This is a genomic window from Caballeronia sp. EK, assembly GCF_014384845.1.
Taxonomy (GTDB): Bacteria; Pseudomonadota; Gammaproteobacteria; order Burkholderiales; family Burkholderiaceae; genus Caballeronia; species Caballeronia jiangsuensis.
On record NZ_JACSUE010000018.1, the window covers coordinates 1 to 57671 of the forward strand.

Below are 57671 nucleotides of genomic sequence, written 5' to 3' on the forward strand. Positions count from 1 at the left end.
ATGTCTGACTGCCTCACATAGATGTTCCAAATACTCGTCGAACGACGTCTCCCAGTCCATCACTTCCTCATGCAAAGGATGAAGAAGCTCCTATAATGCCATGTGTTTTATGACACAGTAAGACTAGACGACAACACGAATGAAGCAGTCGCCACGGTTCACTGGACCGGTGGTCGGCACACGGAGCTGCGCGTCGCACGCGTGAATGTCGGTCGATATCCATCTGGCCAACACTTCAGTGCTGTTGAGGTTATGGGTAAGCTTGGTGGGCAGTGGCCGGACAGGGAGCTTGCGGTGACCATGAACCGCATGCGATGCAAATCGCCAGACGGCAGACCTGGACCACGGTTCGTGTTACCGAAATGCGTGAACGGCTGGGCATTGCGCCATTCGATCCAACCGCGTCGCATGCGGAGACGATCAGCGTGGAAGAGGCCTCACGACGACTGGGAATTTACGGGAGTTCGATTCACCGCCTGATACGGGAGGGCATACTGCCTGCGACTCAACTCATGCCCTCCGCGCCTTGGCAGGTCCCTGTTGCTGCGCTCGATTCCGACGCCGTCAGGGCAGGTGTACGAGCTATCAAGGACAGGCGACCGCCTCACTTCAAAGCCCGACAGGAAGCAGATAAGTCACTCAAGCTGCCGGGCTTTTAACTAAAGGATGCACTATGTCACGAGACTCCCTCGGCGGCCTCGGAAGATGTAGACGTTGCCGTCCAATGGATTCTCTTCAAGCGCCGTTTGCACCTTTGACGCTAGCCCCTGAAACCCACAGCGCATGTCGGTCACGCCTGCAGCAATCCAAATACGCGTGCCAGCCGGGAGCGAGATCATGATCGCAGACTGCCCAACACGGTACGCAGCATGTCCGCGTCGACCAGACCATCTACCTTGACCACCACACGGCCGATTCGGATTTCAATCGTGCCCGCAGGTGGCGCCGGGTTTGCATCTAATGCTTGTAAAGCGCTTGACGGCGCAGCCAGGGTCTGCGTCGGTGGGTCACTCAGCAGTACGACTGGCAGAAGGCCGACAGGCTTAGCGTGCCGCTCGGTAAGATATCGGCGCCGCCAGGTGTACAGCATGTTCGCGTTGATGCCATTCTCACGGGCGATTCTCGCAACCGAGACGCCCGGTTCACACGCCGCTGCCGCGACCCGGTCCCGAAGCTCCCTTGGGTAATTCGGCCGGCCCGCTCGACTACCCGGCTTTTTCTCTGAGGACTCTGACAAAGTAGTGTCCATCAAATCGAAAATGATGGACATCATTTTGCTGCGTACTGAGGTCACCCCCTACAACGGTCGAGACGAGCCGCTTACGCTGTATCGCTTCGCGCGGCCAGAGATCCCTGAGGACTTTGCTTGAAATACTGCCCACGAACCGTGGTCGGCAGGTACGTGATGTCCCAGCTATACAACTGGCTCGGTGCATCGGCGCAAACTGAACGGGGTTTGCTGCGTGCCTGTGCCGGCCGTTCGCTGCGCCGATCGGCGAGTTGCTTCCCGGGCTTCAGGACCCGGTAGAACGACAATTCCGAGGCGATATAGCGTTGCTGATCTGCCAGTCGAGGCACGATCTGGCTTGGCGGCAGATGACCCAATTCGGGCGAGTTCGCGATCGCCAGAAGCTCGGCGCGTTCGGCGGCAGAGAGCTTGTGACGCGACTCATGGTGCCGTAACGAGCGCTCGTCCACCGCATCAGGTTCGCCGCGCTGCCAGCGCTGAACCGTTCGGGTACTGAGCCCCAGAATGTTGCAAGCACGCGCCTGGCGAGTCCCGGCCAGGGTCGCCTCGCTGATCAGGCCGATCAATGCCTTGCGCTCTTCAGGGACCGTCATTCAGCCTCGTCCCCGAACAGCGCACGGTGCTTTTTTTGCAGCACCAACAGCGCCGCAGCTTCAGCCAGCACTTTCTCTTTGCGTTTGAGTTCGCGCTGCAACTCGAGATTGGCCTGCTTCAGATCCCGCACTTCCTGGGCGCTCTCGCGCCGGATCCCAGTTCCGCCGACGCTGCAAAAATCCGCTCGCCACTGCGCGAGATGATGCGCGAACAGGCCGCGCTCGCGACACCAGGCGTTCAACGCTTCGTCGACCAACCCGTGGCTCTCCTGCAAGGCCTTCAGCCGTTCTTCCAGCAACCAGTCTTCCGGACGTCTAGCGTGTCCGGAGCTCGAGCTCCGGTTCGCGGCGGCGGCGGCCCCTCTCATCCATTTCCTCAATGTCCGTACGTTCACATTCAATTCGTCGGCCACCGCTCCAACTGTTCGGTCACCGCGCTGCAGGACCTTCAACAGTGCCTGCTCTTTGAACTCAACAGAATACGTTTCTTTCGCCTTCAACTTGTACCTCTGATTCTTCTTGATAAGAAAGTTCAGAGGCGACAACTACTATGACGCCGGGGGGTAGGTGTTGACCAGGATGTTTGCGAGCAGACTCGCGCTCGCATTATTTTTGGGCGGCGGCGAGGGCTCAGCGCTCGCCGTGACGATGGTCGACTCGCCATCCTTCTTCGCTGCATACTTGAAGCGGATGTGTTCGATGACCGTGAGTCTTGACGGCTCGTAATGTCGCGTCTCGCTGCGCTCTTCGCCGATGCGCTCAAGCGCGTCGAACGCGGCCTTCTGTTCGTCGCTCAGGCCATATTCGATGCGCGTGCGTGGCAGGTCCTTTGGCAATGCGGGGCGTCCCCTGCGGGTGTGCCCCGTGACGGCGACCTTCGCCGGCTCCGGAGGAACAGGCATATCCATGGCGGCGTCGAACAGCTCGGCCTGAGCCGCCAGGCGCTCGGAACTCGCGCCGAAGCGTGCACGATTGAGCTGCGCGATCGGGCGCTGCAGGCTCTCCAGTTGCTTCCACAACACACACGCGAGCCGGTTCTGTTCGAGTGCAAAGGCTTGCAGCGCCTCGAGCTTGATTGGCAGATCCCCAACGGTGATGGCGGCGGACAACATGTCAATCAAGATGCCCAACTTGCGCGACGTTTAGAAGCTTCGTGAACGCTGAATCTGAGAGCGATTCAAGCGCTTAAGTGACGCGCGTCACCGCGACGGCGCGGTGAGGCTCGCGCGCCGGAATCTCTATACCTCCCAACCATGCATTGAGCTCTTCGAGCGTGAAACCGCGTTTTGCCAGCGCCGAGGGCGACGTGTTCAAGTCGCTTGTACCAGAGCGCGAACCCGGTGCGATCCCAATATAAGCACTTCACCTTCGTGCGGTCCCGGCCGACAAACACGAACAGGTTGCCCGAGGCCGGCTTCTGCTCAAGCAGCGGTTCAACCAGATGCAACAGCGCGTCGATCGATTTGCGCATGTCGACCGCCTCGCGGCAGATGCAGGCTCGAAGATCAGTGGCGATCAGCACCGTGCACCGCCAAGCTGTCCGAGCACGAAGCGCACAATGCGCTCGGCGTGGACCCCAACCAGTTCAATGCGAACTCCAGCGCGCGTCACGATCACGCGATCACGAGCGGACGAACTATCCACGCTCGACGAAGGCGGCGTCGCGAGCGGAGTTGCGTCCGAATGTGCGACGACAAACGCAGCGTCCGGGGTCATCGCGAGCGAACACGCTGGCGCCATGGACGCTTCCGCGAGCTTCTTGCGCCACAGACCAAAAGTACTGACCAGTCCTTGCTCGAACAAGAAGTGTCGTGCACCCATTCCGCTCGCTCGCCACGCCACAACCATTTCTAGCAAAAACGCCTCGCCTTGCCTGGGCCGGCGAGTAGCGGCCTCGACACCTGTTGCGCTCTCCATCGCGTAGCTCCGGTTCTTACGATGGAAACACCTTCGCATGGCGGTAACTTCGCCTCAAGACGGGATGCGCAGACGGATACTCTTCTTCCGTAGAATACGCAGCCCAGCAAGTCGGGGCAAGCCCATTCGTGGCCTGCCTCGGTTTTTCCTGCGACCTTGTCACTAACTTTTCAGTAAGATACTTCGGATAGGAAAGGTTAAAATCCGCCGAATCTTCATGCGACGCCGATAATCAGGAAGGCTTCGCACATTTGTTTTTCAAAATTGCAAAGAAATACGCACTTTAAGAAAGCGTCGCGGAAACTCGAAAGGTAGATTACGCAGAATCTTCCTGATCACGCTGTCGACCGGATCACTTGGAATGAGTATCCGAAGAATGCCTGAATGCCTACGTCACTAACCTCATTGTCGCACTGCTTTACTCCTAGTAATTTGTCAGATAGGGGCGTCGCCTTTGTTGGGGACAATTATGGTATCGTCGGTGGGTTCGTCGACCTGACTTCATGTTGACATTCGGAGTCTATGCACTCGTAAAGGCTGTCGAGAGGGAAAGCAAGCGCCACTCTATCTCACAAATGGCGGTAGTCCTATACGACGGACCTCACCTAAGTCGGGGCAGTGGCCCAATCCCGGTGAGTGTCGTCGGAAGGATCTTGGGGTTGTTGAGTGCGATGAAAATGCCGCTTCCATATCGAAGTTCAATTGCCGATCAGAATTTCCCCGTAGGAGGGGGCTTCGAGTCTTTCCGCGAGTCCTTTGGCGCAGAGATCCACGCTAATTCCGTGAACCGCGTCTATTCGCGATCAACTCGTTAACTCGCACTCAGCTCCGCTGCTCTCTCGTGGTCGTCTCTGCCTGTCGAGTTGAAAGATAAGATCCTCAGGGGTGCGCCGCATTCAGGGTTGATACGATGCGCTGTGTTGATTGGGAGTTTTCGACCTTCTATGGCTGCCTGGGGGAAAGTTAAAAGCGCAGTAGAGTCGGTTAGTATGGTCAAAAATCGATGCACATTCGACGTTGTCTTCAGAGATATTCACACTCTCCTCGCGCGGATTCCGTCAGCGGCGTCTCGTGATGCTTGCCAGCCAACTTGCAAGGTTGCACCGCGATGGCCGGCCGTCAGCTTTTGACCAGCTCTATGCTATCGATCGTCTCGATGTACTCGATAGAGTGAAACCTTTGGAAGCATGGTTGAGCAGCTAATGTCGCTGCCGCTTGAGATGCAAGCGCCGACGCTCGCCCGCACACTGAATGCAGGCGGGCGACGTACCAAAGACGGGCGGGCAATATCCGTCAAGCTCGGAAAGTGGATAAAGGGATTACCAAAGCCGCAGTTGCGAATGGATTTCGAATACCTTTTGGGTGTTGGTGAACACTTCAGCATCGTCGGTCAAGGTCTGTTACTGAACGCCCTCGCGGGCTGCATTGAAACGCTCCTCGTAGAGCGACGGTCAGAGATTGTTGATCGACTACGGAGTAGCGTCGAGCAACTCGGCGCGCTAGCGAGAAACATTGAGCTTCGGCCGGACGCGATGCGGTTGTTGGCATTTGCAAGGTTGGCCGTTCCAATTAAACGTAAGCAGCCGTCTCACCTAGATTTGCATTGGCCATTTAAGGAAAGACCTGACTGGAGAGCTTAAGAGTATGAAAACAAGCGAGGAATACATCACTTTCTATGATACCGTCGCGGCCGTTTCATGTCAGATGTTGGCGGCCGCTCGCAGCGGCGAATGGAACGAACTGGATGCGCTGGACGGGACTTTCAGGGAGCTGATCGCGCAGTTGAAGACGGTCGACCCAGACTTGTCACTCGACGGAGGCGCTAGGGCGCGCAAGCTGGCAGTTGTGATGCAAATCCTGGCCAACGACGCCGAGATTCGCGATCTGACTTTTCCGAGCCTTGCGGACCTTGCCTCGCTCCTCACGACGAATGGGCCGGCGCCGTGCGGAGCGTCGAAACCATCGAGAGGTTCCATTTTCTATGGCATCGCTGAGGACAATACGTTCATACAGTTGTAACCCGTTTTGCGGTTGAAGTTCTGTCGGCAGCGCTTATCTTTGCGCCGCTGCAACAGAGTCGGGTCTTATGAACGCCCCCGTCACCTCAGGTCGTGACCGGATCCCGAAAATTCCGAATACGATAAATAATTCAGCCTATTCGAGCGGTTTTCGGATATGAGAGTCGCGAGTCAATTGATCGCAACCCGACAATCTATCGTGGGGCGGGCGAGGCCGGACTGGCCGTGAGGACTCCTCCTGTGGCAAACGCTGCTTCAAGCAAGAGCGCTATCGCAATGCGGGTGTCGGGTGATTTGATGTGAATATCGTTAAATTAGGTGCTGAATTGTCGCCCGCGAACATGTTGACGCTCTTGCGCAGCGTGAGCAGCGAGTGACGGCATGCGCATCGAGTTCTGTTTGCTGTTTGAGAACCGATCAGTTAGTCGGATCACCGCAGGCCTCGCCGCTGTTGCAATGGTGTTGTGAAACGGCTCACATTGGTTCTCTATGCGGGAGTCGTAACGCACCGCGGTAGTCTCGAGAAGCGGTTTGTTGAAAGCCTGAGCGCTCTCATCGTACTCGTCATCGCGCTCCCGTATTACCCCCCAATATGGAATAGCGCGCCGTTGACGTGGAACGCCAATGGCGTAGCCCCCTAAAAAATGCTGCATACGTAGGTCGAAACACCTGCGAGGCGTGAGTCGTTTGGGCACCTTTTCGAAGAGTGAGGAGCGCGAGCGGCAAATCGCTCATGAAATCAGTGGCCGGCCTACCTGCTTAATTGGCCGACCCGTACAGACGGCGCGAGTGGCCACCCTTTGGGGGTGGTCCGTTGATGTTGCATATCGAACTCCATTATTTGACTACGCCATACCCTTGGTCGGAGTAGAAAACCTGAGAGACCAGAATGACCAAATTCGAACGCGGGCCGAGCGATACTCCGATTGCCATGGTAACCGGTGGTGCAGGTTTCCTGGGGAGTGCTGTATGCGATCGACTTGTAAGGGACGGGATGCATGTCGTGTGCGTCGACAACTTCGTGACGGGACGCCGCTCTAACGTTGCGCATCTTCTCGCGTCGCCTCTTTTTACCCTTGCTAAAGCGGACATCTCGGTATCGTTGCCGCAGATCGACGTGACGGAGATCTGGAATTTCGCCTGCCCGGCATCGCCCGCGACCTACCAGATCGATCCGGTCCATACAATGCTCACCAACGTCATCGGCATGAAGAACTGCCTCGATCTCGCCTACGACACCGGCGCCCGCGTCTTCCAGGCATCGACCAGCGAAGTGTATGGTGATCCCGAAGTGCATCCGCAGATCGAGTCGTATCGCGGCAAGGTGAACCCCATCGGTCCTCGCGCATGCTATGACGAAGGCAAGCGCGCCGCGGAAACGCTGTGCTACGACTATCGCCGCGCCTACGGTACCGATGTACGCGTCGCGCGGATCTTTAACACCTATGGACCGCGCATGGACCCGCAGGACGGACGCGTCGTGTCAAACTTCATCGTGCAGGCGCTGCGCGGCGATCCGCTCGAAATCTATGGCGACGGCTCGCAAACGCGTTCCTTCTGTTTCGTCGACGACCTCGTCGAGGGATTTTTCCGCATCATGCGTGCGCCCGTAGCGCAGCAAGGCCCAGTCAATCTCGGCAACCCCAGCGAATTCACAATGAGCGATCTCGCAGAGCTCGTGATTGGCATGACGAGGACGTCATCAACGCTCCTATATAAACCTCTTCCCGTTGACGATCCGAAGCGGCGCCGTCCTGATATCAGTCTCGCGCAATCGGAGCTCGGCTGGAATCCGCAGATTTCGCTGCGTGAGGGACTCGGTTCGACCATAGCTTACTTTAATGCGGAGCTCCGGCTCCCGCCGGTGACAGAGGAATGCCGATCATGAAAGCGCTCGTTACAGGCGGGGCTGGGTACATTGGCAGCCAAACTTGCAAGACGCTGGCGCGCGCGGGCCATACGCCCATCGTTTTCGACAACCTCTCGACCGGCCACGCGGACGCGGTAAAGTGGGGTCCGCTGTGCGTCGGCGATCTCCTCGATGCCGATGCGCTCGACACGGCACTCGAGACGCATCGTCCCGACGTCGTGATCCACTTCGCCGCGCTGGCGTACGTGGGCGTGTCGATGCAAGACCCGGCAAGCTACTACCGCGTGAATGTTGGCGGAACGCAGTCGCTCCTCGAAGCGATGCGCCGCCATGAGGTTTCGCGCATCGTACTGTCGTCGAGCTGCGCGACTTACGGCATTCCTGACGTGTTGCCCATCAGCGAGCAAACGCCGCAACACCCGGTGAACCCGTATGGTTTCACGAAACTCATCACCGAGCGCATGGCGGCCGACTACGAGCGCGCCTACGGTCTGCGCTGGATCGCACTCCGTTACTTCAACGCGGCGGGCGCCGATCCCGAGGGAGAGCTCGGCGAGCGTCACGATCCGGAAACGCATGCGATTCCGCTCGCGATCGACGCCGCGCTCGGCACCGGTCCCATCTTCAAGGTGATGGGCACGGACTATCCGACGCCCGATGGCTCGGCCGTGCGCGACTATGTGCATGTCGACGATCTCGCGGACGCGCATCTGCGCGCGATGGCTCATCTGCTGCAAGGCGGCGATAGCGGCGCGTTCAACCTCGCGACGGGCCGCGGAACATCCGTGCTCGAACTGCTCGACGCCGTGTACGCCGCCACCGGCAAGCCCGTGAACGCGCTGCACTCGCCGCGCCGGGCGGGCGACCCGCCCGCGCTTTACGCCCAGGCGGACAAGGCGAAGCGCGTGCTCGGATGGCAGCCGCGCTACACCGACATCGGCTCGATGGTCGAAACGGCCGCAAAGTGGTTCATCGAAACAGCTAGCCCGGTCGACGCCTGAACGGCGCGGCACGCAACGGGCGGAACAAGACCAGAAAGAACTTATCAAACGAATCGAATCGGGGGGCAACGAAATGAGCGTGCGTATTGCAATCGTTGGGACCGGCTATGTCGGTCTGGTGAGTGGCGCCTGCCTGGCCGAACTGGGACATGAAGTGATCTGCATCGACAACGATCCGTCCAAGATCGATGCATTGAACAATGGCCGTATTCCGATCTACGAACCGGGCCTCGACGAGCTCGTCAGCCGCAACGCCAAGCGAGGGACCTTGCGCTTCAGCCTCGACCTCGCGGAGAGCGTGAAGGGACGGGAAGCGGTGTTCATCGCGGTCGGCACGCCCTCTCATCCGGGCACGGACCGCGCGGATCTGAGTTATGTGATGGCGGTCGCGGAGCAGGTCGCACCGAACATCGACAAATTCACGGTGCTCGTGACGAAGTCGACGGTTCCCGTCGGCACGAACCGCGAGGTGCAGCGCGTGGCCGAGCGTTGCCTTGCGCTGGGACAATCGTTCGCGGTGGCGTCCAACCCCGAGTTCCTGCGTGAAGGTTCAGCGATCCAGGATTTCATGCATCCGGATCGCGTCGTATTCGGCACCGACAGCGAAGCCGCGGCCGATATCATGCGCCGCATCTATGCGCCGCTCGCGCAGAACGGCTGTGAGGTGCTCGCCACCGAAATCGAAACGGCCGAAGTCATCAAGTATGCAGCCAACGCGTTCCTCGCGGTGAAGATCAGCTACATCAACGAGATCGCGGATCTGTGCGAGGTCGTCGGCGCCGATGTCGACCGCGTCGCGGCGGGCATCGGTCTGGACCGGCGTATCGGCGCGGCATTCCTGAAGGCCGGTCCCGGCTGGGGCGGCTCGTGCTTCCCGAAGGACACGCGCGCGCTGAAGGCGACGGCCTCCAAGCACAACCTGCCGATGCGCATCGTCGAGGCGGCGATCGAAGCGAATTCGAACCGCAAGACGGTCATGTTCGACAAGATCCAGGCGGCGTGCGGCGGCTCAGTCGCGGGCAAGCGGCTCGCCGTGTTCGGCCTGACCTTCAAGGGTCAGACGGACGACATGCGCGAAAGCCCCAGCGTCAGTCTCATTCAGATGCTCGAGGAACGCGGCGCAAAGGTTCGTGCATACGATCCCTCCGGTCCGGCCGACGCGGCACGCATATTGCCAACTGTGCGCTCGGCGGAGGGCCTGGTCGGCACCGTGCACGGTGCGGATGCGCTCATCATACTGACCGACTGGGAGCAGTTCAAGGAATATGATCTCAGCGAAATGGCCGCCTATATGGCCGATCCGGTGATGATCGACTTACGCAACTTATTTGATGAATACACCGTTCGCAAGAGCGGTTTCCGCCAGTACGTTCGCATTGGGCGCAAGGCTACAGCGGAGCGCAGCACGCCGTCGCCCGAAGGTCGTGAAGATCGTCTACCCGCGCGCTTGCACAACGCGGTAGTGAGTAAAACATGCCAGGAAGTGGCAGCGAGTCTCGCCGTCGACGCGAGCGAGGCTGTATGAGCCTACCGTCCGTTCGTCCCGATGAACGGGAGGCAGCCGGTCGTGACACGCAACAAAAGGCCGCGACCGACGATCTGAATTGTTCGACGCCATTCCTCGTTCCGTTGTTATCCGGGAAGCAGCGCGTCTGCTTCAGCGTTCTGGCAACGCTCTGGGCGGTAGGTCTGGTCGGGTTCTGGTCTTGGTGGCAGCGGCCGGAGCACAATGTCGATGCATTCCGTTACGCGGTGAACTGCACCCTCCTCTTTTGGACCACCGTCATTCCCGGCTACTTCGTGTTAGTGTTCGCGCGCGCGCGCGCGCCGAACCGCTCGCGCCCGATACTCGCCGGCCAGCGTGTCGCGATGGTCGTTACGAAGGAGTCGTCCGAGCCCTTCTCCATCGTAAGGACGACGCTTCTCGCGATGCTTGCGCAGGCCTATCCGCACGACACTTGGCTCGCTGATGAAGACCCGTCCGAGGACACGATTGAATGGTGCGCACGTCACGGCGTGCGGATCTCGACGCGCAAGGGCGTGTCGGACTACCATAGACCATCGTGGCCACGACGCGCGCGATGCAAAGAGGGCAACCTCGCCTACTTCTACGATCATTTCGGCTACGCCAGTTACGATTTTGTTGCTCAACTCGACGCCGATCACGTACCGCAGTCGGGCTATCTCGAAGAGATGCTTCGCCCATTCGCCGATCCGAAGGTAGGTTATGTGTCCGCGCCGAGCATCTGCGACAGAAACGCCAACGAAAGCTGGGCCGCGCGTGGTCGACTGTACATGGAAGCAGCGTTGCATGGCCCATTGCAAGCGGGACACAATGGCGGGCTCGCGCCGCTTTGCATCGGCTCGCACTATGCTGTGCGCACAAGTGCGTTGCATGGTATAGGCGGACTCGGGCCGGAGCTCGCGGAAGATCACTCCACCACGCTCATGATGAACGCCCACGGATGGCGTGGCGTTCACGCGCTCGACGCGCTCGCAAGCGGCGAAGGACCTCGCACGTTTGCGGACATGGCGACACAAGAGTACCAGTGGGCGAGGAGCCTCACGGTCATCCTATTCCGTCACGCCTCCTCCTCTTTTAGGCGCCTACCATGGCGGCTGAAGGGGCAATTCCTATTTGCGCAACTTTGGTATCCGCTCTTCTCTCTTGCGATGGCGGGCAGTGTCGCGATGCCCATCATCGCCCTACTCACAGGTCGCGTTTGGGCCAACGTCTCCTATTCGGAGTACCTACTGCATGCGGCTCCGGTGACAGCAAGTATCCTGTTGTTGATGGTATGGTTGAAGGCCAAGGGCTTCCTGCGGCCGCACAGCGCGACCGTTGTGTCGTGGGAGGGACTCGCTTTCTTATTTGCGCGCTGGCCTTGGTCGCTGCTCGGCGTTGTATCGGCTATCTTCGACTGCGTGCGCGGACGAGAATCGACATTTCGTGTTACACCAAAAACAGCTGTCGCAGACCCGCACGCGCCGACGCGCGTCATCGCGCCGTACCTATGGCTCTCGCTTATGTGCGGCCTGCCGGTCCTGCTCGTCAACGATCCAAGCAGTGCTCGCGGTTTCTTCGTGATCTCAATCTTCAATGCCGTAGTGTACCTCGCCATCGCGGTCACCATTGTCGTAGCGCATGCGCGAGAGAACGGCGTACGCAAGTCCATGTTCTCGTTGCTGTTACGCGACGGACCGGCCAGGAATCGCGCGCTCATGTTCGCCGCCGCCGTCGTACTGCTTGGGGGTGGCTATCTGCGGCTCGGCCAGGGGATGGACGCGCTGATGTGGCGCGGCCCCGAGGTGACCCACGCCGTCGCCTCAGAGCCACCGAAGATTGGCGCGTACGATCCTGATCACGCGTACGCGCTCACCGATGGTCTCTACTATGAGCATATCTTCGTATCTTGGGCGGACACCGCGGCGTCTACCGCAATCCAGAAGGCGCAGGATTACGCGGGCATGCGCAACCGCAAACTGATGGTCACAGTCGAGCCTTGGACGGCGGCAGGACGTGCCCCCGAGGAGCTGCTGAAGGACGTGAGGTCAGGCGCTTACGACAATGAGATAGACAGCGTGTGCCGTGCGCTCCGGTCACTTGATGCGCCAGTCAAGGTGCGTTGGGCGCAGGAGATGGAAAGCTCGACGGGACGCTATCCGTGGGCCGCGAACGATCCGTCCGGCTACATTAGCGCCTATCGTCATTTCGTCGACCGATGCCGCGGGACTTCACGGTTACTGAGCTTCATATGGTCCCCGCGCGGCGACCGACCTCTTACCGCTTATTTTCCGGGACGGGGCTATGCCGACGAAATCGGGCTGTCGGTGTTCGCCTGCCAGGAGTGCGAGATTGGATCGAAAGAAGGCGCGGAATCGGCGAACCAGATTCTACGAGAAAAGTACGCGCGCGTTCGGCATTATGGCCTCCCGGTGATAATTGCTGAGCTCGGTGTCGAAGGCACCGCGGAAAACCAGCGTGACGCATTGAAGGCGTTGCGCGAAGAGATTCCGAGCATGCACCTACTAACGGCCGTAGTCTACTTCAACGCGCCGGACTCGCCGGGCGTGTGGCCGTTCATGCGAACGCCTGATTGGCAGCTCGATCCCGAGCTGCTGAAAGAGCTAAAGTCGGAAATGGTGTACCTGCGGAGTTGAGGCGGGAAAATGAAGGCGGAAGTGGTTGCAGCTGAGAATCTGATTGTCGAAGTCGGAAACCAGCAAACAACAAACCATCCACCATGAGCGAGGATAAAAAAAAGGCGGTCATTGGTCTATTGGGAGCCGGCCTCGGGCTGGACGACCTGATTCGTCAAGGAGCACGGCAAGTGATTCAGCAAGCGATGAAGCGGAGCTGGCAGCTGCTTGAACGGTTCACGAAGGTGAAGACACTGCACGGGCAACGCGCGGTGGTGCGCAACGGCTACTTGCCCGAGCGCGAAGTACTGACGACGGCTGCGCCGATCTCCGTGCAGGTGCCAAAGGTACGCGATCAATCAGGATCAGGGGTGAAGTTCGATTCATCGATCGTCCCGGCGTACACGAGGAAATCGCCCCGTATGAGCGCGGCGCTGCCGTGGCTGTGTCGTAAGTCGGTATGACTTTCCGTTTCAAGTGAAACGAGGGGTTCTTTTGGTTTTCATTTCAATGGAATTTCTTGAGGGCGACGTAGCAGTAAGGCCGACGGTGAATCAGGCTGAGATCCGCGGGTTGGTTACGCAGACAGCAGGCCGATTCGCGGCGTAAGCTTCAGAGTTTTGTGAATAAGTGGTTAAACCGCAGTCTCTTTATATCGGTTGTGCGGCACGACGCGGGAGTGCGAGTGACATTGCTAGCCTTACTGTGTCATTAAATATGTCGAGGCAGAACTGCAGAATGGGGCATCGCTGGAGCCGCTTAGCGACGTGCGCAGCGATGCACCAGCGCAGCGTGGCGATCGAGTCAGCCACGTGGCGCTGCGCGCTGGGGAGCCGCGTGGCACGTAGTCCAAGGGTAAGCCAGATGTGTCGCGGATCGCAGCGTTTTTTTTACTACCTCCCTGAATGAGGCGCTGAGCAACGAGGAAGCCGTAAGCGGTAATGCATAGCGATGCATGGTGATGAAACCCGCGCCAGCCGCGCCGCTCAAAGTGCCCGAGGCCAAATTCCTGCTTCAGGTCCTGGTAATCACGCTCGATGCGCCAACGCATTTTTGCAACCTGAACGAGGCGGTCCACAGGCGTGCCTGCGGCCAACGTCGAGAGCCAGTATTTGATTGGCTCGGGCTCGCCATCGGGCCATTCAACCAGCAGCCATTCCTCGTCGCGCGGCGTGGGCCGCCAGTAATCGCGGTGTGAGGCGCGCACCCGCACCGCTGCGAATCGCGAACTGAGCGTAGCGCGCGTGCCTTCACGCCACGAAACCGTACGATAGCGGGAAGCGTCAAGCCCGACGGCCAACTCCTTGACCGATGCCGGTTCATGCCCCGGTACACGGCGCTGCAGACTTCTCGGTCGGCCAGGCTTGCCGCTGGATGGCTCGGCAGGCAGCGGCGCAGTGCCTGGCGCCCATACACGGGTGCTCGATTGGATACCCACCGCATATTGCAAGCCGATTTCGCTGAGGGCATCGCGAAACGCAGTGTCGTTTCCGTATCCTGCATCGGCCAGTACGACACCGTCCGGTGCACCGCTTTGCCGGGCCTCGCGCAACTGCGCGAGTGCGATCTGCGGCTTGGTCGCAAACCCGATCTCATCGGGCACGCCAGCCTGCGCCCGCCGTAGCGGATCGTCGGCCCATTCCTGTGGCAGATAAAGCTGATAAGCCACCGGCAGGCTTGCCTCTTCGGTGGCCACCGACAGGCTCACGGCCACCTGGCAGTTATCCTGTTTGCCCAGTTGCCCACAATATTGCCGCGCCACCCCAACCGAATGCTTCCCCTTCTTCGGGAAGCCCGTGTCGTCAATGATCCAGTAAAGGCCCTTTGTGGCAGCACCCAGCGACGCACTTGTTCGAGTAACGCGGCGTCAGACCATTCCGACTTCGACACGAAGTGATGAAGTGATTGGTGCCGCGCACTCACGCGCTGAGGTTCCAGATGTGCTGCCAGCGGCTCCACGCTCTTGCGCCGGATCGGCAGCATCAAGCCTTGGCAATAGCCAATCAACCCGGAGTGGCGATCGCTATGCTCGACTGCCTCACATAGATGTTCCAGATACTCGTCGAACGACGTCTCCCAGTCCATCACTTCCTCATGCAAAGGATGAAGAAGCTTCCATAATGCCATGCGTTCTATGACACAGTAAGACTAGATGGACGGGCGGGCGTGGTCGAGCATAAAGCGGCCCCCTCCGGCAGCGGTCGACTCATATCAGCTGGTCTAACTGCCGGAACATCAATGACGGCTTCGGGAGTTCTTGCGACGCCATTCTCTGACTCAGTTTTCGCCCCGCTCGAATTTGATTTGAGTTGCGAACTGTTGAGTCTTCGAGACACAATTCGGTATTCAGTCTCGCGATTAGCACTACGGCTGGCACGACGAAATTTGATGTGCGACCCATCGGCATTTGTCGTTGGCGGGCGATACTCGCCATTCCTGATCCCTGCGAGCGTCGAACCCATGAGCGGCCACCGGATACGGCAGGCCCCCAGGTTTTCAAACGTCGGGAAGGCATCCTGCGCTCCGTGTGCTTGCGCACAGATCCCACACCCAGGTCAAAAAGACAATAGTCGCGTCCTTCGCGGGCAAGACAATAAGTTACGAAATCTTGAGAGTCTCTTCGCTTAATCCGACGGGTAGTTCGAACCAGAAGAGAGAGAAGAATGAACAAGAATGTCATCGGCGGCTGCGCGATGTCGCTCGCCCTGCTCGCCGGCTGCACGGATCTGGTTGTCTCCAACCCCTCCCCCGGCGAGAATGCCGATGGCTTCGTGTACTCGCTGCCAATGGGGCAAGTCTATCTACAGGCAGCTCGCAAGAAGGTGACCGCCGCTGATATCACCAAGGCAAAGAAAGCGGTCGACGACGCGCAGACGGCCGTCGACAACGACAAGTCAGCCGTCACTGCGGCCCAGACCGCCAAAGACGCAGACAAGACGGCGTCCGCGCAAGCCAAACAAAAACAGGACCAGGCGACGCTCGACCAAGCGAAGCAGACGGCAGGTTCCCTCAAACTCGATGACGTGAACGAGACCGTGTCGCTCGCAGTGCTCGACGTCGTCGCGGATCCTAGTGCACGCTACGTAGGAAGGCTTTCGCACGATATCACGCGCGACGACAGCCTGAAACTGTCGATCGTGAAGGGTTTGCTGAACACATCGACCGTGACATCGGTCGACCAGACGCCGAACATCATCGTCACGCTTGCGGATACCGCCATCACTATCGGCGCGGATCTTTACACACTTCGCGCCCGGAAGCCCACAAACGCGGTCACGCCTGCCTGCAGCGACTTCAGCTACGCATGGATCTTCAATCCACTCGACAAAAAAGCTCTCACCCAAATCAAAGAGAAGCTTGACGCACAGGGCGCAAGCTTTGATATCTCGGTAACAGCCACCCCCGCTGGGCCGCAGGAGGCAACACAACAACCACCACAGTTGAATGGCCTCGTGTATCGCACAGCCATGCCGGTGGTCATCTCCGTCGAAAAGCGGGCGGCGGACGTGGAAGAGGCCGATCGACAGCACGAGGACGACGCGGCCCCGCAGGATAAGAAGGGAGATGCCCGGAAAGCGGCGAAGGCAAACGCCCAGGCGGTAAATGCATGCTCGCTGGCGTCCTCACCACCCGCGCAGGCGTGGCATGTAATTGTCCCCGACACCAGCACGCAATACGTCGCGTCATCAAAAGCTGGCCCATTCACAACCACTACGCTGACTTACGGCTTCACCAACGGCATGTTGACGGACCACACGATGCAGCGTCCAAGCGAGCTCGCAGCGATCGCAGGCATTCCCGTACGCGTCGCAAACGACATCATGACGATCCCGACACAGGTACTTCAGATGCGTGTGAACTACGATACAGCATCCGTTGCCCGAATCAATGGAGATGCGTCTGTCAAGGCGGCACAGATCCAGCAGGCAGCCACGCTCGCTACAGCCGAGACCGCCGTCGTCAACGCTCAGGCTGCGCTTGAGTCCGCCCGTATCGGCGCTCCAACCTCGATCGCTAATGCGCAGACTGCACTCGCCAAGGCGCTCGAACAGTTACGCGAAGCGCGGGCAGCCAGCGCACCGACAAACTCGACGACAGCGTCCCAGTGATCGACGAGGTGAGGCTCTAGTACGAAGAGTCCAAAAAGTCCCGGATCTCAACTGCGACGAATCCCGCTTGCCGCATCGCTTCGTCAATGCGTTCGATCATCGCAGGGCATTGAGAGAAGAGGAACCGCTTCCCTTTCGGATCCCCTTGAGCGCGTACACTGAACAAAGCGATGAAGCCCGGCCCTCGGATTTATTCGCGGGTGCGCTCGTCCGTCCGGTTATTAGGTGACATGCGACCTACGAATCTCGGACGAACAGATCGAGCGGATGACTGGTCATGGCCGACCTCGGAAGTTTGCAACTCGCTAATTCGGATTGTCTGCAGAATGCCACTTGTCCACAGCTTGTGTGGATAACACCCCGATCCAAGCGTTATGTTCTTGATGTTGCGAAGAAACAGCCCAGTGATGCGTGATGCGACCGGCAAGCGGGGACGGTGTTATGTCAAGCGACCAAGACAAGCGCGTTGATAGTCAGCCTGCCACACTAGCGCCCGACGGGCCTTGCCTTGCCTTATTCAAACCATGCGGCCGATTTCACATCGGCGTGATCGCCCTCGTCCCAACGGTCCATCTCAAGAGCACGCTCCGAAAGGAAGCCGCTAAGATCGCCGCCACGCAGCTTGTCGATTGCATCCTTCGTAACGAACTGAGACTTCAAGGCTACGTCTAACAAGTTGCTCCCACTGATCAAACAATCTCTCGTTTCATTCGCTCGAGCTGGTTCAATCAGAAATCGGTTACCGATGCCTTGGATAAGTCGACGGGTTTCATGATCTGCGTCGGACGGGATCGAAAAAAGTCGTGGAAAGGCCTCACGCCCATGGTTCAGGAGAAGTTGTTTTGCATCTACAGGATTTCCCGTCATTTGTAGGGAGTCCTTTCGAGTCGCTAAACGCAAAATGAACAGGCGCGCGCGAGCCGAACGGAAGTCAAAACGCTCGGGAAGCGGCCTTCGATTCCATAGTGCGTCACTCGAGCCGCTCTCGTTCCTTAAAGCCTGCTGTTCCGCACGGACCGATCTGCCAGTCGCAGCAGCGAAAGACTCCGACCAACTTGTTCTCCAGAACCAAGACAACGCGCGGCGTGACCAATCTGGTTGGCGCTGCAAGTTTTCGAATTCCACCGCGAGCAAGACAAGCTGGAACGAGTACGGTAGCAGCTCTTGTCGCACGCACCCTGCAGAGGTGATCAACCAATTAATCACTTCGCCAATATTGGCGCCGGCACGCTTCAGGAGAGTCGGATCATCAGCTAATCTCCGAACAAGTTCAGTCTCTCCTGCCTTAGTCATATCGAGGCCAGAGAGCCCTCTGCAAACTTGTAGAAAAATATCGTCGTTGATCGAGTGCCACGTCTCCGGGAATTGCGCGTTGATCTCTTCCAGCCGTTCTCGGAGATCGAAATCCGGACGCCACGTTAACGCTGCGACCAAGTGCGCTTCACTCATCGGTGTACCCAAGCTATTAACCCGCTGGAAAGTTCTAGCTGCCAAAGCAAGATCTTCCGTCACCATGATCACGATCGGCACGCGGAACTGCTGAAATCGATAGGAGAGTTGATCCGCGCGCTCTTCCCAATTAGTTATGTCGGATTCGGACCATCCATCTGCGATGGCAGCTACTCGAAGTTCCCTCAAGTACTTATTCACCTGGCGCCCATCGAATAGCGTCCAAAGAGGAAGTAGGGGCCGTCCTTTGCGTTGCGTCGCTTTTCGTGCAAAAACGAAAGTTTCGCTAATTAAGTCGTACCGAATGTCCCAGTCTATATCGTCTTCGCGGTCGACTGTCTTTGACTGAGAAGCTGGCAGCAAGAGGCCAAGCAAGGTTGATACGCGCTGGTGTCCGTCAAGCAAGTACTGCCGGCCGATCGACATAGCGGCGTCTGCGAGTGGGATCCTATGTGAGCCTACCTTATCGAAAGAGGCTAGCTCGAACTTCGCGGTACGCCATACGAGCAAACTCCCAATGGGCATGTTGTCGCGAACTGACTCAAGCAGTTCCAATCGCTGGTCGTCGGTCCAGATGAATGGACGTTGGAAACGGGGAACTCGGATGTGGCCATGCTGAACGTCCTCGAGCAAGCTCCGCAAGCTTGGATTCAGATTTTCCGAGGCGAGGGAGGTTAATGTTTCAGCCATGGCGGAAATCCTAGATTAGAGAGAGTAGCCGAGGTACGGCGAGCGAAGCTTCTGCTCGCGCTTCAGCGTCCCAGTCGAACAGCGACAGAGGCGCATCGGAGTATTGCTTAGCGATAGCTTTTCCGAAGCCGCGTTCAAGATGTGCACGGTTCGCAGCCGACACGCCTGCGAAAAGACCTCGAGCTCGGTGCGCGTTTTCAGAAGGTTGATCGCCCAAGAATCCTTCCTTCATGTTGAAGTACCAACGTGCGGAGCATTCGAGCTGCAGAAATGCGGAGATCGTCTCTTCCTTCAAGTTTGCGCCTACCGATGCTCTCAAAACTCCTGGAGGCAGGTAGGATTCGATAAAGCGTCGCCGAAGCATCCAGTAACGGCCTTGCAACTGAGCTCTTGCCGTCTGTTCGAAATCATAGCCTTGGCACTTTTCCGGCTGCTTCGGTGTCCAGTTTTCTTCAAGTTCGGCAGGATGTCTTCGATCGCTATCGAAAATTGCGAAGGTGCGTAATGCGCGGGCGTTCGAGATAAGCCGTTCATTCAACAAGGTGCTCATAGTTAATCCACCCCCATGAAGCGGATCTACCCATCCTTTTTCGTATGCCTTCTCAATAATCTCGCGCTCCGACTTGCGCATTATTCGAGTAATGAAAGCCCAGTCGTTCTTACCGTTCTCAACCATTATCCCGAGAGGCTGGTTCAATACGTCCAGAGCATTGTCTAGATGGAGCAGCGCTTGCGGGGACGACCATTGCTCGGCAACATCGACGTCGATTATATGAATCGAAGCGAAATCAGCCGGCCTTTGCGCCGCTTGGCGCGCTGCAATACCGAGTGCGTGTGCATATTCGACCCGAGTTTGCTCGTCTACTTTGTCGAGCCACTGCTCCGCGCCAACGAGGGGAGGAATAATAACCGCATGCCTGCCCTCGCACGCGAAACCAAGAAGTGTGTGGAGCTTGCGTGCGTGCTTAGTCGTGGAGATTTTCGCGACAAGAGTTCCGCTTATAAGGATATTCATCTGGCCGTCGAAAGCTGTTTCGAGATTAATTCTTGCCCTAAGTTAAACGCTTCTTCGAAGGCGCTCATCAGTGCAGTTCCCGTTGGTCGTCCCTGCGAATCGAAGTCCACAGGTACGGCCTCGCTTTTTCCGTCAAGTCGTGACTCGACCCAATACACGCGCACGGATTCGGCCGGTATCTCACCTTTTACGATTGCAAGTTGCACGCTTGTTGGGAGCACCTCTGAATGCGTTTCGACAAGAATCTTTGGCTCCGTGCTACTCGTTGCAGTCTGGACTAAAGATTGGGCAAGACTTGCTTGAGCTCGTGTGTGGAGATGCAATTCAGGCTGCTCAAGGCACAGCAATCGTGGGCCGTCTTGGCGTGCGCGAGCAAGCGCCACCAAAACAGGGAGAACCTGAGTGTAGCCTTCCCCTGTATCGCATACATTCACCGGTACCGTTGGAAACTCCATCGGATGCAGCATAGCGCGCCAGACTCCGTCACTGGAGTTTTCAATAACCAGTTGTTCTCCCAGTGCGTTGAAAAACTCGCGCGTGGCTTGGAGAACTGGGTCCGTTGTGCTGCGATTTTGCGCGGCAATGAGATGGGCGATCGCATCCCCGCCGTCTGGACGCAATGTGCGCGTCGTCCCGCCGCCATATGTTGCCAGGCGAGGAGGCCGCGACCGGATGCCGCTGATCCATTGGACTTCCGACTCAAAGCTCGACAGCAGTCGTCGCAGTTCATCAAGCGCCCCGGCGTCATTTTCTATTTGAGCGTCGATGGTAGGGGCGAGATGCCGCCAAGATGGCTCTCCGGATAAAGTGTGCCGTCGTAGGTCTGCTTTCCGGTCCCAGATCGCTCAACGATCAGTTCACTTACCTCTTGCCAGCTTCCCGCCACGTCTCCTGACACTTGCCATTCAGCACTGGTTGAGTGGTCGCCTCCCCACGCAAGTCCGAACCGCAACGACGTCCGTTTCGTCGCTCTGCAAATTAGTTCCGGCCAACCGGCGCCACGACCAACATCCCCGCTTAACCAGACAGGCGGACCCCCGACTCTCAGAGATTCTGCAAGCAGCGGAAGAAACCTTATGAGCGCACTCTTTCCACCACTGTTCCAGCCAAAAAAAGAGTCAGAGGACGGAGTTCAATGTCTTGTCTGGTAGCGAACGCTCGATAGCTTTCTACGGAGAAGGAGTCTAATCTCATGTTGGTCGTACTCGAAGAGTCGGGAAGCCAAAAGCAACGAGGCTCGAAGATGCGAATAGCGCGGAACACGCATACGATCTATTCTAAGCTAACACCTCGACGTTGACATCCCGACGTGCCGGATGCTACCGCTGGGTGACCAACTCGAGCAACAAGCATGGCGTTCCAGCGGGATCCCTAATCCGAGGGTCACTCGGCGTCGGGCCGTGTGTGAGTTCGTGTGAGCTCAGAATCAATGTTCGGTGTTGGAGCCTTGCTGTCGCCTTGGCCATCATGTCGTCAACTGATCGCGCCACGACATATTGCACTGGCGCAGGTCCGCCAGCCAACGCCCGGAAGTGCGCTTTTCCGCATTCGATCTTGGCGCTTTCCCTGTCGCGCAGATCGTCAGTAAAGAGGCTCCTTTTTGTGTCGACGACGAAGTACAGTCGTTCCTCTCCATCCTCCTCGATCAGCACGGCCCAGTCCGGGTTGTAACTACCGAGCGGAGTCGGAACCTTGAACCATCCGGGCAATTTCGCGTAGAGCTTGATCGCTTCATTGTGTTCGAGCGCCGTTGCGAAATCGCGTTCGGTCTTCGAGTCGTACACGACGTGCTCGTAGATCGATTTAGGGGTATCAGCATGTTATTCAGGTAACCAGTTAGTTCCTCCGGTTCGAACAGCTCCTGAACATAAAAGTACTCATCGCCGAGGCGCTCATATTTGATGCCATCCACCAAGGCCAGCCGCTTGCATCGATTGATGAGCTCGCCGGCCAGCTCAATGAATTGCTGAGATTACGCTTGTAGAAGCCGAGCGCGACGCCAACAGACCGAGGGCTACAAAAGGCTTCAAGAAATTTTCCATCAGTCGCCCCAGTTTTTCTGTCTTGTGGTCTCAAACGGTCGACCGGAGCTTTTGCGAAGAAAAGGACCACCGCTGTCGCGTTGACGTATGGCACGAGGTGAATCGTCATGAAATGGCGACTTCTGCCGCGAGATGCATCAGCAAGCCATAAGGTATCTGACGGCGAACTTTTAGGATGCCGTCCGGCGCGCCTCAACACCGGCATAGTAGCGAGCCACCTCTTCGACCACCCGCTGCTTTTCGGCTTGGACATAGATGGTCGTCATTTGCAGCGATGCATGACCGAGCACCTTCTGCACGACATCCACCGGCACCTCGTTGGCGACCGATTGGGTGCCGAAGGTGTGGCGGAACGCATGCGCATTCGACTGCCCGAGCCGCACGCGTTCATCCAGGCTCAACCCATACATCGTCTCAACCAGTTCGGTGACCATTCGACTAATCAGCCGGTTCAGTCCATCCGCGGTGTAGGCCGCCTCATTCACAGGTTGCCCCTTCCCGCCTGTCGCGCCCTGCCCCATTCGATGTTGCCGGCGTGACGCGTCGGTCCACGGAATGACCACCGGGCTCAGCAACGGTCCGCTCTGCTTGTCTTCTTCGGCCGCGCCGTCAAAATCTTGAGCCCCATCGCGCCAATGCGCGCGCAGCGCGTTCAGCGTCGCGGCGCTCACCGGCACCGTGCGTTCGCGCTGGCCCTTGCCGACGATGGTCAACTCCCAGACCGGTCGCTCGGTGGTCCCAAAGGATGAAGGGCGCAGAGCCTCGCGCCGGGCGCTGGCGTCTTCTTCACGCCGCAGGCCCGAGTCGCCCATCAGCAGGATCGCTGCGCGCACGGCGCGCCACTGCACGCCGGCTTGGAACTCGCGCCAATGCGCACCGGCCGTCGCCCCGCTCTCTTCTGCTGAGCGCACATCGAGCTCGTCACGCAGCTTGCGCCACAGATTGGCCGGCAAGGCGCGTTCGATTTTCATCGGACGCTCGCGCTTGACCACGACCGGATCATGGACCGCCTTCCACGGGTTGCCAGCCAGATAGCGCACATCGACCCACCAGGCGAAGGCTGTGCGCAGTACCCGCACGGTATAGCGCTGCGATTCGGGCGAAAGCGTCGCGGACAATGATGACTTCCCATCGACGGCCGCAGTGGAGTTGGAGAAGGCAAACGGTCGCCATCTCGGCGAGTGCCGCGCGAAGCGCTCGCCGACGAAGCGCGGATCGGGATCCTTCAGGAAGTCCTTGTACACCTCGCAGTCGTCGACCTTCAGATTGCTCAGCGCCTTGCCGCGTAGCGCCACCGCCCACAGCAAAAAACGCTCGAGTTCCTTGGTGTACGCGCGCAGCGTCTTCGGCTGATCACGAAAGCGGTTGAGATAGGCACGCACCGCATCAAGATCGTGATTCGCCTGGATGTAGCAGAACGCCGTCGAACGGTTTTCACCGTCAGCGCCGGAGAGCGCGTGCGGCACTGCGAGTCGCTCGAGGGGGGGCGAGCGTCAATCTGCCCTCGCCACGTTCGCTCGCAAAATCCGGCACCACCTCGACGAGCTCGTCCGCGACCAGCGGCACCCCATCTCTCTCAACGGAGTCGACGTCGAGGTCGACCCCAACTGCAGGGCTGCCTGCTGCTTGCGCAGCCAACTGACGATCGCGCGCGCGCCCGCGCCCGATGCGCGGAATCGAGCGCCACCAGCTCGGTCCCCGTCGGTTGCAGAACGCGACCAGGTCCCCGAGCGTCGCGATGCCCTCCCCTTTCAGCCGGCGCGCGACGCGCGGCCGCAGCCAGGCGCCGATCGCGTGATCGGCGTGCGGCGCCGCCGCGGCGAGCTGCGCGGCCTCGGTGACCATGCGGAACGTGACCGCGGTGAGCTTGGGTTGTCCGTGCTGCTTGATCGACGCGCGCAGGTGCTCCGCGAGCGCGGTCGAGCCGTGCGCGAGCGCCAGTTGCACCAAGGTGTCGAGCATCGCGTTGAGGTAGCGTTCCATCGCGCCCGGCGTCGCCGCATGCGGATCCTCATCCGGGTCGTAATAGGTGCGCGCGATGATCGCCGGGGCGATGCGCTGCACATAGGCCCGTAGCGCCGTGAAGTCCTTGGTCGTGAAGCCGCGCGGGAATGCAACGTCGGCGACGCCGGTGGAGGCTTGGCCGGAGGCCGTGGCTTTTCCGGAGGAGGCGCGACGCTCAGCCATGTTCGCCCTCCTCGCCTTCATCGGGCTCGTCATCGTCACCCTGGTCGTCGTCCGCGTCGCTCTCGCTCGCCGATGGCGGCGTCGGGTCGGCATCCGGTGGGCGCACGCGCACGCCCATCCCGGCGAGCACGGCATGCGTCTGCGCGAGAAACACCTCGGGCCACGTCGCGCACAGAAACTCGAAGGCCACGCGCGCGTCGCGCAACACGTCGGCCAGTCGCGTGTTCTCGTGGGCAATGCCGGAGGCGCTATCGTCGTTCTCGATCCGCCCGCCGTACATCACGCGCTGCACCAGCGCGACCGCGCCAACATCCGCAATGCAGTCGAGCACCGGTACGAAACGCGCGTCCTTATATAGAGCAGCGCCGAAGGTCTCCGCGAGCGCAATGATGACCGCGAGTTCCATGCGGGTCGGCTTGATCGGCAGGGACGGCGCCGCGTGGTGGTGCGCCGTGAGCCAGGCGGCCGCGGCGGTGCGTTTCAAGGTGATCGCCTCGTCGACTTTGAGCACGACCCGCGCGACCTCGGCGTTCGGCGCCTCGGTCGGCCAGCGGTGCGAATCGTCGTGATTCGGATCGTGGTCGTGACGATGATCGGCATCGGGCGAACCGCGCCGCGCCCGATCGCCGTTTTTCTCGTCATTTGCCGCAAAGCCTTGCGCCACGGGCCCTCCCCTCTCACGCGTTTTGGAACAATGGCGAGTTTACCCCTGAAACGCTATCCCGATAATAGCCGTTATTGGGCATCCTAAGCAGTTTAAAGAGACCGTCACGCGCACGGACGAGGTCTCTCGATAAGGTCATCGAGCAAGCTTTCATTGCGACGTCGGCCGCGGGCGTATCTGTCCTCGCCGGCGGGGTCTATCTTCGTCGCCCAGCAGCTCAAGAAGACGCCGCATCAGTGTTGCCGGTGTTCCTCAATCGCTTCCGCTTGGCGGTTATGAGTAGCGGCCGCAGGTGCAGATAATCGTCGATCAGACATTTGATCGCCAGATGTCGATACCCGAATGTCGCGCAGACGGGCCCGTGGCTTGGAATGGCGGCTGAGCAGCGAACGACCGTGATTACCGGAGGCCGCGCGCTGTGGAATGGTGCCTACGAGTAGCGGAGCGGGGTCAGGACGTTGTTTAGTAATCGAACGCGCCGCGATGGTCCGAAGCAGCGAAAAATGCTCCTTCGTGGCTCAACAGGCGCAAAGCCGTAACTAATTCGCGCCGTCCTTCGGCCGCCGCCTCATTAGGGTCGATCTTTAGTCATCGGCGGCTCGATGGGTCCAGCGAACAGGCCCCCATCGAAGTACGCGTCATCGAGTTCCATGATCGTGTCATCTCCCATCAAAATAACAACGAAATCGATCGCTCCGTCGCCAGGCACCGCGGAGACTTCTGCGATCGTTTGCTGCGGCGATCGCTCGTCGACAAAGAGCAACCAGTAGTAACCGGGCGCAGTGGGCCGTGTGTCATTCAACTCCATATCAAACTCGCGTTGAAAGGACCGTTGTTAGTACATTAGCGCTTCTATCGCGCCGCGGTAACCCACAATAACTGCTGCCGCGGCGTGATCGGCTCGCCACCGACCGCCTGCCTAGCTCGGAGACCGCCAACGTTTTTCAGTTTGTTCATCCGAGTATTACGGGTCGCCGGCTTGACCGGATAAAGGAACCAAGGCTACTTCTCGGCGCAGAACGTATCAAATTTCACAAAATCAGTCTCATTCGATACGCCGCACCGATGACCGCGCCGATCTCGGCGGGACGCGCTGAAAAAGCCGCGCGCCAGACGAGCACAATTGCGCGGCGCCGTGAAACAATTCGCTGGAATCGGCACAAAGCGTTTTAAAACAATTGCTTACCTATCACTCCATTTTTCGCGACGATGTTCCACGAGGGGACAACAACAGGCCCGCAGGATTTCGCCGGTCAGCTTAGGACTCCAAAATAATAAATCTGCTGGACCGAGCGGCACCGCCCTTGCCTCTCGCCCCCGCATCAGCATTGGGCGCCACCAGGGTGGCCTGCGATCAGAACACGTCGCGATAAGTCAATGTCGGTCCTAACCGACGCCGGTGTTCGCGGGCGGAAAACAAACATGCCTCGTTGACCGACTGGACTTCCGCGGCTGTCACGGCGACATTCAGCGACAAAGAACGTGGCCGCGGAGTCCTTCGCCACCGGCCATCTGTCGGTGCACGATTGAGGCCTTGGCCGTCTTGCATTGGCAATCTTCGTGGCGGTCCCGGTTGCCTCCTCGCTTCGCAGTGGCCCTCTCCCGATAACACGACTAATCAGGCTTGACGAGAATCGCTCGCCCTCCTCTGCTTCGTCCGAGCGCGCGTGAAGACGGCGTGAGGGCGCCGCCGTGGGCGGCCGGCGATCTGCCCTCCGGCGCCAGAATGGAACGATGATTGGACCGACCGCGGCGCGCGCCGGCACGCCCCCGCCCCCACCGATCGGAGCAGGTGAAAAGAGCACGGAGCGCCCACGCTTGCGCGGATGACGACGTCTAGTCGACTGCCGCCCGTGGGTCTGTTTCGTGACCTGGTAAATAGATTATGGCGACGCCGTGGCCGGCGTCCAAGTGCAAGCTACGGTTCTGATGGCCTCCGCTTGGATGCGGCAACGCGTCGGGTCCTGTCCGACGCACGACGCGGCCACCTTGGCGCCTTGCAACGCGCTGCCCAGTGCGGTTGGAAAGTCTCGACCTATCCGGCGTAGCCGCTGCACGAAACGCACTGCCCGCGGGATCCGCTCGGCGCCGCCAAGCCTGGCCGCTTGTCCTTGCTCACGAGATCTGCACCGGCCGGCAGCCGGCCGTGAACCGACCCACGGTACATTTCTCTGAGCCCGTTCGTCGATCGCCATCTCCTGCCGGCAAAACTACCGGCCCGCATCGGCGCCCAACGCTTCGCCTGAAAGGGCAGATTCTCCGCACCCGCGACAGGCGATGTTGCACGCTGAAATCGCCGTACAGGGTCCTCGGACAGCCTGACTGCTTTGCGGCGCTTTGGGCCCGCTGTTGCGCATCTGTGATCGCTGCCAGGTCACCCGCGCGTCGGTACTCTACGATTGAGCCATCGCGGAAAAGTCGTGTCGGCGCTCAAGCCAGGATGTAGAGCCACCCAGGCTTCGCCCCGTGTCGCGTTCGTCGGGCACCCAGAGGTTGAGCTTTCACCTACCGAATCTTCCGTGTAGGACCGCGGCACGAAGGATCGGTGCGGCGGGCGCCGGACAACGCGTGCGATGCGTCGCGCCTCGCCCGGTTCACGCACTCGCCTCGCTGAGTTCGCTACGTGGTGGGGTCTCGATCGCCGTCTTGGAAGCGGGTTTTTGAGTTCTCTCCGAACCTGCGCGTGCGGCGATATGCGGACGTTGATGGATAAGATCGGTAGTTGCATTTCTATCGGGGTGATCGAATCGGCGCACCGCCGCGGGTCGGTGCCCGCACTTCGCTCGTTCAGTTCGCGCAGTGCGATTCATCTGGTCCCTCAGACGGCTGTCGCTTGCACCCCGTCACGCGCCCGCTCCCCGCGCTTTCAGGAACTGACGCAGGCCGGCGATGCGCTCCCGGACCGCAACCGTCACCGGAGGCTTCGTGTGCGCCAGCGGTGCCGCGCAAGGCGGTGCTTTGCCCAACACTTCCTGTTGCGCATGGGCGAAGCGCTCGAGATCCAGCGCGGTGGCGGGACGGAGCTTCCCAGAGGCGAGCGCTGTGGCAAAGGACGGCGCCCACTCGGCGGCCTGGCGGCCAATGCGCTCCGTGAGGCTGAAGATCGTCAGCGAGTCACCACTGGCCCCGATCACGAACTGGCGCGCGTCGTTGGCGTCGATAAAAGTGCGGCCGGCATGTTGGCGGGCAATGGCTTGGGCGTCCACGCGCTGCTGCGCGCGCGCTTGCTCAGCATGGTGTTCGTCGTTCCGACGACGAACCAGGAGGGCGAAATCGACCGGGTTGCGGAGCAGGGCGCGCAGGTAGTTTATCGGAGCCTTGGCGAGCCTCAGGTGGTCCCAGGTGGCTTCCACGACATCGGAGAGGCGCTTGCCGTGCTCACCTGCCTCGCGCATGAGTTTGAAAATCAAAAAATCAAAAAAACCCAGGGTGCGCAGTCGCTGAAGGTCCGCAGGCAGTTGGCCCGGTTGTCTCTTTTGAAAAACAGAAGGGCTTAGATCCCTATATATTCCACCGTCTGCCAATGTGGCAGACGGTACAGAAAAAGAAGACTGGTCCGATGTGGGCTCGGTTGAAGAGGGCGTCTGGGTGGGTTCGTCCTCGTGCGTGCGCGGAGGCTCAATAAGGCCGAGGAGGGAAGCGGCGTGTTCGGTGAGATGAAGGTAGGCGCGACCAAACAACCCGGCTTCGACATAGCGGACCTGCGGGCGACGCTCAATGAGTCCGGCGACCTCGAGATCGTCGAGACTGCGATAGAACGTCCGCATGGATTGCAGCGCGCGGCCAGTGAGCAGCTCACGGCGCGCAAAGATGGCACCGAACGGTTTGGCAGCGTCGACGGTCCGCGCGAGGGCAGCAAGGAGAGCGCGGGCGCGCGGCGAGATCTGTTCGATATGCGCGGCGCGAAACGCGGCCCGAAAGATGATCCAGGGCAGGTTGGTTGAGTCGCAGCGAAAAGCGATGAGGGCGGCCGAATCCGCGGGGTGTGCTTCACCCTCGCTAGCAACGAAGCGTTGCGCGATAGACATGTCGAGCGGTCCATTACGGTAAATGAATGGGTTTCGCTTGACTGTCGATCTTGTTGCGCTACACTCCGGGTTGAGTGTTGTACCCTTTCCGGTTTCCAGCCGGGGAGTGTGGTGCTAGGATTTCCAGCCAAGCCCACTTACGCAAAGGCCCTCAGTTTCCAGCTGGGGGCCTTTGTCTTTCAAGCTTTAGGTTTGCATCGGTCTTAGTTTCGTCACGAAATGTCAATAAAAACAGAGGCTTAAACATTGTGTTGCATCTTGATGGCGCTTGCTGAATCCCTAAGTAACTGATTGCACACGAGTTTCGTGCCGAAAGTCATTGCTTCAATTTCGACTCGATTAGGGCTTGAATTTCCTTGGCCCATTCGTCTGCGCGCTCTGCCTCCACCTTAAGTCGCACACCAATCACGCCGCCGCGCGTGGTGATCTCACAGTAGTTCTTCTTGCCTTGCTTAACGATTAGTATCTCGGCGGAAGATTGCTTCTTTGCAGGCTTAGCCTGGACACTCGAAACTGCCTCCTTCTGCGTGTAACGGTCTTCCTTAACCAAGCGCTCAACGGCCCTGACGACTTCGCTCGTTCGCCCCTCTGAGTGTGCGCGGGAAAGCTGAGCGGCGGCGTCGGCGCCTAATCTTTCAGGACGCTCTTCGAGGGCGGCCTTCGCTTCGGCGGGCAATCCGTCGAACGCAAAAATCTTGCTGACGTGCGATTCCGACAGTCCAACCGCCGTGGCCAGCTCCTGTTGGGTTAGGGCGTCTGCAGCTTCTTGAAGGCGCTGAAAGTGCCAGTACTTCTCGTAGTCGGAAAGTGAGGGAGCGAAGAGATTGGAAAAGAAGGCGAGTCTCTCGGCCTGATCCGGCTCCATTTCTGAAACGATCGAATCGATCTCCTCGATGCCTAAGTCTCGATAGATCGCAACGCGGTTGTTGCCTGCGTTGATATTCCATTCGCCGTCCTCGCGTGCCTCCAGGATTACTGGGTGCACAAGCGGATGTTTGGCCAAGTTTGCTTTGAGTTCGGCGTATTGCTCGGCGGTAAGCTTACGACGGCGTCCAGGAACCTCATGGAGCTTCGAGATAGGCCGCTTAGCCCGTGCACCCTTGTCCAACTGCATCTTGAGATTGGCAATCTCTCTGCGTTGCCGTTCTGCGGTCGCTTGCAACTGCATCAATTGACCCGGCGCTGTGCGAGGGGCTACGGGTTGGACGTCCAAGGCTTTTTCCTTGTCCTCAGCCGTCACCTGAATGTTCTTAGCTCGCGCCGCCTGTTCCTTTATCCATGAAGCCATTGTTATTCCTCCTGTGCCCAGATGGCGCACACCTTGTCATCTACGCGATCGACCAACTGGTCTACGGGGGTGCGAATGCGGCGAAGCGTTTCGGCTCCGACATCATTAGGCCCGAGATCGTAGAAGGTCGAGAAGCGCATATTTGTATTGCGCGCCAAGTCCGATTCGGGAATCTCAATAGGCACGACGCGCGAACCATAGATCTGCGTGATCCAGCCTTGAAGGATCTGCGCGGCGGGCTTTGACGTCATGCGGGTAACGAGGACGTCGACGAAGTCAAATTCCTTAGCCCGACCATCGTCGAACGCTTGCATTCCGTTGATCAGATCACCGAACAGGTGCCAGAACTGCACCATCGACGCAAAGCTCAACATATCTGGCACGACTGGCACAATAACTCCGTCGGCCGCGAAAATCGCATTGATCGTGAGGTAGCTTAGGGTTGGCGCGGTATCGACGATGATGTAGTCGTAGGTATCCTTCAGTTGCGCCAATCCGTCATGCAAGACCTGTTCGAAACGAACCTCCCCGTCACTGGCCGCTCGTGCGGGCAACATGAATTCCGCATTGAACAGCTCGGTAGAGGACGGGATGATGTCTACGTTGGGCCAGTATGTCGGGACGGGGAGGGTGGTCATATCGAACGGTTTGCCCTCAAGATATGCCTCGATCAAGGGCATGACGGTTTGAGACGAATCGACCTCAGCATGCGGGTTGATGCCGTACAGCGTGCTTGCGCTTCCCTGTGGGTCAAGATCGATGTGCAAGACTCGGCGACCTCGGCGCATCGAGAGACCTTGGGCGAGAAGGGTGGAGGTCGTGGTTTTTGTCACACCGCCCTTGAAGTTCGCCACAACGATGACCTTTGCAGGACCGTTGCGAGGAAGATGATTGCGCTCAGAGCGAATCCATGCAATCGTCTCCTCGACCGTGAACTGGCGCGGGGAGCCGGGCTTGGCTTGCCTGCCTGCGGGAAGCTCGCCTTTCTTAAGCACGTAGCCCATGCGCTGTTTGTCGATTCCACACATCTCCTGCAGTCGAGCAGACGAGATGATGGGCGGCACTTTACGAGGAAAGGGCTCGAGCATTTCATCGCGGATTTTCTGCAGCATGCCGTCCGACAGTTTCGCCAGGTGCATAAGATCAGCGCCAGTCGTTTTCCCTGCCTTGAGCTTGTTGATGGTGTCCATCGTTCTACCCGTAGCGTCCAGTGGACCGATTCAGAATATTTCGACCCAACCGGTCGAATTGTTCGAAGATTAGTCGTTGTGAAAAGTAAACGCAAGTTAACTTTGCAGCTTTCGACCTTGTCGTAGCGTCCGACTGGCGGCGCTTTCGCGCGAATATCTCGAAAAAAAATGAAGTTGCGGACCGGCTTCCATGTGTGAAATAGAGGCGGCTATAGGGCAGTGCTCAACGGACTGAACGCCGATAACAAGGCGTTCGATGCAGGCAGGGTATCGGTGCAAATCCAGCGCAAGCCCAATGATGCGTTGCTCCACTCCATGTGTTTCTCAACATAGGGGCGGCCAGCCGCCACACATCCGGGGATAGCAGCCCGCCCAACCTTCGAAGAACCGCCGGCTCTGCTGCTGGCTTTAGCTTGAGCGCCACATGGTGTTCGTGCGCAACTAACCGTCTTACCCCAATCACACCTTAGATCGTCCGCCGCCTCACAATGGGCGAATCCGCCGACGCGGACCGCGCTCTACTCGCTTCGCTCCCCGGGCCTGTAGTCCCGGCCATTCGGTAACGATCCCTTTCGCAACACCCAATTCAAAGACTCATCTCGAAGGACCCGCTAAGGGGCTCTGCCCCTAGCGCGCTGCAAGGGAGATGGCTTCGCCCTGGCCGCAGGGTATCCCCAAAATTTTTTCGGAAAAGCGCTGAAAAAATCCCGGGTGATCCCCTCCCCGCATCCAGCCCTTGCAGCTTGCCTCCCCGGTCGTCGCCCGACGGTCGTCGGGTGCATGTGCGCAACACCAGCACATCCACCCCGAGACCTAAAGGAAAGACCATGAAAGCGCAAACAAAACCCCCTCTGTCCGACATCTATACCCGAGTGACGGACAAAATCATCGCCGATCTGGAGCAAGGCGTCCGGCCATGGGTAAAGCCTTGGAACGGTGCAAACGTCGGTGATCGCATCACGCTCCCCGCGCGTCACAACAACGTCCCTTACCAAGGCATAAACGTTCTGCTTCTTTGGGGCGAGCAACTCGACAAAGGCTTTCAGTCCAATCGTTGGTTAACTTTCAAGCAAGCACAAGCCCTCGGCGCCAACGTCCGTAAGAGCGAGCACGGAAGCCTAGTTGTCTACGCCAGCAAGCTGACCAAAAGCGAAACTGCCGACAACGGCGACGAGATCGAGCGCGAGATCCCCTTCATGAAGGGCTACACAGTATTCAACGTCGATCAGATCGAGAACCTGCCCGCGGACTACTCCTCCGAACCGGCGCCCGTCGAAAGAGAGCCACTCGAACTCATCGAGCAAGCAGAAGTGTTCTTTGCCAAGACTCGCGCTGTGATTCGACATGGAGGAAATAAGGCTTACTACGCGCCTTCGCAAGACATCGTGCAATTGCCTATCCCCGACGTGTTTGATACGGCGCAAAGCTATGCCGCAACGAAGGCGCACGAAATCACACACTGGACCAGCCACAAGACCCGTCTCGACCGTCAACTAGGCAAGCGGTTTGGTGACGACGCGTACGCCGCCGAAGAACTGATTGCCGAGATGGGTGCCGCGTTCGTTTGCGCACAGCTGGGATTAACCCCCGAAGTTCGCGACGATCACGCCGCTTATCTTGACCACTGGCTCAAGGTTCTGAAGGCAGACAAGAAGGCGGTTTTCACGGCAGCCAGTCAGGCGCAAAAGGCCTGCGACTTTCTGTTCTCGCTGCAAGGTGCAGACAAGCAGCAAGCAGCTTAAGGACATTGCCGAAGGCCTGAGCGAACCGCTCAGGCCGCTTCTGGAATTGAAGGGGAGGGAGTCGTGACCAACTTCACTGTTGTTTATGCCGTCAATGTGCAGCACTACGGCAAGACTCAAATCGAAGCGCCGACGGCAGCGGAAGCGCTCGCCGTGGCCAAGCATTGCGATCCTGCGGAAATTTGCACCGAGCACGACCACAGCAGCGCCGCCTGCGCGCGTATCGTCTCCATTTTCGACAATGCTGGCCGAAGCATTGCGGAGGGCTTCGCCCTCGATGGGGCATTTATTCGCTACGGAGGACGCACCGCCTGGCTTCTCTGCGAAGCTTCACCGGCACTACTGGAAAGTCTGCAGAGAATGGTCTCGCGCTCCGACGATCTCGTCCATGCGCTAGTTTGCTCAAACGGTAGAAACGAACATCTCGTGGAGCGGCTTTCAGCCGCGTGTCATGTCGCGAAAGCCGTGATTGCAGCGGCGAGCGGCGAGAACTGAATATAAGCCGGCAGTCGACTTACCGGCGGAGAGGGCGAGTGCAGTCTCTGAGAAGATCGACGTGACATCAAGAGATTACCGAAACCGTCGCTGCGGCTTAATCTACAGCCACGTAAGTATGTCCGGGCGCGATCTCAGAGCATGGCAGTGCCCATAAACCGGTGGCGACTGGAATGAGCACCCGCCGAAACGCTTCTTTTCTCATAGGGCGCCCGCCAGCTTACTTCCGATGAAGCCGCCGACGATGCCGGCGGTTAGTGCGAAGACGGCCAGTAGCCCCACAAGCCGCCGCACCTTGCGTTCGAGTGCGGCATTTTCGGCTACAAGCTGGACAGCACCACTGTTAATCTGATTTCCGATCTGCACGGCCGCTACGCGGCCGGCCTCCATGAGCTTGTCGCTATTCTGCTCGATCACCGACTCAAAATTGAGCTTCGCTGCGAGAAACGCCTTGCCTGCTGCGTCGGTGGTTGCGCGCTCGATCTTGCCGGATAGCACCTCATCAGCCTGCTCGAAGCGGCGCACGAGCGCATCGGCATCTTGCAAAAGCTCCGCCATCAGCGCTTCGCGTGCGGTGGATACGTTGCCACCCATGACGTTCCCCCTTTACTTAAACAGCACCTTGTACACGTCGTCCAGGTTCTTGTGCGCGGACTTCGCGAGCCGCTGCGCCGAAATCATGCTGACTGCACGCGCTTTCACGTCTTCGTCGGTCGCTTCGCGGAGCATGGCCCGGTAGTCAGTCGCATCCGCGACGATCTCTGACACATTCTTCTTGAGCACACGCAACCGCTCGAAAATCTCGTTTCTGAAAACCGCCGCTTCCGGTTTTAGCGTGAAGCACTTGCGCTCCGCGTGAAAGCCAAAGACCGTACTGAACAAGCGCTGCACATCGCTCGCATCTTCGAGTTCGACCTTGTTGAACACCACACGGATTTTCTTCGGGGGAACGCCAAGCCCGGCCAGTGTCTCGATGGTGTTGACTGTGTCGATCTGCTGTTTCTTCTCGCTCACCGCTGGCACGACAAAATAGTCGAACTCCTCGTGAGAGCCGTCGAACTGGCTCATCTGTTTGATAAATTCCTCGACGTTCGATGCGCCCACATCCACGATGGCCGAGTCGAGCGTCATCAAATCCTCCTGAAGTCCGCCGTAGTCCTTGCCCTTGAGCCGTTCGGCGTTGGAGCCGGATGATCCCGCATTGATCGTTTCGACCTCGAACTTCGGCGCGTTCATTCGCGGCGCGAGTAGATTATCGACCAGCGTTGTTTTCCCCGGATTGCCACTGAAGTTGATGACGGCGACTTTCATGTGCGACTCCTTCGTTGCTGTTTGGCCAGGCGTTCATAACGTGCGAGCTTCTCGGCTTGTTCGGCTGGGTCGGGCTTCATCAGACGGTCGAGCTCATGCATCGAGATCGGTCCGTGTGAGGCCACGTGTTCCGACGAATCTGAATCGGTTATCGAAGATGAGTCAGGGTAGTGTTGTTGTGACACTGACTCGGTGGCGCTGGAGTGCAGGGCAGTAGATTGAATTTCTTGCCTTGTAGTCTCTCGCTCGACCTGCTGTTTCTGCCGGTATCGGTACAAGTAGCTTTTCAATGTGGCTTCGGTCAAATCGATCCCGCTCTCTCTAAGAGCCTTAAGAATATCCGCGATCCGCACGCCCGCTGAGATCCTCGTTTCGATCAACGGCATTACCTCTCGTACTTTCGCCGCTTTGGTTTTTGGCTCAAGTGCTGACAAAGCCTGCATCACGTCACGTTGCGGCATTCATGCATCCTCCGAGCTATTGATACGCAGTCCTACTGCATCTCACACGCATTCTTCATACTATCAACTTGCCTCTGTTTTGCAACCTTTCTGCTGCTACCTCGCATCCTTTTCGCCTACGCCCTTCGGGCTAGTCGACTATCACGCCCTTAACCCCTAGAAATTCCTGTCCTTAACAGGCCAGAAATCTCAATACACATTACGCACCCCCTTCGGGGATGCAGACCCACGGTTTTATCGGCCTCAAATTAAAAGTGACACTACTTTGGCTCTATAGCGTTGCTATAGGAATTCGCAGGATAGCTATGTGTTTGCTCAATTGATACCTATAGACAATACTATAGGTAAGAAGAATGAGTTACTCTATTTTCAACAACAGGGATAACCACGCATGAGCGCAGGCAAATCGATCCCAGTCTGGTTTTCAGAGGAGGATCGCCGCAGAGTCGAAGAGGCCGCGGCATTGGCGGGCTATAAGTATTTGTCGAAATACATTCGCGATAAGGCGATGAGTCGCGATAGCCAGCGCGACTCCGCTCGCGACAGCATGGAAGCATGGGCTGAGCGGCAAGAACTCAACGGTCGGCTCGCGGAGATTGAGCGCAGCCAGACGACTTCACACACACTGCTGGCCGCGCTGCTCTTCCTGATGCGGAAGAAGGCGACGACCGGCGAGTTCAATGATCTCGTCCTTGCATGCAAAGACGCCGAGATAAGTACTGCTATGCCGGTGGAATTGCTCGCGGCCTCATCTCCCGAACTCGTTTCGCTGATCGCTCGCTTGACGGAGGATTCGTGATGTCAGACCTGACCGACCCGATTGAGTCCATCGAGCGGGTCGACGCCGATATTCAGGCGGCTCTCAACTCACCAAGCATGAGCTACTGGCTTCGCGAGGCGCTGCTCAGCGCGTTGCGGCGCGATTGCGTTGACGCGGCTCGCGATGCACAGATCCTCGCCACGTGGCTCGACAGGCGATGTGATGCAGTCCTCAGGCGCAGCGGGGGGTAGGCCGATGCAGAAACACGAAGCGGAAAACGCGACTTTGCTATTTGGCGTCAGCTTACCCATCGCCGGGTGGCTTGCCGGCACCTATGCAGCTGACGTGCCGTTGCGACCGCTCCCGGAAGCGCTCACTGTTGCGTTTCATATGACGCCGCACAACCCGCTCATTGCAAGTGGTGTCGTGCTCGGTCTCGGTCTTGCGGCAACCACCGCGTATCTGTTGCACGAGTACGGCGACGATGGGTTCCGCGGCGCCCGATACCACCGGTGGCTGCGTGGTGCGCGCATGGCGAACTGGCACGGTGTCAAGCGGCAGGTGAAGGCCGTGAATCGCCGTGGGAATCGCCGCCTTCGCTCTGAACTGGAGCGTGCGGCAGCGCTGAAACCAGAGGCCGGGACCCCAAGACTGGGCCCAAAAGCCAGGGTAACGGACTTGCCGCCCATCATGATCGGTCGGATGCCGATGCCGTTGCACCTTGAGAACCGGAACACGCTGATTTGCGCGACCATCGGTGCCGGTAAATCGGTAGCCATGGAAAGCATGATCGCGTCGGCCGTGAAGCGCCGCGACAAGATGGCAGTGGTGGACCCGAACGGCACGTTCTATTCGAAGTTCAGCTTTCCCGGTGACATCATTCTCAACCCGTTTGACCAACGTTCAGCCGGCTGGACCCTCTTCAACGAGATCCGAGGTGTCCATGACTTTGACCGGATGGCCCGAAGCATCATTCCCCCGCAGTTGGATCCGACCGATGAGCAGTGGTGCGCGTACACGCGAGACGTACTCGCCGACACCATGCGCAAGCTGGTCGAGACCAACAATCCCGACCAGGACACGCTGGTCAATCTCCTCGTGCGCGAGGACGGGGAGGTGATTCAGGCGTTCCTCGCCAATACCGATTCACAGGGTTACTTTCGCGAGAACGCAGAAAAAGCGGTCGCCTCGATCCAGTTCATGATGAACAAGTATGTAAGGCCGCTGCGGTTCATGTCCAAGGGCGAGTTTTCGCTTTACCGATGGGTGCACGATCCGAACGCGGGCAACCTGTTCATCACCTGGCGTGAGGACATGCGCACGACGCAGCGCTCGCTCGTGGCCACGTGGATCGACACAATCTGCGCCACCATCATGAGCGTCCCCGACAGCGAAGTGCCACTCGCGCGCCGACTCTGGCTCTTCCTCGATGAGCTGGAGTCTCTCGGCAAGCTCGAATCCTTCGTGCCGGCCGCAACCAAAGGCCGCAAACACGGTCTGCGCATGGCGGCGTCCATTCAGGATTGGGCCCAACTGGATGAAACCTATGGTAAGGATGCTGCGCAAACCTTGCTCGGATGCTTTCGAAATTACCTAATTTTCGGCGGGTCGAACGCGCTCAATACCGATAAGGCGAGCGAGATTTTGGGCAAGCATCAGGTCGAGCGAGTCCAGATCACGACAAACGCAGGCGGCGGTGCCGGGGGCGGCGGAGGAGGGCGCAGCCGCAACATGGTCACCAGCCCACCGGAACCGGTCGTGATGGATTCAGAAATCTCCTTCCTGAAAGACCTGGAGGGCTACGTCATGTTCGGCGAGGATTTTCCGATCGCCAAGATCAGACTGCCCTACGTCAAGTATCCGCATCGCGCCACCGCAATCGAGATCAAGTGACGGAGGCGCAGTCCTGCTCAATGTGACGCCCATTCGCGGCAACAACCAATACGCCGCAGCACACTACTTCTCGTCCGCCGACGACTATTACGCCAAGGAGAATCCGGGCGAGTGGCAGGGCGAGGGGGCGCGGCACCTGGGTCTCACCGGGCCGATCGAACAGGCACAGCTCTCGCGCCTCCTGGACGGCCAGCTTCCCAATGGCGAGCGCATCCAGACGACGTTCGACCCCGTGGACAACAAAAAGCGCATGGGGCTCGACCTGACGTTCTCGGCCCCAAAGTCGGTGTCGATGCAGGCGCTCGTCGCCGGCGACCGCGAAGTGACTGCCGCGCACGACCGGGCCGTGACGCGCGCGCTCGAGCAGGTTGAGCAACTGGCGGAGGCTCGCAAGAAGGTCAAAGGCAAGAGCTATCGCGAGCGCACGGGCAATATGACCATCGCCAAGTTCCGGCACGAGATGAGCCGGGCGAAAGATCCTCAGTTGCACACGCACTCGGTCGTGATGAACATGACGCGACGCGCCGATGGCGCATGGCGCGCGCTCTCGAACGAGGACATTTTCCGTGTCCAGCATGAGGTTGATGCAATCTATAAAGCCGAACTGGCGAAGGGCCTGCAGGCGATTGGCTACGCCATCCGCCTCGTCGACGACAAAGGCAACTTTGAGCTGGCTCACATCAGCCGCGACCAGATCGAAGCGTTTTCAGCGCGCAGCCGTGTCATCGAAGAGGCCTTGGCGAACGAGGGTAAGACGCGCGCGAGCGCGAGCACGCTCGAAAAGCAGGTCATTGCGCTCGCCACACGCCCACGCAAGGACGAGTCCGACCGCGAGATCGTCAAGCAATACTGGGTCGAGAAAAGTCGGGAGCTCGGTATCGACTACGGCTCGCGTTCCCAGCTCGACGGGCGAAGCTATGACGTGACGGACGGCCGAGAACGCCGAAGGCAAGCTCACGTCGCCAACACGAGTAGCGCGGCAGCGGAACGGATGAACGCCGCCGTCGATGGTCGCGCCGGTAATCGCACTGACTCCGGCGAGCGTGATCGCGTCGCCGCCACGAGTCTGCCGGCGGGAATTACGCCCGCGCAGGCGGTCGTACAGTACGCGATCCATCACCTGACCGAACGCGAAGCCGTCGTGCGTGAGAGCGTCCTGATGGCGACCGCGCTGCGCCGATCCGTCGGATTAGCCGGTCCCGGCGAGGTGCGTACCGAGATCAAGCGTCTGGTGGGGCAGGGCGCACTGATCGAGGCGGTGCCGGCCTATCGCATGGCGGATCGGAAGGACGGACCCGCGCTTTCGTCCGCGGGTTGGAGAAATTATCTACAAGAGTTCAAGGAGTGGTCGAACAAGCAGGCGCAGCAATACATCAATGCTGCGATCAAACTGGGCTCGCTCGTTCCTGCCGAGAAGCGTTACACGACACAACAGGCACTTGCCCGTGAGAAGGCGATTCTCGCCATCGAGCGCACCGGACGCGGCGCCGTGGCACCGATTTTGGCCGTCACCACGGTCCGGTCAGCACTCGAACACTCCACGCTCAATACGGGGCAGCGTTCAGCGGTCGAGACCATCGTTGCCACGAGCAATCGATTTGTGGGCATTCAGGGCGACGCTGGTACCGGGAAAACCTACACCGTCAATCAAGCCGTCGCGCTCATCAAGCAGGCATCGGCCTCGGCGATGGGAGAGGGCTACCGCACGGTCGCGCTCGCGCCGTACGGCAATCAGGTCAAGGCGCTCAAGAACGAAGGTCTCGAAGCGCACACCCTCGCCAGTTTCCTTCGATCCAAGGAAAAGCCGGTGGACAGCAAGACGATCATCGTCTTGGATGAATCGGGCGTCGTCGGCGCGCGCCAGATGGAGCAAGTCATGCGAACGGTTGAAAAGGCAGGGGCGAGAATGGTGTTGATCGGCGACACGAAACAGACCGAGGCGATTGAGGCAGGCAAACCATTCGCCCAGCTACAACACGCTGGGATGCAGACCTCCCGAATCAGCGAAATACAGCGCCAAAAAGATCACGAACTGAGAGCGGCCGTCGAACACGCGGCCGAGAGCCGTGTTCACCAATCCCTCGCGCATCTCAAGCATGTTGAGGAACTGAAAGAGCCAGCGGACCGACACCGCGCCATTGTGAATGACTACATCAAGCTCACCGAAGCTGAGCGCCGTGAAACCCTGATCGTCGCCGGCACGAATGAGGCACGCCGGGAAATCAACAAAATGGTGCGCGAGTCACTGGCGCTCACCGGCAACGGACGGGAGTTCGAGACCCTGACCCGTGTGGATATGACGCAAGCGCAGCGCCGCTTCGCGCCGAGCTATCAGCCCGGCATGGTGATTCAGCCGGAGAAGGATTACGTGAAGGCCGGGTTGATCCGCGGCGAAACCTATCGCGTCGCCGAAGCACTCCCCGGCAATGCGCTAGTCTTGTCGCGACAAGATGGCATCACGGCTACGATCAACCCGCGTAAAGTGACGCAGCTCAGCGTCTATCGCCTTGAGCGAGCGGAGTTGTCTGTTGGAGATACCGTACGGATCAACCGTAACGATGCGGGCCGTGATCTCACCAACGGTGACCGCATGCGCGTAACGGGCGTGATCGGCGGTGTCGTAAGCCTCGAATCGGTCGAGCAACGCAATGGTCGGTCAGTGCGGTCGTTGGAGCTACCGATCAGCCGACCGCTTCACCTGGAGCACGCGTATGCTTCGACGGTCCATAGTTCGCAAGGCCTGACCAACGATCGGACCCTGATCGCGCTCGACACCAAGAGCCGCACGACGTCGATGAATCTGTATTACGTCGCGATCAGCCGAGCGCGGTATGAGGCACGCGTCTACACCGATTCGATGAAATCGCTGCCCGCGGCGATCGCACGCCGCTTCGACAAGACGACAGCGCTGGCCATTCAGCGAGAACGCGAACTGCAGCGCCGCGGGCAAGACATGCAACCACGAGGCGCGGCCGAGGGGAAGCAAGCGTTGGAACGTCAATCGCTCGGAGATCAACGCAAGCAACCGGCCAACGGTCGCAAGCCCTCAGAATTTGGTCGATTTGGATAGTCTTCGCTTTGACGGACGAACACTTGTTGATGGGTGCCCCGCCAAGTACTTGAGAGCGTCCGCTATTCCTTCGAACGGTCGAAGGGCAAATGGATCAAGTCAACGAAGCACCGCGAGATCGGCCTAATCTCGATCGCGCAGGCGATCGCAAGGGCGCCGACCACGAAAATCGCGATCCAACGTCCCGGGTCCGGCCAGCTGGCAATCTGACCCAACATCTTTGTGGCAATAGATCCGATCAGATAAGTGACGACAAGGAAGGCGATCACATCGGCGAGACGGATAAAAAGTGGTCGGGTCATCTTTCGTGCTCCGTTTATAGATGGGTTGAGCGCCGCCGACTTCGTAGACATAGCGTCTTTCGTCGAACCTGTTTTGCACACGGCATTTGCGCGAGATTAGCCCGCTACCAAACAACCGTTTAACATCCGTCACCAACGCACGCGCTGTTGCCATCCGTTGTCGATATAGACGTCGATGGCGCGCGGGTTTTGCGGTAGCTGCCAAAGCACCTTGTCGAACACGGCAACGGCATACGTGTTGTCATAGTTGCCCACGACGTACGATCCGATCCGTTGACCGACACACGCCCGCGCGCCCGAAGCGTAGCCGTCACTGAGCGATGACTCCGAGACTTGCGGTCGATCACTCAGTGTGTACGATCCATCGCCCCCGAACCAGCCTCCCTTGTTACCGCTCGATCTTTTCTGGCCCTGTACGACGTAGGCGCCGCGCTCGGCGGGTAGCAAAGGAGCAGGGCAAGGATCATACGGATCATAGACTTGACGGGCGTAGCTCGATCCATCATTGCCATCAACTTGATCGCAACTCGGAAACGGGCGCCCCTTGCTCAGATCGTGGTAGAGCCGGTTGATGGGAGGTACGCATTCGCTAACGCCTTTAGGTCCGCCGTTGGATGCAGGGTTTGCGAGGCACAGCAGCACCTTACAGCCGTATTCCGAGGCCTGCGTCGACATCGAAGCGCCGAGCACAAACAGACTAACGAGGGTTTTTTTCATCGTTTCTTCTCCCAATGGCGCTTTTCTCGTGATCTAGAGAAGCGTCAATCTACAAACTGCACGAACGGCGCAGCCTCTTGCGTGGTCGATGTCGGTGATCGCTGGACAGGGACAGGCTGCGTTTCGTGTGATGACGACGTTGAGACGGGACGAGTCGGGTTGGCTTCGACCGCTGCGCCCTTCGTTGGTGTCGCGAGTCGCACTTTGACAGTCGGCTCTTTGCTGGTGTCGTCGACCGGCAAGGCGGAAGTCGGTTCGCGACGCGACCGGCCGTCAGCAAACATCACCCATTGCGCCGACGCAGCCGATTGCTTCGCAGGCTTTGGGATGGTCGCCTGTCGCACTGCAACGCCGGCATCATCGCGATTTAGCTTTACTGCGGGCACGACGGGAATCAGTTCGGCCGTGTCCGTCGCGTTTGCAACAACCTTTTGCACGTAGCTCGGCTGACCCGCGCGATCTGGCCGGAAACCGCGCGTGAAGTTGCCTGAGTAGTAGCAGCTGAACGCCGCGCGCAGCGCCTGCTGATCGCCTGGAATCCGGGCTCGCGCTCGCTGGTAGCAATCTCTAAGAATCGCACCGCCGGCCTTGAGGTTGCGGCACGGCTCAAATACCGTCTCGTAACGCTCGCCGTACTTCGCAAGGTTGTAGCGATTAACCTGTCCGAGGCCCATCGAAAAATTGAATCCCTGGCGCTCGAGCGCTCTGGCCGTCGCGACCGCCTCCGGCAAGTTGCGCGGCTGACGCTCCAGCCGACCGCCTACAACGCCAATCGCGAAGGGATTTCCTGCCGATTCGGTGGTCACTACGCCCCTGAGCGTGCTCGGATCCACCCCTGGGGCGCACTCGGCGGCCAGCTTGTCGAAGGGCAGGGCCGACGCTGGCGTCTGCGCGGTAGCGATCCGGGAGAGGGCGATCAGCAGGCCGGTCGACAGCAATGTTGCGGACAGATCACGCGCCTGCATAAAGGATCTCCGATATGTAGCGGCCGTTGCGCTCTGTGTATTTCCACTGCACAACAACGTCGATACGCCTCTTGACGCGCTCGATGATCTGTTCGCGTGTCATCGAGGTATGGCCGTCCATCAGCTCGCCGAACCGGTCGTACATCTCGGCGGGCGAATCCGTGTGGATGGTCGTAAGCGATCCCTTGTGGCCGGTGTTGAGCATGTTCACGAACTCAACCGCCTCCGAACCGCGGATCTCACCCATGATGACCCGGTCAGGTGTGAGCCGCATGCACGAGCGAAGCAACGTGGTTGGTGTCACCGCAGCCTTTCCTGACGCTTGATGGCGGGCGTAGGACAGTCGCACGCAATTCGGCTGCGCCGGCTCGATTTCTCGAGAGTCTTCGATCGTGACGATGCGTTCATGTCCGGGTATTTCCTGTACCAGCGCATTGAGGCATGTGGTCTTGCCGCAATAGGTGCCAGCAGAAATGACGATGTTCTTGTGCGCGAGGACGGCGCCGCGTAGGAACGTGTCCCACTGCTTCTCGCGGTACATCTCCTCCAGCCGTGCATCCGAGTACGGCTCGTCGACCACGTCGCCGTTCACGAAGCGGAACGCGCCTTGTTCCAGGTATTTCGGCAGACTCATCCGAACGAGCGATTGCTTCCGAATCGTCATCGCGATGGTTCCCTCCGGCACAACGGGCGGGAGGATCATTTCAGCCCGATAGGTTCCGCGCTCGAAATCCGGAATACCATCATCAAGGTTCACAGGGATTTCAGCCGAGAGAATCGGGCTCTCCCGGTCCACCTCAAGACTCTTGAAGGAGGCGGTGACATCGGCCAATGACGACAGAAGCTGATACGACAGGCCGGGCACTTCGATCTTTTCCGCGTAATACGAATCTTTTTTTCTGAGCCAGAGTTCGCCGGGCTTGTTGACCTGGATCTCGGTCACCTCTTTGTCATCGAGATAGTCCGCTAACAGGGAGAGCTTGGCTCGGAAGGAGGCAATCTGCGACATGTCTCCTCCTCATTGAATAAACGTTACGCCATCGACGTGCTTCGCCGCGTCGATTTGTTCCTTATAAATCGACGTGAAATCCAGATCCTTGTTCACGTAGATACGTACGCGGGAGCCCGCTGGCACTGTGACGGTGGGCTGAATGTTGATGTACGGAGAAAGTACTTGCTGCGACGACTGAGCCGCGGCTTGCTGGACCGACTGCCGGTATTGCGAGGCGGAGTTGTACTGGTCGCCCGAACTCACCCCCGCGTTCGACGCACCGGCACTGATGATTGACAGGAGGGCAGACATGCCGAAGATCTCAGCAAAATGGGTGTCAACGATGCCGCCCATACCCGCTGTTCCAAGTTGGTCGCTGCCAGCGCTGTCAATGGCAACTTGCACGCCGTCCGGACGACGCAGGGTGTTCCACACGACGAAGACGCGATCCTGGCCTTTGCGCAACTCCGCGTTGTACGTGCCGCACACTCGAGAGCCCCACGGAATGAGTTTGAGCCGACCTTGTGCGCCATAGACGTCGCGTTGCACAAGCGCGCACAACTGGCCCGGGAGATCGGAGATCGCTCGCGGTTCCAGAACCGCTTCAATAAACTCGCCTTGCAAAACCTTGTAGGGAAGATTGTCGATCTGACTTGCCATGCTCACCGGGACAGCGTTGCCACTTACCGCGCGCGCGAAGCGCGAATTGGCATCTTGCGGACCCTGATCGCCCGAGCCGCCTCCTAACATCCCGGTGTTCTGCCGAACTTGGCTGCCTGCATCAGGCCCAGACTGTGATTGAACGCCTGCTGGCTGATTCGCGCTGTTTGGCGGGATGATGGCCGACTTCATGCGAGCTTCCAGTAGACGGCGCGCTTGCTCTCGACGCTGCATTTCCATCTGCTCGCGCTGCGCTTTCATCGGGTCATCGGCCTGCACCGTGCTTGCCGGTGTTGGAGCGGGTGCTGCGGCGACAGAGGAAGTACTCGCCGCTTCATGATCCTTGAGTTTCGGCACAGGCTTCCGATCTGGGATGGAAATATCGCTGCTTGCCGCCGATTTGGCCGTGTCATTTCCGCTGTGCTTGGCCAACCACACCGCCGCGATGGCGCCGGCCGCGATCGCGGCGATGGCGATGCCACCAAACTGCTTCTTTCGATTGTCGACGACCATCGACGCATTCGCCTGCTTCTCCCACTCGCGAACGGCCGCTTCGCGGTCATCTGGCGTATTGCTGTTCGGATCCGCCATATCAATGCTCCACTGTTCTGAGCGCCGAAGCTGCGCTCATATCAGCACGGCGATATGGATTCGCATTGTTCTGTACGCAGAGGTGGGCGTCGCCGTTGCGCAGCGTGAAGAGGCTCGCAGTCCGCTTGACGACCATGTACGGGCCTTCCCGGCGCGGACTCACTGCTGACTCGGTGCCGTCCGGACCCACGGTGTAGAAGGAGGGAATCTCAGCGTTCTGGTCGAAGAGGAAATAAGTGAACTGACCGTCGTCAAATGCGCGTTTGAGCGGAATTGCGGTTTTGTCTCCCGATATGCCATAGTCAATATTCAGTCGCGCAGGATCAATCCCGTTACTCGTGCTCGCGCCGGCACGGCCCCCGCCGACGTAGCCGCTTATGTTCGCATTCTGGTTTGAACCTGAGTTCAGGTAGATGAAACGCACGAGAAACGTCTGCGTCGTGCGCGCCTTCGAACTGGTGAGCTTGAAGTAATAGGTGCGCTTGTCGGTCACGACGGTCAGGTTGGTTGCCGCATTCGGCTCGACCGGCTTGATGAACAAGCGATTCTGGTAGGGCACTGTCTGCCAGGCGATCGAGTCACCCAACGAGACGACCTTGACTATCTCGTCGTTGGCAAACTCGATGGAGGTCTGGTAACCGTATGTGCCAACCACCTCGTACACTTGATTTGGGTCGTACGGAACCTGCTTGACGCGATCATCAGTTACAAGCGCATGCGGGAGTTTGGCCGCAAGTGAGGAGGCAGGAATCAGCGAAATCGTCACGCTGCTGATCATGGCGAAAGCGATGGGAGCGGATTTGAAGTTCATGGTCTGATTCCTTTCACGAAGCACTTGCCGACGGCGCGTTACTGGCGGCTCAACTCTTGATCCTTCCGATACCCCGTCGTGGCATATCCGAGCGCGTTCTCCCAACGGTCGCCCAACGCGAGCGGTTTGAACGTAAAGGTGTAGCGCACGAGCGCCGTGTAGTAGTCGGTCTTCGGCGGGCTGCCAGGCTTTTCGGTGATGGATTGAAAGGAGACTTGATAAGCATCCTTTCCGAGCGATGTAATACCCGTGATCTTCGGATAGCGACGGCCGCCTTGGCCGAGCTGGTAGTAGGGGTTGTTAGCGTTATCCGCACTCGTTTCCGCGTCATACTGTGCGGCGACCGATTGCGTCGAATGCAAGCGACACAGATCGGCGAAGCGTTGCCGCCAGTCCGGGTCAAACGTGTTGCAATACATGATGAAGTCGTACACCTGGCTCTGGACAAAGCTTTCCTGGCCTGAGATGGTCTCCTTGTTGACAACCTGTTGCTTTACCACGTGCCCATTTGCATCGAGCACGGACACGACTGGAATGACCGTGTGAATGTTGGCTAGCACGGTGATCGCGCTAGCCATTCCGCCGACCACAAAGAGAAGCAAGCCGATGAAGAGGTATGCACGGTTGCGCTCTTGCTTGAGCTTGTTCGAGCCGCCAAGCTGCGAACGACGTGTGGACACATCACCCACGAAGGTTCCTTTCGCGAGAGACTTCATTTGCCTGCTCCTTTCGCTAGCGCCATGCGAGCCACCATGACCAGTGTGCCTGTGGACGTCGATGCACCTCCCGCCAACGCCGACGCCCAACTTCTAACGCCTAACATGAACAGAATCAGGACGCCTTCTACGATAACGAGCTGCGTTGTCTGCTCGGAAGTCACTAAATCAGGAGACGGGGCTTGTGCGGCTTGGCCCGCTGTATCGATAGCGTCGCCGAAGGCCAGAAAGCCGAAGCGAACAATAGCGATTACGAGGACGTAAATGAAAACGAACGTCAGCATCTTGCTCAACCAGTTCATGAACCACTGTCGCGTTTCGGCAAACATCAAGAAGCCGATGAATAAAGGGCAAAGAACCATCGTGATCGCCAGCCCGAACTTTGCAATCGTCATGTACACCAACGCGAGTACAAATAAAATGCAGTTCAAGACGAACAGGAGCAAACCGTCGAGGATCATCGCGATCTGATAGAAATCCGCTGAACGCAGCGTTTCCGACACTTGCTGAACATTGGTGAAGAGTGCATCAAGCATCTGTGTCGTCGGCTTGCCGGCCATGAGCGTTGCAGCTGCGCTTTCCATTGCAGATGTGAAGGCGCTGTAGATCAGCTGAGCGAAGCCCGCCCAGTTAAGTGTGCCAAACACTGCCACCGTCATAACGCACTTCGCTAGCAAGTCTCGCCACTGAACGCCCGCATAGCCGGCGTACACCCTGTAGCCGAAAAGTGCCCAATAGAGCACCGCTGCGTAAGTAAGAGGTGTCGAGACTGCAGATGCAATAGCAGGATAGGTCTGCGACAGAAATGACCCTGTTACGCCGTCAGCCGCACCGACCAAACCCTGTAAAGTCATCGCAGCCATGGCTAATGAACTCCCATTACTTCGCGCCAATGGTCTTTGACACGCGGATCTAGCACATCAGAGCGCGTGAGCTTGACACCAGTTGCACTAGAGACTCGAGAGATTGTGCCGCTTACGCACACGTCGACCTTGTGCGGCTCCGGATTTGCCTGCATGAAGATGTCGGCCCCGCAATACGGCGGCATGAGTTGCCTGAACTGGGACTTGTCAGCGGTCAGCAACGGATTCTCCCTTGGCACGATTAGGACATGAGCCTCTGCTGGTGGCGTTTGCTGCATGTTCGGAACAGCACCGGTCGATGGCTGTCTCGGAAAAAGGTAGTAGACAGCACCGCCGACGGCGACGGCCACAATGGCCCCTGAAATCAGCATCCAGTAAAGATTGCGCATTGGCTTTCCTTTTTTAGGTACGTGTGTTGATCGGCTCGAATTTGCAAGCGCACGGAGACTTATCGAGCTTGTTCGACGAGTTTGCACATCCACCCATGAGGCCAATGAGAAGTAACACGGCGAATAAACGCCAAGCTTTCTTCGCAATCTTCACCATCGGCCAGAAAAGGATGAAGACTGGAAGGAACGCGAGGATTTTCATGACATCTCTCTCAGGAACTATGTTTTCTCGCAAGAAGCAAGTGCTTATTGACCGGTACGATGGAAATATCTCTGTGTCGCTGCGGTTGCCTGATTCTGCTGGTTCACCAGATTCGCTTGTAAATTCATGTTCATTGCGTTGAGCTTCGCCATGGCGCTCGACAACATGCCGTTCTCGCTGGAGATGCGGTTCTGCAAGTCTTGGGCATCTTTAACGTTGGTCGTTGTATCCACCTGCTGACTCAGCACGGACAGGTTGTTGAGGTGCGTCTGGACCTCGGAATACAGTGAGTCCCCACCCGCTAAAGCAGCCCGAACCGAATCTGTGCTCATTTTGTACGTCGTCGCATTTTGCGCATTAGGATCCGCGAACACGTCCTGCGGCATTGTGTTGATCAGCTTCTCGTAAAAGTTTTGCCTCGCACCAAAGGTGCCGCTCTGCTGTTGCGAAACTACCTCCTGCCACGATCCCGGTACAACCGATGCCGCGTTGATCGACTGATTCAATCCGATCGAACCACGACCATAGCTTCCGGTGACCGCTGCGTACTGATCTTTTAGAGTTTTGTACTGTTCCTGCAGTTGCGAAAGTTGCTGCTGGAGTTGAAGAAAGGTCGCGGCGTCGAACGTGGGGATGCCGGTCGCGGAAATTGGCACCGAAACGCTGAGTGACGCGCCTAGGGCGATGGCTAACAGAGTATTTCGCACGGTCCCGCTCCTTACCTTTTTAGGTTGTGGGTGTTCTCGGCGAGTGCGCGCTGCATAAAGACTGGTACCCATTGTTCCGGGTCGTCGGTCTTGAGCTCACTGATGATTCGCTCCATCAGCGCAACGCCCCTGTCGTTCGAGGAAAGGACAGGAATAAATTCACGCATATCAGACAGATCGAACCTGACCCGAATCGACTCGTTGCCGCGCCGTATCAAAAACTTGAAGCTCTCGGGCGGAGTGTCGTGAACGAAGTCGAACTCGCCGATCGTGAGGCCGAGACGGTCCACCAGATCGGTCTTGCTCGCCTCGCCGTTCGGAAGGAAAATCTTCGTTGCAGTTTGCTTCTGGATTGAATCGGTTTCGCAGTAGAGGTATTTCGCGTCGGGCGTGACGAAGATCAGCAGACCGTTCTTACGGCGGATCTGCATGATGTAGCTGTCAATCTTTTCGCGCCAGTACGCGTGCTTGACAAGGTTCTGACCTTCTTCCAGCACGAGGATGAACGGCTCGCCGTTCATGGACTGCTCGATGCGGTGGAACGGATAGCTCAAGACGACGGGCAGCTCGGGCCGAGCAACCCCGTCCTTGATAAGTTGCCGCATTTCGAAGCAGTAGTGCCGGCACTGCGTGAGGCTGATGCTGTCGTTCTCGTTGTCGAACACGCCCCAGTTGGCACCTGCTGAACCATTTGCGCCATGCCAGATTCGCATGTCCTTCGCGAGTTCGCCCTGACCAAAGCACCATGCAACGTTGCGCAAACGTCGGTCTTGGAAAGGCAAGACGTCGTAGTTCTCGGTGACTGCCCGCTTGAATCGCTCGATGTCGGCGGGAACGAGCGTTCCGCCATAGCACGTGCGCATCAGCGTCATCAATTCCACGAGGTACAGGCGATTCTCGGGGGAGTCGGGCAACTTGAAGGGATTCCAGCCGGTGTTTCCCTGAACCGACAGCGTGGTATGTGGCGCACCCATCGCTCGCATGAACACCTTCGCACCCTCGCGGTTATCAAACCAAAACACGCGAGGCCGGGCCTTGTCTGCCATGGCTATTAGTGCCGACAGTAGGGTGGTTTTCCCTGCTCCAGTGTCTGCGGTCAAGGCCAAATGGCCCGCGACCATCCCCTCCATTTCTCGATGGAAGTTGAAGTAGTAGGCGGTGCCGCTCTCTGTTTCGAAAGGCATGATCGCAGGCCCCCACAGGTTGCCGTCGATCTTTCCAGTCGCGTAGTTATGCAGCGATGCAAATCCAGCGAAGTTGCCTGACTTGATCTTCCCGCGCCGACCGATGAAGTGCTGCGCCTGGCCAGGAAGCTGCGACCAAAAAAAAGTCTCGACCGCAAACCATTCACGCACCGCCTTCACACCGAGGTTGACGAACGATTTCTTGAGCAACGCGACCGCGTTGTCAAGATCCGCAATCGTTTGCTTTCTGTTCTCAACAGGGTCGGCGTGCGACGTTGCGGCAGGCACATGGGCGAGGATCGTCAAATGATGGAGGCCGTTGACTGCTCGACCGCTCGTCAGATCGCGCAGCCCATCAGTGATTTCCTTTTTGTCCTCTTCTGCACCGCCGTCCCGGTCGTTGACAACGAGACGTCGCCGCTCTTGTTTCATATCGTGCTCGGCTGTAATACGGTCGCTGAAGAAAAACGACTGCGTGACGATGTACTCGACGGGTTGCTTCAAGAACTCGTTAAGCATGTTTGAGGGCGTGCGTGCTGGCCATTCCGCCATGCTCAGCATGGCACCGGCCCGCGTTGCGCTGAGGTTTTGCACGGCCATCATGTTGCCTACTACCTTGAAATCGAGCCAAGACACAGCAAGCGTCCGGTCGAGCTGCAGGTCCGTGATGGGTACACGTTCGTCTTCCAGATTGATCAGGTAGTGGAAAAACCCAGCAATCTCCGAATAGTCTTGGCCGAGATAGTCCTCTACGTCTTCGCGGTCGTACACTTGACACACGTCGTACTGAGTCTGAAACTCTTTCCAGCTTAGGTTGAATCGCCGGATCGCGACCTGAGCATCCGCCGCACTAACCTGTTCATTGAGAAACGCCGGTCGGCGCCGGACACACAGCTTTCGCGCACCGTAGCCGGACAGGGTCTGCACGACAAGATTCGTAGCTTCGTTCAGGTCCTTCGCTTGCTCTTCTAGGGAATCCACGTCGTCAGACGAAACCTTCGCACCTGAGGCGAGCGAGAAAACGCGGTCCAGCAGACCCGGTGCTCCTTGCCGAAAGCGATTCCGAACGATGCTGATGTAGATCTTGTTCACGTAGAACGATCGCTTCTCATACCGCTGCCGCCAAGCTGCGTTGAATCGCCGCGCAAACCACGTACCGCCATCACCTTCCGGGTACTGGTTCACCTTGCGACGAATCAGGTGAACGTAGACGCCGCGGTCGCTGTTCGCGATCGAACGCAACACGGTATTCCGTCGCCGTTCGAACTGCTTCATTTGGGTCGAACTAAACGAGTCGAAATACAGTCCATCAAGCTCAATAACCTGCACCAGACCATCATCTTTCGTGATGATGGTTTCGTCGTCGTAATGCACGGTATAAGGGATCATGTCGCTTGCAGCCATTTCCTTGTGGTCGAGGGCCGCCCCGTCCGGCAGCGGCATCGACAGCGACATGTCGAACTTCTCTTTCAGAACGTCAACGAGGCGCATAGCGTCGGCATCTCCAGAAGCGCTTGTTCGGGCAGGCCTTCAAATGCGTTGCGGCTGCCAAGATGTCGAACAAGTAAACGTCTTTGAGACAGATTAAATAACTAGCAAGCAGGAGGAAGGGGATGGCCATTGCGGGCAACACGGACCGCGAGATCATCGCGGCCATGCCCGGAATGTAGAAACTCATCGCCAGACTTGCGAGCGTCAATCCACCGACCATCGTGGGGCGAGTCATTGCAGCGACAAGCGCTTCCCCCTCATCGTCATGATATTCTTCGCCCACACTCATACGATCGTTCCGGCGGAGCGTGCCTTGAGATCAGATACGATGTTGGGAGCAAAGAAGACGAGGCCAATGCCGAGGCCCCAACCACCGAGCGTCATGAGATCGATGCGGCCGGTCTTCCAGCGGTATCCTTGGATTGCCAAGGTGATGATGCCGATGTAGTAGCCCCACTCGTAGATCAGCAATTGTGTGACTGATCTCAAGAAAGCTGTGATTCCGCCAAATGTTCCCGATGCGTCTTGAGCGTGTGCGAGCTGCGGAAGAAGGAGGAGGGCGATCGCACAGGCATTGGCGGTCAAGTCGAGTACCTGGCCCAGTCGATCGGCTTTCTGGGTTTCGGCGGCTTGGTTTGAGTTCTGCGTTTGCATTTTTGGCCCTCTCGTGAGCTGAACCTTAAGGTTCGTTAATTTTTGAATAAATTCAATAATTTATAAGTAGTACTAATATATGACTTGATCTTATCTCGTGATTGAAGAATTGATTAGTCGTGGTTTGTTTGATCGAACTCGCTTGTAGGGTCGGGCTGAGATTGAGTTGTTTCTCGCATACGGGTCCTCAGCTCAACAACCAATTGGGCGTTTCGAGATCGCTCTTCGGCTTTGGCGCGCGCGCTGAGCCACTCATTCAGCTCCTTGGGAATTCGATACTGTGATCGAACAGATTCGCCCATTCTCGCTCCCTCCGTTGGTGTCACTATATAGTGACCCATTGTCACTATACGACAGTGTCTGGGTAGTGTCAAATTTAACTATGGAAGATACCCACCGCTCTCAATATCGCTTGCCTTGGCCTCTGTACGAGGAGCTGAAGGCGGCTGCGGAGAAGAACCGCCGACCGCTGAATGCCGAGCTCGTAGCACGTCTTGAATCAACGTTTCCTCCGCTCTCGGCAGGCGCCGGCACCGAGATATCGACGTTGCACCTCACTATTTCTCGAATGTCCCTGGCTGAGCTCATGACGCCAGCCGAGATCACGATGTTTGCGCAACGAATGCTTGACATCGTGAATAACAACGGCGGCACCAATGACGCACCTCGCTAGTGCCTATGATCAGACAAAACATCGAAATTGTTCGTAATGTAGTGCCACTTAATTTGTAAGAGTTTGTGTCGCTCCTACGCATCTGTATTGCTGCTGTGCAGCGGGCCTTCGACGGCATTTATTGAACTATTCGAAAATGGTGCTGATTTTCATCGCAGATCGGGCCGAGGAGTGTCGCGACGGTCATTTGGAATGGACAACGTCAGAGTTCTACCCCTTGAGTGCCAGCACGTACAACGGCTTGACTGTGTCACCGAAAATGCGGAAAGAAACGGGACGACCAACCGGAGAGCGATCTTCGGTTACTTGCTGAATTGAGGACGGGCGCGATTTCGACCGGCAAAGCGTTGGGTCCGATCCTAAGAAGCGCGTACAGGCGCTTGAGCTTCATTGGCATGACTGGCTGCATGAGTCTGCTGCGGACGGCAACCTTCGCAAGAAGAAGTGCCCCGTTTATCGTACAGAAGTCGCCGCAGGGGCAGCGAGGCGACGCACTTCACAAAATGCGGCTCCGTCTTCAAGGCGAGCTTACGGCGCTCGAGTCGCGCGAAGATCGCTTCAGCTTCAAGTGGAGGCACGGCGGTCCGTCGCGCGGCCACCGCGGCGACGCGGGCATATCGTTGACTCCGGTACTGTTGCAGTGTCCGGCCCGTGCTGGAGCCACTAGTAACGCGGCGAGACAGAAGTATCGTGCGACGATAATGTCTGCATGCGCTACCTAACAGGTGCAGGATCCGGCGAGTCGACGGATCGGCATCGACAGTACGAGGGAAATGGAATGAGAAGGTCGGCGGAGAACAAGTTGCGAGTCGTTGCGGTCCGCATCGACCCGGTAATCGAGCAGCGCCTCCGAGTGCTGGCCGAGGTAACGGGACGCAAGCAGTCGTTTTTCTTGCAGCGAATGATCGAGGAGGGGATTGACGCGATGGAAGACAGTTGGCTGTCACCCGAGACGCTGGCCAAAGTTCGGAATGGCGAACTGTCGGATTTGGTTGGGGGGGACGGTACGACTTCAGATTTATTCGACCTGGAAGCGGCCGATACCGGATCAACGTAGATGCGGTTTCGTTGCCGCAGCCTGCAGCGATGAGTAGTGAGCAATAGAAATGGGAGAAGGGATGCACAAACAAGAATTAGTTGATGCAGTCGCATCCGAAGTTGGGATCAGCAAGAGCGCAGCGGAAGAGGCAATCGGAGCTGTGTTGGAGACGATCTCGACGGAGGTAGCGGCAGGAAACGCGGTTCAGCTCGTGGGGTTCGGCACGTTTGGCCGTGGAGAGCGCGCCGCACGAACGGGTCGTAATCCGGCAACAGGCGAAGCGATGAAAATTGCTGCAGCGAAGACCGTGAAATTCACGGCCGGCAAAGCATTCAAGGATGCGGTCAACCGGTCTTGACCTGGCGCGCGGTTGTTGTCGAGCCACTCAGAAAAGTTGGCCGACAAGCGGTTGCAGACTGGTGAGCTTGACAGCGCTCAGGCGCTCCGAGCCATCCGGATGAATCGATCTGATCATCACGCGTTGACCTCGTGCTCCACCCAAGACCTCGACGATGCGATCGCCATAGCGTGCGATGGTGCCGCGCGGCGGCTTTCGCCTCATGATGTTTCGTTTAGAAGAAGAGGGCATAGACAGATCTTGTAGCTGCGACGTCAATTCTACTTTCCAGGCGTTACGTCAACGCCGATGCGGTCTGCAAGGTCCAGCAGTTCCGCGTAAGCCGGCTCGTCTCTCAATAGATTTCGTGGGCTGCCGACCTGCTGCAGCGTCCCCTGCGGAACGCGATCACCAAACAGCACCACGGCGCGCGCCGTGTCGTCCTGGCGCGAGATCCAGGAGAGCCCTTGGATGTCTTCGTGTTTTGCATGAATGGCTTCAGCCCACCGACGCGTGTTCGGGTATTCGCTCTTCTCTGTGTCGATCAACTGCTTGCGTTGCACGCCGAGTTTGCGTAGCGCGACGCTGCTGAGGTCGGCAAGCTTTAGGTCGCGCTGGGCCTGCACCTGGGAATGCACTTGACCCTCGAGCTTGTCCTTGGCGTAATTCTTATAGCCAGGCGCGTGGGAGACGTCGTGGAACACCGATTCCATGGCGGCTGCGTCGAACGTGATCGCCGCGTAGATGGTCGGAATCGCGTTGCCTTTGTTATCGCGGATCGGACTGAAACGCGCATTGCCTTTCTTTCCCGGATTGAACTCGCCAGCTTGGTACTGATCGGAGTGCACCCGGTGCAGCACCTGCTTGCTGGTCAAAGTCCATGGCGTAACATGAAGTGTCGCCGGCGGCGCCGGAGTCGGCGCCGACGTTGAATTCGACTGGATCTCGCTGGCGTCACCATCGCCCGAAGGCGCGGCCGTACCTGCCGCTGACGAAGGCGTGCGGGGTTTAGCCATGCAAGACGCCTTCCACTTCGTCCTGGGCGGCGGCGACAATTTGCTCCGGTTCGACCGCAAGTACATCCTGAGGGCGTCGGCCGCCCAAGAAGCTGTTGGCCGAGAGGAACCAGTAGGCTAGCCCCCAACTATCCTTCTTGGCGCCGAAGACATCCAAAACGGGTTTGAGAGCCTTGCGCGGTCGCCATCCGGCCTCGGGATCGAGGCCGTAACCCGGAAAGTAGTCAATGCCGTTGTGGTGAATCGCGAAGATTCGACGCTCGCGTTTCCACTTGTTGGGCTGGGTGCTGGGATTGGTTGCGCTCAAACCAGCGAGTTCGGCGACCTTGGCCGCGGTCAGCCAGTCCGCTCCTTCCAGCACGGCCTTGCGCGAACGCGCGAGCATTGCTGCTTCTTTGAGTAGGTTCGGTGTCGGAGGCGTCTTGGGTACGATGGCATTGACCAAGGCCCTGAGCGTCTGCTCGTTCTGCTCGCTTAGAGTCTCGCCAATGAACGAGACGACGGTGGATAGCGCTTGGGCTAGCAGGACAGCCTGCTGAATACCCGCATGAGCCAGGGGCACCACGATGACCTGTTCAGCCTTGTGTTGCTCGAGCCGGGTTCGCACCTCCTGTGGGGTGCCTACCAGGGGAGCAAATTCGCTTGGTTCATGAAGAGCAGGCATGGCAGGCTCCTGGTTGATTATATAGGTGATCATTCTCAATGATATCCGATATAATCTCGTGTGTCACGATCGTCAACTGGCTGCTCGGCCGCTACATCGAACGTTGGAAGAAAAAACGCTGGTTCCCGGTTTCTGATGAGCGGCTTGAGAAAGCTCAACGGACCTATCAGCGTTTTGGGCGGTGGTCTCTTCTTCTCAGTTGGGCACCCGTGATCGGTGATCCACTCACGCTGCTTGCTGGAGTGATGCGTGAACCTTTCATGCGCTTCGCGGTGCTCGTCACGATCGCAGAACTTGGCCGATACCTCGTTTTAGTCGCAGTGACCGCCTCGTTTGTCTGGACCGCATTCACAGGGAGATCGCCGTTTGTTCTACCGACGAGACCGCCCGAACGTCGTCGGCGAACTTTGGGCTCGACGAAGGCGCGAACCGCGACAGGCTTTGCTGAACCCGCCGCAACGCCGTTCTCCAAAGTCTAATCTGCGCAGGCGTGAGCGACGTAGTAAGCGACTGCTGCGCCTCCGATCGCGGCGATCAGAATTGCGGCGATGATGACGGTGACGATCCCGCGGCATTTCATGGATATGCGCCGCGCGTGGGGGAATCGCGGCGCCCGTCGGGCCGAACGTGCTTCACTCTAGTGTCGATTGTTAGCATCGGCAAGACGAAATCTACACACTATCCTCCGGGCGAGGAATGACGACCGGCTAGACCGATAAGTGTCTTCGTGTTTCCAGACGCCAACTGACAGATCCAAGTCCGGCACTCCTCCCCCGTTTTGGGACCGGTAGACGTTCTGACGGGCAGCTGGAGCGACGCCGTGCGAACACTCCGGAAGCGCGGAGATCATGCATCATCCTATCCAGGGGGAAGGTTATAATCCCTGAGCTGCAATCGGAGAGGATGTGGCCCAGGCGCCAAAAAATCGAGGCTACTTTACCAAAGTGCCGTCATGGTTTGCCCTGTACATTTGCGGCCTAGTCGGACGGTCTCTGTCTTCCCGCCGAGAGCACATCGAACGTACTCGGGGCCAGCAAACGCCGGCGCAACGCGGACCTTTCACCTCGGAATGCTTCACACCCGCTCCAGGGAATTCCCGTGGATGGAAAGAACATAAAGGATATCCGAACGTGTCAGATATTGTAGGATTGATCACTCAACCTCGCAGCAACCGCCTTGAACAGCCTTCATCTCAAGAGCGCATTGCAGAAACGCTGCAGTCGGTTATTTTTTCTGATCCAGCTTCTGTCCAACAAGCTCGTGACAACATCTGCAGAGCGTTGGGGGACGCCTTGGGCGATCACCTATTTGAACACGGCGCCAAGCAAAGCGGCCTGCAGCAAGTCGCGACGCTCGCGCTGGCCCGGGAGGCGCAGCGTCAGGGCTATGGCGACGTCCTGGGACTAACGTCGCACGATCTGCGGATGGCGCAAGTCATACTGGTCTCGCACCTTTCGCCGGTGGCGGTAAAGGCATTCGTGCACGGAGAACTTAACCAAGGTCATGACGTCAGGACG

At 58.4% G+C, this 57671-nt stretch carries 52 protein-coding genes and 4 pseudogenes (1 of these 56 running past the window's edge); 19 read left to right on the plus strand and 37 right to left on the minus strand.

Translation table 11 applies throughout. The features are described from left to right. Positions 1–671 precede the first annotated feature (671 nt). The 7 genes from tnpB (IAG25_RS34565) to tnpA (IAG25_RS34595) form a co-directional block, all read right to left on the minus strand. Positions 672–839 (minus strand): IS66 family insertion sequence element accessory protein TnpB, encoded by a 168-nt coding sequence (gene tnpB / locus IAG25_RS34565; protein ID WP_187608880.1) that lies wholly within the window; start codon positions 837–839, stop codon positions 672–674. After that, positions 836–1273, minus strand: coding sequence for an IS66-like element accessory protein TnpA (tnpA, locus tag IAG25_RS34570; protein WP_187608881.1), 438 nt, complete (start codon positions 1271–1273; stop codon positions 836–838). Before tnpA (IAG25_RS34570) ends, tnpB (IAG25_RS34565) begins: the two co-directional genes overlap by 4 nt. 47 nt (positions 1274–1320) lie before the next feature. After that, a complete protein-coding gene (locus IAG25_RS34575) occupies positions 1321–1842 on the minus strand; it encodes a helix-turn-helix domain-containing protein (RefSeq protein WP_187608882.1) in 522 nt (173 codons plus the stop codon). After that, a complete protein-coding gene (locus IAG25_RS34580) occupies positions 1839–2342 on the minus strand; it encodes a transposase (protein WP_187608883.1) in 504 nt (167 codons plus the stop codon). Before IAG25_RS34580 ends, IAG25_RS34575 begins: the two co-directional genes overlap by 4 nt. A gap of 48 nt (positions 2343–2390) precedes the next feature. Beyond that, the gene (locus tag IAG25_RS34585) at positions 2391–2954 is read right to left on the minus strand and encodes an IS66 family transposase (RefSeq protein WP_255504167.1); all 564 of its coding nucleotides are present in this window, start codon (positions 2952–2954) and stop codon (positions 2391–2393) included. A gap of 65 nt (positions 2955–3019) precedes the next feature. Further along, positions 3020–3364 (minus strand): IS66 family insertion sequence element accessory protein TnpB, encoded by a 345-nt coding sequence (gene tnpB, locus IAG25_RS34590; RefSeq protein ID WP_187608884.1) that lies wholly within the window; start codon positions 3362–3364, stop codon positions 3020–3022. Beyond that, positions 3358–3759, minus strand: a complete 402-nt coding sequence (gene tnpA / locus IAG25_RS34595; RefSeq protein WP_187608885.1) for an IS66 family insertion sequence element accessory protein TnpA — start codon at positions 3757–3759, stop codon at positions 3358–3360. The genes tnpB (IAG25_RS34590) and tnpA (IAG25_RS34595) overlap by 7 nt, the downstream gene beginning before the upstream one ends. 1202 nt (positions 3760–4961) lie before the next feature. Between tnpA (IAG25_RS34595) and IAG25_RS34600 the strand changes: the two genes are divergently transcribed. The 7 genes and pseudogenes from IAG25_RS34600 to IAG25_RS34630 all read left to right on the plus strand — a co-directional run. Next, entirely contained in the window at positions 4962–5399 is a 438-nt protein-coding gene (locus tag IAG25_RS34600) for a hypothetical protein (RefSeq protein ID WP_187608886.1), read from the plus strand. A 4-nt stretch (positions 5400–5403) separates the two neighbouring features. Then, positions 5404–5778 (plus strand): flagellar protein FliT, encoded by a 375-nt coding sequence (locus IAG25_RS34605; protein ID WP_187608887.1) that lies wholly within the window; start codon positions 5404–5406, stop codon positions 5776–5778. Between the two features lie 888 nt (positions 5779–6666). Then, positions 6667–7665 (plus strand): UDP-glucuronic acid decarboxylase family protein, encoded by a 999-nt coding sequence (locus IAG25_RS34610; RefSeq protein WP_222946780.1) that lies wholly within the window; start codon positions 6667–6669, stop codon positions 7663–7665. Next, positions 7662–8648 (plus strand): UDP-glucose 4-epimerase GalE, encoded by a 987-nt coding sequence (gene galE, locus IAG25_RS34615; protein WP_187608888.1) that lies wholly within the window; start codon positions 7662–7664, stop codon positions 8646–8648. The genes IAG25_RS34610 and galE overlap by 4 nt, the downstream gene beginning before the upstream one ends. Before the next feature lie 73 nt (positions 8649–8721). Next, positions 8722–10173 (plus strand): UDP-glucose dehydrogenase family protein, encoded by a 1452-nt coding sequence (locus IAG25_RS34620; protein WP_222946781.1) that lies wholly within the window; start codon positions 8722–8724, stop codon positions 10171–10173. Further along, positions 10170–12809, plus strand: a complete 2640-nt coding sequence (locus tag IAG25_RS34625; protein ID WP_187608890.1) for a glycosyltransferase family 2 protein — start codon at positions 10170–10172, stop codon at positions 12807–12809. The genes IAG25_RS34620 and IAG25_RS34625 overlap by 4 nt, the downstream gene beginning before the upstream one ends. Before the next feature lie 83 nt (positions 12810–12892). Continuing rightward, positions 12893–13249, plus strand: a pseudogene (locus tag IAG25_RS34630) (transposase); the annotation flags it as partial. A 239-nt stretch (positions 13250–13488) separates the two neighbouring features. Here the strand turns inward: IAG25_RS34630 and IAG25_RS34635 are convergent. Then, positions 13489–14873, minus strand: a pseudogene (locus tag IAG25_RS34635) (IS701 family transposase). 578 nt (positions 14874–15451) lie between these two features. Here IAG25_RS34635 and IAG25_RS34640 point away from each other — a divergent pair. Beyond that, complete coding sequence (locus IAG25_RS34640) at positions 15452–16897, plus strand: hypothetical protein (RefSeq protein ID WP_187608891.1); 1446 nt, start codon at positions 15452–15454, stop codon at positions 16895–16897. A 513-nt stretch (positions 16898–17410) separates the two neighbouring features. Here the strand turns inward: IAG25_RS34640 and IAG25_RS34645 are convergent. From IAG25_RS34645 to IAG25_RS34690, 11 genes and pseudogenes are all read right to left on the minus strand, one after another. After that, the gene (locus tag IAG25_RS34645; RefSeq protein WP_187608892.1) at positions 17411–19036 is read right to left on the minus strand and encodes a DUF262 domain-containing protein; all 1626 of its coding nucleotides are present in this window, start codon (positions 19034–19036) and stop codon (positions 17411–17413) included. A 10-nt stretch (positions 19037–19046) separates the two neighbouring features. Then, on the minus strand, positions 19047–20051 hold the full coding sequence (locus IAG25_RS34650) for a hypothetical protein (protein WP_187608893.1): 1005 nt from the start codon (positions 20049–20051) through the stop codon (positions 19047–19049). After that, entirely contained in the window at positions 20048–20671 is a 624-nt protein-coding gene (locus tag IAG25_RS34655; RefSeq protein ID WP_187608894.1) for an AAA family ATPase, read from the minus strand. Before IAG25_RS34655 ends, IAG25_RS34650 begins: the two co-directional genes overlap by 4 nt. An 843-nt stretch (positions 20672–21514) precedes the next feature. Beyond that, positions 21515–22020 (minus strand): annotated as a pseudogene (locus tag IAG25_RS34660) (restriction endonuclease); the annotation flags it as partial. A 243-nt stretch (positions 22021–22263) separates the two neighbouring features. After that, the gene (locus tag IAG25_RS42165) at positions 22264–23559 is read right to left on the minus strand and encodes a tyrosine-type recombinase/integrase (RefSeq protein ID WP_309243996.1); all 1296 of its coding nucleotides are present in this window, start codon (positions 23557–23559) and stop codon (positions 22264–22266) included. After that, entirely contained in the window at positions 23534–24280 is a 747-nt protein-coding gene (locus IAG25_RS41705; protein WP_255504157.1) for a phage integrase family protein, read from the minus strand. The genes IAG25_RS42165 and IAG25_RS41705 overlap by 26 nt, the downstream gene beginning before the upstream one ends. Further along, positions 24273–24944: a hypothetical protein gene (locus IAG25_RS34670; RefSeq protein ID WP_187608895.1), complete on the minus strand. Its 672-nt coding sequence runs from the start codon at positions 24942–24944 to the stop codon at positions 24273–24275. Before IAG25_RS34670 ends, IAG25_RS41705 begins: the two co-directional genes overlap by 8 nt. 571 nt (positions 24945–25515) lie before the next feature. Beyond that, positions 25516–25752 (minus strand): hypothetical protein, encoded by a 237-nt coding sequence (locus tag IAG25_RS34675; protein WP_187608896.1) that lies wholly within the window; start codon positions 25750–25752, stop codon positions 25516–25518. Between the two features lie 2035 nt (positions 25753–27787). Further along, the gene (locus IAG25_RS34680) at positions 27788–28972 is read right to left on the minus strand and encodes a Replication protein O (protein ID WP_187608897.1); all 1185 of its coding nucleotides are present in this window, start codon (positions 28970–28972) and stop codon (positions 27788–27790) included. A 316-nt stretch (positions 28973–29288) separates the two neighbouring features. Beyond that, a complete protein-coding gene (locus IAG25_RS34685; RefSeq protein ID WP_187608898.1) occupies positions 29289–30260 on the minus strand; it encodes a ParB/RepB/Spo0J family partition protein in 972 nt (323 codons plus the stop codon). 2 nt (positions 30261–30262) lie between these two features. Next, the gene (locus IAG25_RS34690; RefSeq protein ID WP_187608899.1) at positions 30263–31450 is read right to left on the minus strand and encodes a ParA family protein; all 1188 of its coding nucleotides are present in this window, start codon (positions 31448–31450) and stop codon (positions 30263–30265) included. Between the two features lie 827 nt (positions 31451–32277). Between IAG25_RS34690 and IAG25_RS34695 the strand changes: the two genes are divergently transcribed. Continuing rightward, positions 32278–33192: an ArdC family protein gene (locus IAG25_RS34695; protein WP_187608900.1), complete on the plus strand. Its 915-nt coding sequence runs from the start codon at positions 32278–32280 to the stop codon at positions 33190–33192. Between the two features lie 63 nt (positions 33193–33255). Continuing rightward, positions 33256–33687, plus strand: a complete 432-nt coding sequence (locus IAG25_RS34700; protein ID WP_187608901.1) for a hypothetical protein — start codon at positions 33256–33258, stop codon at positions 33685–33687. 201 nt (positions 33688–33888) lie between these two features. Here the strand turns inward: IAG25_RS34700 and IAG25_RS34705 are convergent, their stop codons facing one another. The 3 genes from IAG25_RS34705 to IAG25_RS34715 are packed head-to-tail and all read right to left on the minus strand — an operon-like array spanning position 33889 to position 35459. Continuing rightward, positions 33889–34281 (minus strand): hypothetical protein, encoded by a 393-nt coding sequence (locus IAG25_RS34705; RefSeq protein ID WP_222946782.1) that lies wholly within the window; start codon positions 34279–34281, stop codon positions 33889–33891. A gap of 12 nt (positions 34282–34293) precedes the next feature. Then, positions 34294–34998 (minus strand): StbB family protein, encoded by a 705-nt coding sequence (stbB, locus tag IAG25_RS34710; RefSeq protein ID WP_187608902.1) that lies wholly within the window; start codon positions 34996–34998, stop codon positions 34294–34296. Continuing rightward, on the minus strand, positions 34995–35459 hold the full coding sequence (locus IAG25_RS34715) for a conjugal transfer protein TraD (protein ID WP_187608903.1): 465 nt from the start codon (positions 35457–35459) through the stop codon (positions 34995–34997). The genes stbB and IAG25_RS34715 overlap by 4 nt, the downstream gene beginning before the upstream one ends. A gap of 391 nt (positions 35460–35850) precedes the next feature. Here IAG25_RS34715 and IAG25_RS34720 point away from each other — a divergent pair, with 391 nt between their 5' ends. The 4 genes from IAG25_RS34720 to mobF are packed head-to-tail and all read left to right on the plus strand — an operon-like array spanning position 35851 to position 41182. After that, positions 35851–36258 (plus strand): hypothetical protein, encoded by a 408-nt coding sequence (locus IAG25_RS34720; RefSeq protein ID WP_187608904.1) that lies wholly within the window; start codon positions 35851–35853, stop codon positions 36256–36258. After that, positions 36258–36470, plus strand: a complete 213-nt coding sequence (locus tag IAG25_RS34725) for a hypothetical protein (protein ID WP_187608905.1) — start codon at positions 36258–36260, stop codon at positions 36468–36470. The genes IAG25_RS34720 and IAG25_RS34725 overlap by 1 nt, the downstream gene beginning before the upstream one ends. A 4-nt stretch (positions 36471–36474) precedes the next feature. Next, positions 36475–38112, plus strand: coding sequence for a type IV secretion system DNA-binding domain-containing protein (locus IAG25_RS34730; protein ID WP_187608906.1), 1638 nt, complete (start codon positions 36475–36477; stop codon positions 38110–38112). A gap of 13 nt (positions 38113–38125) precedes the next feature. After that, positions 38126–41182, plus strand: coding sequence for a MobF family relaxase (mobF, locus tag IAG25_RS34735; RefSeq protein ID WP_187608947.1), 3057 nt, complete (start codon positions 38126–38128; stop codon positions 41180–41182). A gap of 62 nt (positions 41183–41244) precedes the next feature. Here mobF and IAG25_RS34740 read toward each other — a convergent pair whose 3' ends face one another. The 13 genes from IAG25_RS34740 to IAG25_RS34800 all read right to left on the minus strand — a co-directional run bounded on the left by IAG25_RS34740 (position 41245) and on the right by IAG25_RS34800 (position 52425). Continuing rightward, complete coding sequence (locus IAG25_RS34740) at positions 41245–41484, minus strand: hypothetical protein (RefSeq protein ID WP_014253274.1); 240 nt, start codon at positions 41482–41484, stop codon at positions 41245–41247. A 129-nt stretch (positions 41485–41613) separates the two neighbouring features. Beyond that, positions 41614–42201: a hypothetical protein gene (locus IAG25_RS34745; RefSeq protein ID WP_187608907.1), complete on the minus strand. Its 588-nt coding sequence runs from the start codon at positions 42199–42201 to the stop codon at positions 41614–41616. A 44-nt stretch (positions 42202–42245) separates the two neighbouring features. Beyond that, on the minus strand, positions 42246–43166 hold the full coding sequence (locus IAG25_RS34750; protein ID WP_222946783.1) for a lytic transglycosylase domain-containing protein: 921 nt from the start codon (positions 43164–43166) through the stop codon (positions 42246–42248). Further along, on the minus strand, positions 43153–44175 hold the full coding sequence (virB11, locus tag IAG25_RS34755) for a P-type DNA transfer ATPase VirB11 (RefSeq protein WP_187608908.1): 1023 nt from the start codon (positions 44173–44175) through the stop codon (positions 43153–43155). Before virB11 ends, IAG25_RS34750 begins: the two co-directional genes overlap by 14 nt. Positions 44176–44184: 9 nt before the next feature. Then, positions 44185–45408, minus strand: coding sequence for a TrbI/VirB10 family protein (locus tag IAG25_RS34760; protein WP_187608909.1), 1224 nt, complete (start codon positions 45406–45408; stop codon positions 44185–44187). Position 45409: 1 nt separating this feature from the next. After that, the gene (locus tag IAG25_RS34765; protein ID WP_162071019.1) at positions 45410–46219 is read right to left on the minus strand and encodes a TrbG/VirB9 family P-type conjugative transfer protein; all 810 of its coding nucleotides are present in this window, start codon (positions 46217–46219) and stop codon (positions 45410–45412) included. Positions 46220–46257: 38 nt separating this feature from the next. Further along, positions 46258–46935 (minus strand): type IV secretion system protein, encoded by a 678-nt coding sequence (locus IAG25_RS34770; RefSeq protein WP_014253268.1) that lies wholly within the window; start codon positions 46933–46935, stop codon positions 46258–46260. Then, positions 46932–47798, minus strand: a complete 867-nt coding sequence (locus IAG25_RS34775; protein ID WP_187608910.1) for a type IV secretion system protein — start codon at positions 47796–47798, stop codon at positions 46932–46934. Before IAG25_RS34775 ends, IAG25_RS34770 begins: the two co-directional genes overlap by 4 nt. 2 nt (positions 47799–47800) lie before the next feature. Beyond that, entirely contained in the window at positions 47801–48187 is a 387-nt protein-coding gene (locus IAG25_RS34780; RefSeq protein WP_041733697.1) for a hypothetical protein, read from the minus strand. Between the two features lie 246 nt (positions 48188–48433). Next, a complete protein-coding gene (locus IAG25_RS34785) occupies positions 48434–49096 on the minus strand; it encodes a type IV secretion system protein (protein WP_187608911.1) in 663 nt (220 codons plus the stop codon). A gap of 11 nt (positions 49097–49107) precedes the next feature. Then, a complete protein-coding gene (locus tag IAG25_RS34790; RefSeq protein ID WP_222946784.1) occupies positions 49108–51771 on the minus strand; it encodes a type VI secretion protein in 2664 nt (887 codons plus the stop codon). Beyond that, positions 51758–52060: a VirB3 family type IV secretion system protein gene (locus IAG25_RS34795; RefSeq protein ID WP_187608912.1), complete on the minus strand. Its 303-nt coding sequence runs from the start codon at positions 52058–52060 to the stop codon at positions 51758–51760. The genes IAG25_RS34790 and IAG25_RS34795 overlap by 14 nt, the downstream gene beginning before the upstream one ends. Continuing rightward, positions 52057–52425 carry a TrbC/VirB2 family protein gene (locus tag IAG25_RS34800; RefSeq protein WP_014253264.1) on the minus strand — a complete coding sequence of 123 codons (369 nt, stop codon included), beginning with the start codon at positions 52423–52425 and terminating at the stop codon, positions 52057–52059. Before IAG25_RS34800 ends, IAG25_RS34795 begins: the two co-directional genes overlap by 4 nt. A 382-nt stretch (positions 52426–52807) precedes the next feature. On the opposite strand from IAG25_RS34800, the gene IAG25_RS34805 reads away from it, so the two are divergent. The 3 genes from IAG25_RS34805 to IAG25_RS34815 all read left to right on the plus strand — a co-directional run bounded on the left by IAG25_RS34805 (position 52808) and on the right by IAG25_RS34815 (position 54495). Beyond that, positions 52808–53098, plus strand: coding sequence for an Arc family DNA-binding protein (locus tag IAG25_RS34805; protein WP_041733691.1), 291 nt, complete (start codon positions 52808–52810; stop codon positions 53096–53098). Between the two features lie 709 nt (positions 53099–53807). Beyond that, positions 53808–54155: a hypothetical protein gene (locus tag IAG25_RS34810; RefSeq protein WP_375336557.1), complete on the plus strand. Its 348-nt coding sequence runs from the start codon at positions 53808–53810 to the stop codon at positions 54153–54155. A 61-nt stretch (positions 54156–54216) separates the two neighbouring features. Next, complete coding sequence (locus IAG25_RS34815; RefSeq protein WP_187608913.1) at positions 54217–54495, plus strand: HU family DNA-binding protein; 279 nt, start codon at positions 54217–54219, stop codon at positions 54493–54495. 260 nt (positions 54496–54755) lie between these two features. On the opposite strand, the gene IAG25_RS34820 is transcribed toward IAG25_RS34815, so the two are convergent. Then, positions 54756–55490: an RES family NAD+ phosphorylase gene (locus tag IAG25_RS34820; protein ID WP_187608914.1), complete on the minus strand. Its 735-nt coding sequence runs from the start codon at positions 55488–55490 to the stop codon at positions 54756–54758. Next, complete coding sequence (locus IAG25_RS34825; protein ID WP_187608915.1) at positions 55483–56154, minus strand: hypothetical protein; 672 nt, start codon at positions 56152–56154, stop codon at positions 55483–55485. The genes IAG25_RS34820 and IAG25_RS34825 overlap by 8 nt, the downstream gene beginning before the upstream one ends. A 71-nt stretch (positions 56155–56225) precedes the next feature. On the opposite strand from IAG25_RS34825, the pseudogene IAG25_RS42300 reads away from it, so the two are divergent. Both IAG25_RS42300 and IAG25_RS34835 read left to right on the plus strand, forming a co-directional pair. Further along, positions 56226–56468 (plus strand): annotated as a pseudogene (locus IAG25_RS42300) (YqaA family protein); the annotation flags it as partial. 816 nt (positions 56469–57284) lie between these two features. Beyond that, positions 57285–57671 carry the beginning of a hypothetical protein gene (locus IAG25_RS34835; protein WP_187608917.1) on the plus strand. Its footprint extends 1125 nt past the window's final position, so only the first 387 of its 1512 coding nucleotides appear in the window; it begins with the start codon at positions 57285–57287; its stop codon lies off the right edge, out of view.

Bases quoted from the DNA above. Each gene is read 5' to 3' on its own strand.
- tnpB (WP_187608880.1), bottom strand. From the start codon at position 839: ATGATCTCGCTCCCGGCTGGCACGCGTATTTGGATTGCTGCAGGCGTG.
- tnpA (WP_187608881.1), bottom strand. From the start codon at position 1,273: ATGATGTCCATCATTTTCGATTTGATGGACACTACTTTGTCAGAGTCC.
- IAG25_RS34575 (WP_187608882.1), bottom strand. From the start codon at position 1,842: ATGACGGTCCCTGAAGAGCGCAAGGCATTGATCGGCCTGATCAGCGAG.
- IAG25_RS34585 (WP_255504167.1), bottom strand. From the start codon at position 2,954: ATGTTGTCCGCCGCCATCACCGTTGGGGATCTGCCAATCAAGCTCGAG.
- tnpA (WP_187608885.1), bottom strand. From the start codon at position 3,759: ATGGAGAGCGCAACAGGTGTCGAGGCCGCTACTCGCCGGCCCAGGCAA.
- IAG25_RS34600 (WP_187608886.1), top strand. From the start codon at position 4,962: ATGTCGCTGCCGCTTGAGATGCAAGCGCCGACGCTCGCCCGCACACTG.
- IAG25_RS34605 (WP_187608887.1), top strand. From the start codon at position 5,404: ATGAAAACAAGCGAGGAATACATCACTTTCTATGATACCGTCGCGGCC.
- IAG25_RS34610 (WP_222946780.1), top strand. From the start codon at position 6,667: ATGACCAAATTCGAACGCGGGCCGAGCGATACTCCGATTGCCATGGTA.
- galE (WP_187608888.1), top strand. From the start codon at position 7,662: ATGAAAGCGCTCGTTACAGGCGGGGCTGGGTACATTGGCAGCCAAACT.
- IAG25_RS34620 (WP_222946781.1), top strand. From the start codon at position 8,722: ATGAGCGTGCGTATTGCAATCGTTGGGACCGGCTATGTCGGTCTGGTG.
- IAG25_RS34625 (WP_187608890.1), top strand. From the start codon at position 10,170: ATGAGCCTACCGTCCGTTCGTCCCGATGAACGGGAGGCAGCCGGTCGT.
- IAG25_RS34640 (WP_187608891.1), top strand. From the start codon at position 15,452: ATGAACAAGAATGTCATCGGCGGCTGCGCGATGTCGCTCGCCCTGCTC.
- IAG25_RS34645 (WP_187608892.1), bottom strand. From the start codon at position 19,036: ATGGCTGAAACATTAACCTCCCTCGCCTCGGAAAATCTGAATCCAAGC.
- IAG25_RS34650 (WP_187608893.1), bottom strand. From the start codon at position 20,051: ATGAATATCCTTATAAGCGGAACTCTTGTCGCGAAAATCTCCACGACT.
- IAG25_RS41705 (WP_255504157.1), bottom strand. From the start codon at position 24,280: ATGGCTGAGCGTCGCGCCTCCTCCGGAAAAGCCACGGCCTCCGGCCAA.
- IAG25_RS34675 (WP_187608896.1), bottom strand. From the start codon at position 25,752: ATGGAGTTGAATGACACACGGCCCACTGCGCCCGGTTACTACTGGTTG.
- IAG25_RS34680 (WP_187608897.1), bottom strand. From the start codon at position 28,972: ATGTCTATCGCGCAACGCTTCGTTGCTAGCGAGGGTGAAGCACACCCC.
- IAG25_RS34685 (WP_187608898.1), bottom strand. From the start codon at position 30,260: ATGGCTTCATGGATAAAGGAACAGGCGGCGCGAGCTAAGAACATTCAG.
- IAG25_RS34690 (WP_187608899.1), bottom strand. From the start codon at position 31,450: ATGGACACCATCAACAAGCTCAAGGCAGGGAAAACGACTGGCGCTGAT.
- IAG25_RS34695 (WP_187608900.1), top strand. From the start codon at position 32,278: ATGAAAGCGCAAACAAAACCCCCTCTGTCCGACATCTATACCCGAGTG.
- IAG25_RS34705 (WP_222946782.1), bottom strand. From the start codon at position 34,281: ATGGGTGGCAACGTATCCACCGCACGCGAAGCGCTGATGGCGGAGCTT.
- stbB (WP_187608902.1), bottom strand. From the start codon at position 34,998: ATGAAAGTCGCCGTCATCAACTTCAGTGGCAATCCGGGGAAAACAACG.
- IAG25_RS34715 (WP_187608903.1), bottom strand. From the start codon at position 35,459: ATGCCGCAACGTGACGTGATGCAGGCTTTGTCAGCACTTGAGCCAAAA.
- IAG25_RS34720 (WP_187608904.1), top strand. From the start codon at position 35,851: ATGAGCGCAGGCAAATCGATCCCAGTCTGGTTTTCAGAGGAGGATCGC.
- IAG25_RS34725 (WP_187608905.1), top strand. From the start codon at position 36,258: ATGTCAGACCTGACCGACCCGATTGAGTCCATCGAGCGGGTCGACGCC.
- IAG25_RS34730 (WP_187608906.1), top strand. From the start codon at position 36,475: ATGCAGAAACACGAAGCGGAAAACGCGACTTTGCTATTTGGCGTCAGC.
- IAG25_RS34740 (WP_014253274.1), bottom strand. From the start codon at position 41,484: ATGACCCGACCACTTTTTATCCGTCTCGCCGATGTGATCGCCTTCCTT.
- IAG25_RS34745 (WP_187608907.1), bottom strand. From the start codon at position 42,201: ATGAAAAAAACCCTCGTTAGTCTGTTTGTGCTCGGCGCTTCGATGTCG.
- IAG25_RS34750 (WP_222946783.1), bottom strand. From the start codon at position 43,166: ATGCAGGCGCGTGATCTGTCCGCAACATTGCTGTCGACCGGCCTGCTG.
- virB11 (WP_187608908.1), bottom strand. From the start codon at position 44,175: ATGTCGCAGATTGCCTCCTTCCGAGCCAAGCTCTCCCTGTTAGCGGAC.
- IAG25_RS34760 (WP_187608909.1), bottom strand. From the start codon at position 45,408: ATGGCGGATCCGAACAGCAATACGCCAGATGACCGCGAAGCGGCCGTT.
- IAG25_RS34765 (WP_162071019.1), bottom strand. From the start codon at position 46,219: ATGAACTTCAAATCCGCTCCCATCGCTTTCGCCATGATCAGCAGCGTG.
- IAG25_RS34770 (WP_014253268.1), bottom strand. From the start codon at position 46,935: ATGAAGTCTCTCGCGAAAGGAACCTTCGTGGGTGATGTGTCCACACGT.
- IAG25_RS34775 (WP_187608910.1), bottom strand. From the start codon at position 47,798: ATGGCTGCGATGACTTTACAGGGTTTGGTCGGTGCGGCTGACGGCGTA.
- IAG25_RS34780 (WP_041733697.1), bottom strand. From the start codon at position 48,187: ATGCGCAATCTTTACTGGATGCTGATTTCAGGGGCCATTGTGGCCGTC.
- IAG25_RS34790 (WP_222946784.1), bottom strand. From the start codon at position 51,771: ATGCGCCTCGTTGACGTTCTGAAAGAGAAGTTCGACATGTCGCTGTCG.
- IAG25_RS34795 (WP_187608912.1), bottom strand. From the start codon at position 52,060: ATGAGTGTGGGCGAAGAATATCATGACGATGAGGGGGAAGCGCTTGTC.
- IAG25_RS34800 (WP_014253264.1), bottom strand. From the start codon at position 52,425: ATGCAAACGCAGAACTCAAACCAAGCCGCCGAAACCCAGAAAGCCGAT.
- IAG25_RS34805 (WP_041733691.1), top strand. From the start codon at position 52,808: ATGGAAGATACCCACCGCTCTCAATATCGCTTGCCTTGGCCTCTGTAC.
- IAG25_RS34810 (WP_375336557.1), top strand. From the start codon at position 53,808: ATGCGCTACCTAACAGGTGCAGGATCCGGCGAGTCGACGGATCGGCAT.
- IAG25_RS34815 (WP_187608913.1), top strand. From the start codon at position 54,217: ATGCACAAACAAGAATTAGTTGATGCAGTCGCATCCGAAGTTGGGATC.
- IAG25_RS34820 (WP_187608914.1), bottom strand. From the start codon at position 55,490: ATGGCTAAACCCCGCACGCCTTCGTCAGCGGCAGGTACGGCCGCGCCT.
- IAG25_RS34825 (WP_187608915.1), bottom strand. From the start codon at position 56,154: ATGCCTGCTCTTCATGAACCAAGCGAATTTGCTCCCCTGGTAGGCACC.